We start from the raw sequence: 57,671 nt of genomic DNA, 5'->3' as shown, positions 1-57,671 counted from the left end.
AAGAGCTCGCGACTAGGATTTCTTTGTTGTACTTAGCAAAAGTACGAAGACCTGCAGCATCTTCTTCCACACCTTTAGCAAAGCCTTGGTAGGCGAAGTCGAACAGAGGAAGCAATTTCTTCTCTGCGACAAGTTTCGCCAATGTTTCCCATTCTTCAGCTGTAGGATCGATCCCTGTAGGGTTGTGACAGCAGCCGTGTAGAAGCACGATGTCGCCTTCAGATGCAGATTGCAGATCATTTAGCATCGCATCGAAGTCTTTGTCTTTTGTTTCAGCATTGTAGTAGCTGTATTGTGCCGTTTCGATACCAGCAGCAGTAAATACGCCGTTGTGGTTTGCCCATGTAGGGTTGCTGATCCAGATCTTTACATCGCCTAGTTGACGTTTAATAAACTCGCCGGCAACACGTAGTGCACCAGTACCACCCGGAGCTTGAGCTGTTTTAGCGCGTTTTTCGTTTACAATTTCTGCATCAGAGCCGAAAAGCAGTTTTTGCACTGCAATGCCGTACTCTGCTGTGCCTTCGATGGTTAGGTAAGATTTGGTTTTTTCAGTTTCAACAAGTGCTGCTTCAGCTTTCTTTACTGTCGCAAGAACGGGAGTTTCGCCTTGCTCGTTTTTGTAAATACCTACGCCAAGGTTAATTTTGTCTGCGCGAGCATCTTTTTTAAACTCTTCAGTAAGGCCAAGAATAGGGTCAGCCGGAGCGGCAACTACTTTTTCAAACATAATCTTCATCCATGTTAATCGAAGGGGTGTGCTAACATTTATACCTTTCAGCAATATTGGTTACAACCGTTACTGAAAAGAAAACCTAAAAAAGTTGCGATTTGAAACAGAATTCTAACATAACTAAAGTTTTTGCCATGAAAACGTTTGGTAGGCACAGAGTTTGAAGGGCATTTATGCCATGGGTGGAGAAGTTTTGCACACATCCCAATCGTTTCAATTCAGTGCTTTGCGTTAACGCGTTTATAATTGTCTAGTGAGGATTTGTTGAGACAAAAACGCCCCACCAAAGGTGGAGCGTTTACTGTTAGAAGTATGGATATCGGTTGGGGTTATTTCTTCAGATTGATTTCCGACTCAACCGCATTGGTTTCGATGTCAGGGTTAGAAGAAAGTTTTTCAGTCGCCCAGTCGTTCATATGCTTTAAGATCGCTTTTAATGCGTGCTTTTCGGTTGGTACTTCTGTCTTTTCAACTTCAAGTTTTTGCTTCGGATGCGTACCCGTCGCATCTTCCGCAACGTGTAGCCAATCTGGGTGCCAGTAATAAGGTTGGCCGGAAGGAGAGCTCCAAGAATGTACGCCGTTGGATTCACCTTTGTATTTAATATCTTCTTCGTTGTATTTCGCCATTATTGTTTTCTCTCATAATCCATGAGTTGAGGTGTGCATCACCATTACTATTTAAATGTAACAGATGTAATGAAAATTAATGTGATAACAATCGACTTATTTTGCCCTTTGAACGCTATAGAAGATGCGTACTTCTCATTCAGGAGAATTTACTATTTGGCAGGTTTTAGCTTTATTTGTGTTTAAAGCATACGACGATGGATTCGCCTACCTAATGCTATTCTTGAACGGTGATAGAGCCTAAACTACTCGTCATTCAAGTGTTTGAGAATCGCCGATTTTGCATGCTCTTCTGTCGCTGTTTCTCCATCAGGGACTTCAAGGTCAGCCTTTTTGTGTTCACCCAAAGCATCTTCAGCGATATGCAGCCAATCAGGATGCCAATAATAAGGGGTGGTACTGCCAGGATGGTCCCAACTATGTACACCTTTATGTTTTCCGCGATACGAGAGATCGTCCATTGTAAAAACTTTCATCGCTTCCTCCTGATTTAAAGACCGTAGCTCGAAGTGAGTTTAACGAACTCAGTCCAACGTAAAACCTTGGCTTTTAGATATTGCAAAGATGTGAGGCAATATGTGTGTAACAGTCAAAGTATGGGATATAAACGCTCACTTCGTGGCTGAAATATCTATTGATAAGCTTGATAAATTACGTTGCTAAATTGAATACTCCCATATCAGAATGCTGGCGCGAAGTATGCTATGGTGCGGCTGTAAGTGAAATGAGGGAAACATGAACCGATACCGTCAACTGGCTGAGCTGTTCAAAACGCAGATTCAGCAAAATACATGGAGAGCAGGGGAAAAGCTGCCATCAGTGCGTGTAACAAGCCGAAACCATTCTGTCAGCGCAGGTACGGTATTACAAGCTTATCAGCTGCTCGAAGCACAAGGTTGGGTCGCAGCGAAACCTCAGTCTGGATACTTTGTGACTGCGGAGTTGGACCGCTTCGAACCGAGTTCTCCAGCCACTTCCGTTTATCGCTCTAGCATCAACGATGAACTTTACGACTACCTCAAAAATCAGGCCTCACCGAATGCGGTGAAGTTTGGCTCCGCGTTTCCAGACCCAGCATTGTTCCCATTAGAAGCGCTAAACCGCAACCTAGCCAGCTCAGGCAGGAAGATGGGGGCAGAGACGTTATTGGATAACTTGCCGCCGGGCTGTGAGTCTCTACGCCGTTTGATTGCTCAACGGTACATCCAACAAGGTATGGTGTTTACCCATGATGATATTGTCGTTACTTCTGGCGCATTAGAAGCATTGAATTTGAGCCTTCAGGCCGTGACCCAGCCTGGAGATACTGTTGTAGTTGAATCACCGACGTTTTATGGCGCACTTCAAGCGATTGAACGTTTAGGTCTAAAGGCGATAGAAATAACGGTGGATCCGTTAACTGGACATTCAGTGGATCAAATTGAAGCGACTTTTGCCGGCAATGATGTTCGCGCATGTTGGTTAATGACTAACTTTCACAATCCAACAGGAACCTTATTAAGTGACGGGCAGAAGCAACGTATCGTCGAACTGGCTGACAAATACGATGTGTACTTGATCGAAGATGATGTGTATTCAGAGCTTTATTTTTCTGAAAAAAAGCCAAGCTCACTTAAAGCTTTTGATACACAAGAGCGCGTGTTGCATTGTGGATCATTTTCAAAAAGCCTTTGCCCTGGCTATAGGCTGGGCTGGGTGGTAAACAAACGCTTCAATGAGCAACTTCAAAAGCTGCAACTTATCTCGACGTTGTCAGGTAGTGCACCAATCCAGCAGGGTATCGCGCATTACTTGCAAAACGATAGTTATGATAGCCATCTTAGAAAACTGCGAAAGAATCTTGAGCAGCGGCAATTGGCGTTTATTGAACTGGTTGATAAGTACTTTCCCCAATCGATTCGTTACACGCAACCGGAAGGCGGCTATTTTCTTTGGATAGAACTGCCGAAAACAAAGTGCGGAAAAGCGATTTATCAGAAGTTATTGGAAGCGAACATCACTGTAGCATTTGGTCAGTTGTTTTCTATCGCTCCAAATTATGAGAACTACCTGAGGCTTAATACATCGTTACTTGTAAATGATGAATTAGAACAAGCCGTGAAGACGGTCGGAGAATTACTTCATTAGCCAACTGTTTACCTGTTTTTTGCTCAAACTGTATCAGTGGACGATACCGAAGCTGTGTTTCAATCATGGGCAGACAACCATTTAGGTTAGGAGCCGTAATGAAAAAGCAGTTGGTAAAGCATGAACTTAGGTTGATGGGTGTTGCTATTTTTAGCGCATTTTTGTTGGTGTTTGCACACTTGATATTGGCGAAATCTTTCTCTCATATGGTTTGGACGGAATACACTGCTGCCGTTATCCCATTTGTGATGTTTGGCTTGTGTGTGGTTGGAGTAAAATACGCAGCGCGAGCAGATGAGGATGACGACGAAAATAACAACTAGAGTGCATACATCGGTTGCTAGAAAATCATTCGTACAAAATAAAAGACCTCCACATGGGAGGTCTTTTTAATTCAATATCACTAAAAAGTGATTAGAAGTTCGCAGAGCGAGGAGTACGTGGGAATGGGATCACGTCACGAACGTTGCCCATACCAGTTACGTAAGATACTAGGCGCTCGAAGCCTAGACCGAAGCCTGCGTGTGGCACTGTACCGTATTTACGTAGGTCGCGGTACCAGCTCATATGTTCAGGATCGATACCCACTTCACGCATACGTGCATCTAGAATGTCTAGGCGCTCTTCACGCTGAGAACCACCGATGATTTCGCCGATGCCCGGTGCTAGAACGTCCATCGCTGCAACTGTTTTACCGTCATCGTTAGCACGCATGTAGAATGCTTTAATGTCTTTCGGGTAGTTCTTAACGATTACAGGTGCTTTGAAGTGTTCTTCAGCAAGGAAACGCTCGTGCTCAGAAGACATATCGATACCCCATTCAACTGGGAATTCGAACTCACGACCTGAATCAAGAAGGATCTGGATTGCGTCAGTGTAGTCAACCTGCGCGAAGTCAGAAGAAACGAACTGCTCTAGACGAGTGATTGCTTCTTTGTCGATGCGTTGAGCGAAGAACTCAAGGTCATCACGACACTCTGCAAGCACCGCTTTAAACACGTACTTGAGCATGTCTTCAGCCAGTTTCGCTACATCATCCAGTTCTGCGAACGCAACTTCAGGCTCAACCATCCAGAATTCTGCTAGGTGGCGGCTTGTGTTTGAGTTTTCAGCACGGAAAGTAGGGCCGAAAGTGTAAACTTTGCTTAGCGCACAAGCGTAAGCTTCTGCGTTTAGCTGACCAGATACGGTTAGGAACGTCTCTTTACCGAAGAAGTCTTCGTTGTAGTCCACTTTACCAGCGTCAGTGCGAGGAAGGTTTTCCATGTCTAGCGTAGATACGCGGAACATTTCACCAGCGCCTTCAGCATCTGAAGCCGTGATCAACGGCGCAGATACCCAGAAGTAACCTTGCTCGTGGTAGAAGCGGTGGATTGCTTGAGATAGGCAGTTACGTACACGTGCTACTGCACCGATTACGTTTGTGCGCGGACGTAGGTGCGCAACTTCACGTAGGTACTCGATTGAGTGACGAGTTTTTGCCATTGGGTAAGTTTCAGCATCTTCAACCCAACCAACCACTTTAACGTCAGTGGCAGCAAGTTCGAAGTCTTGACCCTTTGCAGGAGATTCAACAATCTTACCAGTTACTTCAACAGAGCAGCCAGTCGTTAGCTTTAACACTTCGTCTTCGTAATTATTAAGATTATTTGGGACCACGGCCTGAATCGGGTCGAAACAAGAGCCGTCATATATGGCAAGGAAAGAGATTCCAGCTTTGGAATCACGACGTGAACGGATCCAGCCACGAACAGTCACTTCGCTGTCTACTGCTAGCTGACCTTTCAATACGTCTGATACAGGCGCGTAAGTCATGTTTTCAATATTCTCCATTGAGGTAAAAATTCAACTCAACGCTTGCTTAAAGTACTTGTCTAATAACATTTTTGTTCAAAAAACAAGCTAAGCGCTGAGTTGGGTAGCATTTTACAGATTCAACGAGACATATTACCTGTCAATTCGCTCGCATCAACCTTTATATTCGTTTTGATGGGGAGAATCTCTCTATTTATTCACTCTTTGGTGCTCTGAAAGTGTGAATTGGTTTAGTAATTGCTCTAAACGTTCGGATAGATGCTCTAAATCAACACTAATATCACGCGTGTGCGATGCTGATTGCGATGTGTCGTTAGCATGCAGTGTGATCACATCTATTTTAGATTGAATATGCTGACTTACATCAGATGTGGTTTGCGTCTGGTTTTGGATATCTTCTGCATGTCTGAGCACTTGGCGCATTTCGTCAACAACGTTATGCATTGTGGCTGATAGTGCCTCGACATCGACAGAGCGTTGATGAGCAAACTGGCAGACGGTATCAACAGAAGTTAATGACTCTTCACTTCCTTGCTGGAATTGAGAAATGATATGCTCAATATTACCAGTGGCTTCAGCCGTCCTAGAAGCCAGGTTACGCACTTCTTCCGCGACGACCGCAAAACCGCGTCCTTGCTCTCCGGCACGGGCGGCTTCAATAGCAGCATTCAACGCGAGCAGATTGGTTTGTTCTGCAATACCCTTAATAACCACAAGAATGGACGACACTTCTTCGGTTCTTTGGTTTAGAGAGCTGATTTTTTCCCGTACAGTATCAATGTTACTTACTAGTTGTTTGATGTCTTCACTGACGTTGTGTGCTTGGCTTGCACTATGAGTGGCGACATCAACGGTGTGATTGACCAAAACAGTAGCGTTGTTAGTCGAGTCCTCAACCGCAGTTTGTTGCTGCAGCATATCGGTGATATTGCTTTGTACTTCGCTGGTCTCTAGCTGTTGGTTATTGGCCGCTTTATCTGTGGACTGCGCGACAGCAGTTAGTTTACTCGCGGAGTCGGCAAGTGAGTGAGAGGTGTCTTGCACACGTTCTAAGCTTTCGGAGACCGTGTCCATGAATGAATTGATGGCCGTAGAAAGTTGGCCCACTTCATCCTGTTGGTGATGCATCAGTCGTTGAGATAGATCTTTGCTATGGCTCACATTCGACATGAATTTCGACGTTCTTTGAATTGGTCGTACAATGATTTTCTGAATCAAACTCATCGTTATGATGAAGCCCACAAATGCGATTACGGCCATTATTCCCATCGCAAACATTGCCTGTTTACTGATCATTGAATTGACATGATTCATGTTGTATTCCAAGCGAATCGCGCCCAACACTTCTCCTGCTGGTGCAACGTGGCAAGAAACGCAGTTGGTGCCACGGTAATTTTCGCTCGATTTCATTGGTAGTGCGACTACTAACCCTTTGCCCCAATCGGCTGAGATTGGTTCAATCACCAGTTCACCATTCAACGCTCGTTGATCAATATCATCGACAGGCTGCTGGTTTTGTTGCCCAGGTCCGTAAAGTTTGGTCACAGTATCAGCTCGCAACACGCGAACTGCTTCAATGCCTTCTTGGGCCAGGGCCTTTTGACGTAAGGTTTCTTTTTGCGACATGGTGCCCGTAAGCATCATCATATTTAGGCTATCGAAATAATTACTAGCCTTATCATGGAGTTGTTCACTAAGAACATCATTGATTAAGGTTTTTTGTTGATGGTATTGGTAAGCCGTAGAGGCAACTAGAACGCAGCTGAAGACAGCAATTAACGCCAGTAAGAGCTTAAAAGTGATAGTTGAGCGCATAAATTTATAAGTGTAATTGGAACGAACTGCACAATATTAATGTGCACAAATGCGCACTGCGAACAACGAAATGAATGATTGTGACCCCACACATGTTGGGGATATGTAATTGTGATGTGAGTGCTGTGTAATCAAATGTTTGGCGCGTGACAGAAATACGGCGCTTTGGTGTGAGTGATAGCAAAGAGGCCAGGAACCAGCGGAAGTTTTTGCTACGCTTGTATGGGGTAACGCTTGTCTCTTGGCAGCGAATTCCTTAGTATTGCCTGTCTTTTTAAAGCCTGAGAATCAAGATGAAAACAGAATTATACAAAGAGTTTATGTTCGAAGCAGCACACCATTTGCCACACGTACCAGAAGGTCACAAGTGTGGTCGTTTGCACGGACACTCTTTCCTTGTTCGTCTTTATGTAGAAGGTGAAGTTGATCCACATACAGGTTGGGTAGTGGATTTTGCAGAGATCAAAGCTGCATTTAAACCAATTTACAATCGCTTAGACCATTACTACCTAAACGACATTGAAGGGTTAGAGAACCCGACTAGCGAAGTGTTAGCAAAATGGATTTGGCAGCAGCTCAAGCCAAGCTTACCACTGCTAAGTAAAGTAGAAATCAAAGAAACGTGCACAGCGGGTTGTATTTACAAAGGCGAATAAGTCACTTTCTATTGAGCATTAAACAAGGCAAGCGAGAAGCTTGCCTTTGTTGTATCTGAATGGCCCAATTTTGATTATGCTTCACCAGCTAGCTTAATGGATGTCGTAGAATCCATTCTTTTTCATTATCACCCAATGTTGTTTCCTCTGTATTAATGAATCCGCACGTATCAAAAAAACTGATAGCGTATTGCTGACTTTGTGGAACAGTGGCGCAAAGAGAGGTGCTTTTAGGGTTAATGGTATACGCATAAAGGAACAGTTTACGCAATGCCTCACTCCCTACCCCTTGACGTTGGAAACGTTGATCAATCATCAAGTATTTAAGCTCCAGTTCGTATCGTTTAGCAAACGGCGCATGTTGGGAGAAACCTTTATCGATAACAAGGTAGCCTACTAATAGATCATCAGAATAAATCGTAAAGAACGCCTCTGACTTACTACGTTTTTGATAAGCCATTTCAAACGGTGTAAAAAATCCTTTTTGCTCTTCTTGCACATCCAATTGCATCAAACTTGAAAAATCTTTCAGTTTGGTGGGTTTAATCGCAATCATCGCTCAATCACAAATTGGCGGCATACCGTTATGCCACCACGAGTTTTTATAGAGTATTAAATCTATTTTAAGTAACTAACCGAGTGAAGAAAAGCTAGCAATGAAGAGGGTAATAATAACCTTGGTGAATGTATGCGCCCAATGTTGTGAGTAAGTGAGCACTGTCTGCCGTTTCTACGCCTTCAACAATGACCGTGCAGCGATACGTATTGCCCATAGCAATTAACTGACGCAAGGTTTCTATCTTTTTATCATCAGTTTTTAGGCCAATAACAAATTCTCGGTCGATTTTGAGATAGTCCGGATTCAGCTTGCTGATAAGCGCCACATTATTATTGCCGGTGCCAAAGTCATCAATACTGATTTTACAATCCAGAGCTTTTAGTTTCGCGACATTGCCATAAATCTCAGAGGTATAGTACATCGATGCATTTTCTGTGATTTCGATTGTCAGCAAACGGCAATCCCGATTAGATAGCTCTCTATATAGGATTGAAAAGTTACGCCCTCGCAGCAAAGAAGGACAAACGTTAATGCTGATAGGGATGGGCAACGCTTTTTGTTTGGTGTAGATGGAATCAATCACCAGTAAGGTATGAGTTAGCAGCAATCCATTGCGGATCAGTGTTTCAATAAACCGTTGCGTATTTTTTACCTTAAACCGGGAGAGGGCTTCGTAGTGCACAATCTTTTGTGCCGAAGTGTTATAAATCGGTTCCAGTTTTATTTTGAATTGTCGAATTGCGCACAAGTAAGCCATAAAGGCTTGTAGGGAGCGGTGACGCAGTATAATGAGAAAAAGTAAGCTCAGTAGAATGATACTTTGAAACGGTCCAGAGATGTAATACACCTCTTTATAGCCACTATTCTTTACGTGATAATTGAAAAAGCGTTCATTGGTGTTACCAATCTCTAACGACGTTCCGGTATTCGTTGATAGCTTCATACCGGAAAGAAAAAAACGTGAAATATGATTTTCAACATTGTCGGATAAGTTAATGTTTTTAACACGAACCAAAACAGTTGCGTTATTTAAGTCAAATGATTGGGTCGTGTAATTGCTATTGTTACTCCACTCTTCAAACGCTTTTTTGCTGACAGGGACAACGGTTTCTGGAGTGACTAAGCATCGAATATTGAAACGATCTAGCATCATGCTCGATTCCACCAACTTCACATTATCAAATAGCGACTTCAGTTCGCTTTCATTAGCAAAGCAACTCCTGCGGGAAAGGCTCTCTGCAATTTCGAAGGCGTTATCCAGATAATTATGTTTAACGATGCTGTTTATCGCGTAGTAACAGATAGCAAAGAAAATGATCGCAGTGATCAACACAACCCACATCGTTTCTGAATAGATCTTTTTATTACGCAGGCAAATACGAAGCGCTTTGCGAAGACTATTGGTTGTGTATTGATTGATCTTCTGTTGATGTTCGATGCCATTCTGATGGTTGTTTTGCATAGTAAAAGGGATGAAGTATCCGGTCCGGTGAATGTTTTCGATAATGTTTTTGTTAGTGGTTAAGTGTTCTTCCGTGAGCTTGCGAAATTTCTTTCTTAGAGCGGCCACCGCGTTTTTAAAGCCATTTTCTGGCAGTGTCATTTTGTATTGTTGAGTGATTTTGCTTTCTATTAACCGCTGACTAATCGGCGTATTTAAACTGCCGTATGTGGCGATAGTTGACAGAATGGCGTACTCATTTGGGTTGACAGGAATGGAATGGTGGAGTGACTGATTGAGCTCTAGAGATATTTCGTTTTCGGACAAGCAAACGCAGATTTGGTTTCCAATTTCAAACCTAATCATGTGTTGATGTGCTCCAAGTTTAATTTTTGGCTACGTTATCAATAAAGCTAGGGAAGAGATGTGATTTTTTACTGAGATATCCATAATATTTGGATATATTCAACGTTTTAGGTTTTTTTTACTTGTCCTGATAACGCATTCTCCTGGTTTTTTGGGTATAAAAAAACCCGAGCATAAACTCGGGTTTTGATTGGTATTCAGAAAGGCGTGTTAGCAAATCACTTTGATTGCTAGACCACCTTGAGATGTTTCGCGGTATTTCGCGTTCATGTCTTTACCTGTTTCTAGCATGGTTTCGATAACCTTATCTAGAGAAACAGTTGGAGCTGAAGAGCGACGTAGTGCCATGCGAGTAGAGTTGATTGCTTTTACTGCCGCAATACCGTTACGCTCAATACATGGAACCTGAACCTGACCTGCAACTGGGTCACACGTTAGACCTAAGTTGTGCTCCATCGCAATTTCTGCTGCCATACATACTTGCTCTGGGCTACCACCCATAAGCTCAGCGAGGCCTGCTGCTGCCATAGAACATGCCACGCCAACTTCACCCTGACAGCCAACCTCTGCACCAGAGATAGACGCGTTGCGCTTGTAAAGACCACCGATTGCGCCAGAAGCCGCAAAGTAACGGATGTAATCTTTTTCAGTCACAGTTTGGATGAACTTATCGTAGTAAGCCAGTACCGCAGGGATGATGCCACACGCACCGTTAGTTGGTGCTGTAACAACGCGGCCACCTGCTGCGTTCTCTTCGTTTACTGCGAAAGCAAACATGTTTACCCAATCAACAACAGACATTGGGTCGTTTGTCGTCTTTTCTGAAGTAAGTAGCTGCTGGCGAAGTGCTGCTGCACGACGAGGCACGCGTAGTGGACCAGGCAAAATACCTTCTTCATTCATACCGCGATCCATACACTCGCGCATTGTGCGCCAGATGTTCGCGAAATAAGTACGAGTTTCTTCATCTGAATGAAGCGCATGCTCATTCTTCATGGTTAGTGCGCTGATGGACAATCCACTTTCGTGGCATTGGTTAACCAGTTCCTCTGCCGTTGTAAACGGGTAAGGTACTTTTACTGGGTTCTCAGCTTCTTTACCGAAATTTTCTTCATCAACGATGAAACCACCGCCGATAGAGTAGTAAGTTTTTGAGTACGCTTTTTCGTCATCAATCCAAGCGTGGATCTGCATGCCGTTTTCGTGTAGCTCTAGGTTTGTTTTGTGGAAGTTCATTCCACCTTCACGTGGGAACGATACTGTGTGACAGTGCATGCCAACAGGAAGGCGTTCAGTTTCTTCTACACGAGCGATAAAGCCCGGGATAGAATCGATATCAACTTTCTCAGGAGTGTTGCCTGCGAGACCCATGATGATAGCAATATCTGTGTGGTGACCTTTCCCTGTCAGTGATAGTGATCCATAAACGTCAACGGTGATTTTAGTGATGTCGCGCAGTTTTCCCATTGCACGAAGATCATCAATAAACTCTTTACCCGCTTTCATTGGGCCTACAGTGTGTGAGCTTGAAGGTCCAACACCGATTTTATAGATATCAAAAACACTAATCATATCGATTACCTCAGAAGAAAGCCTCCCAAGGGGAGTTGGGAGGCTTAATTTTATCGTTATATTTTTGGATTAATCATACTGCACTGGGCAGAGATGATTAAAGAGCGCCGTAGATTACAGAACTAATTGCAGCAAGACCACAGATTGCTGTGAAAATTTGCACAGGTGCTGAAGTTTTGTACTTAGCCATCGCAGGAACTTTTTGCATTGCGAAGATTGGCATCAAGAATAGGATTGCGGCAATCATCGGTGCACCCATTGTTTCAATCATACCTAGGATGCTTGGGTTAACGATAGCAACGATCCAAGTTGTGATTACAATGAAGATTAGAGACATCTTCTCGATCTTGCTTACTGGTGATTTTGAACGAGATTTCACTAGACCAACTAGACCTTCGTGCGCACCTAAGAAGTGGCCAAAGTAGCTAGAGGTGATCGCTGCGAAAGCAACCAATGGACCCATGTAAGAGATCAGTGGAGATTCATGCACGTTTGCTAGGTAAGAAAGAACAGAGATGTTTTGCTCTTGCGCTGTTGCTAGTTGCTCTGGAGACAGAGAAAGTACAACAGAGAAAACGAAGAACATAACAAAGCCCATCAGCATCATTGCTGCGCCACCAGTGATAGCGTCAGTTTTCTTAACTGCGTCATCACCATATACACGACGTTGCTCTTTAGAGAACTGAGAAATGATTGGGCTGTGGTTGAAAGAGAACACAATAACAGGGATTGCTAGCCAAACGATAGCTGGCATTGCACCCCAGTCAGGTGACACTTCCATCATTGAAGTGTTCCAACCAGGAATTAGGTATACAGACAGTGCTAGTAGGATGAACACGAGAGGGTAAACCATTGCTGAAGTTGCTTTCAGCATAAGCTCTTTACCGAATACTACGCCTGCTGTCATTGCAGCAATAAGTGCACCAGAAAGTAGCCAGCGAGGAATAGATTCCATGCCCATTTGGTTAACTAGGAAAGAGTCAACTGTGTTTGTGATACCAACACCGTAGATAAGTACGATTGGGTAGATAGCGAAGAAGTAAGCGAACGTAATAAGGTTTGCGCCAGTCTTACCAAAGTGCTCTTCTACTGTGTCGGTGATGTCCGCTTCAGGGTTTTTCGCAGAAAGAACGAAACGAGCTAAAGATTTGTGTGCGAACCAAGTCATTGGTGCTGCGATTAGGGCTAGGATTACTAATGGCCAAAAGCCACCTGCACCTGCTTTAATAGGAAGGAACAGTACACCTGCACCTACTGCCGTACCAAAAAGGGACAGACACCAGGTAAAGTCTTTGTAAGAAAACTTACTAGACGATTGTGCGGTAGAAACCGCAGAAGTAGTTGTATTCATTTTTTAGTTACTCATTTTGGGAACAGGAAATAAGTCGGGAGTAATTTTGCAAGATTTTACACTAGGAAAATTAGATCTAAATCATTTATTGCTTACGCTTATTGAATGATATGTCAAAAACCTGCTTTTTATCACGAAAATGATGTGCTACTCGTGATTTCTGCTAATGAGTAAAATTAGAAAAACTTATCAATAGGGCTGTTTGTATAAATTTATTTCACCGCAAGCGTTTGCGGTGAAAATGGAAAATTAATCTAATGTGAATGAATGTTTATGAAGCAACGTTTTATTAATATTGATGCGCATAATGATCGCGCCTATAAAAGCACCGATATCAACAACTGTTTAATGTGAAATAATATGTTTTTGCATTGATTCGATAATTTGTGCCGTCATGCCCCAGATGAAATGCTGTCTATATGGGATAGCAAACACACGATGACTGCTTCTTTTTAGGTCAAATTTGGTGCTATACAATTTTTTGGGGTTCAGAATATGGTTGGCAGGAACCTCAAAAACTGACTCTACTTCATTTGGGTCAATATGCGTTTTATATTCCGGAGAAACAAAAGCCAAAAAAGGTGTCACATTAAATTGACTAATCGTTGGTAGTGTAGGCAGTTGGCCAAACACATGAATATGCTCATCTTCTATCCCAACTTCTTCTTTGGTTTCTCTTAAAGCGGTATTCACGAGCTGAATATCTTCCTGCTCATATTTGCCACCGGGAAAGCTGATTTGTCCCGGATGATGGCGTAAGTGGGCTGCACGCTTAGTCAGAATGACTTGTAACCCGTCATCGCGTTCCACAAAACCGATTAAGACTGCCGCATCTCTCAGGGACTTTTCTTTCATCCATTTCAGTCGTGCAAGGGACTCTTTGTGGTAGCCCGTTGGAAGCCGAAATTGAAAGTTCTGTAGTAAATGAGTTTTGTCGATAACCAAACTGAGTCCTTATTTATCGTGCCTAACCATTATTTATTATACTCAAAGACGGCAAAGCGTATGGCGTTATCGTTACTGGTTACCAAATAAAACATTCGCATTAAAGCACTCGCCAGCACTTTCCCTCTTTGTGTTGTGTGTCTCACTCTACTTGAACATATTAATTTGAAACTTATAAGGTTATACACCATTCTTTATTTTAGGACGTCACTATAGGGCAAGTATTGGCCAATGAAAGGGATTATTTTCACCGAGTTCATGGAGTTAGTGGAAGAGAAATTCGGTCTTGATGTGTTAGACCAAGTTCTCGATCTTTCTAACGATGAAGGTGTTTACACTGCTGTTGGTAGTTACGATCACAAAGACTTGGTTAAGTTGATCGTGAATCTCAGTAAAGTATCTGGTGTTCCCCCCGAGCAACTGCAAGAGGTGTTTGGAGAGTGCGTCTTTTTGAATTTACTTCGCTCTATTCCTAGTCACGCCAGTTTGCAACAGTGTGAAACGACGTTTCAATTTGTTCGCCATGTTGAAGACTTTATTCATGTCGAAGTTAAGAAGCTCTATCCTGATGCTAACCCTCCGCAATTTGATTTCATTAGTGAAAACCAATCCCAATTGGTATTTGACTACCACAGCGCAAGATGTATGTCTCACGTATGCTTAGGATTGATAAAAGGTTGTGCTGCACATTTTGGTGAGGTAGTTCATATCAAACATCAAAACCAGTCAGAAGATGGCAGCAAAGTACGTTTTTGGTTAGAGGCTCAATAAGAACGATATGACGGGAAGTTCCTCATTAGAAAGGAAACTCAAACGAGAAGTTGCATCAAGAAAAGCAGCTGAGCAGCTGTTGGAACAGAAAAGCTTAGAGTTATATGAATCCAACCAGCAACTCAGTGTTGCATTGAAAAAGCTGGAGCTGAAATCTAAAAAGGATCTTCGTAAGTTTGAGTTTGAAGAGCAAATTGATGCCACGTTGATTAAGTTCGGTCGTACTTTTTTATCGAGCACGTTCGATGAAGCAATGATAGCGAGCTTTATTGAGCAGCTCACTTCTAACTCGATCATTTCTGCGGCTTACTTGTTTCTTGACGCTACAAAGCTGAGCTCATTGCGTCGTCATCACTTTGGTCACTTACAGCTTCGTCATAACAACGAGATTTTAACCTCTCCTAATTGGCAGGGAGAGAATTTGCATTTGCCAGTTATCATTGATGGGGAAACGGTTGGGGAGTTGATTTTCTCTGTGTTGCAAGATCAAGTCGATCAGTCTTTTATTTCCAAACAGATGGAGCTCGTGTCTGACTTAGTTCATGGTGTTATTGGTCGACACTTAAGTTTAGAGCGAGAGGTCGAGCTGAGAAAGCGGGCTGAGGAATCAGAAAAAGCGACGAAGGAGTTTGTCGCCATGATTAACCATGAGCTGCGAACTCCTCTCAATGGCGTATTGGGTAGTGCGGAGTTATTGAGTCGAACCCAATTAGAAGAAGAGCAGCGTCAATACTTGAGCAATCTGACTCAATCAGGGGACTTATTGAGAGTTATCATTAATGATCTTCTTGATTTCAGTAAGATGAATGCCGGTATGATGGAAATCATACATAAAGTCTTTGCCTGGGAGGAACTTGAAAAAGCCATCATGGGTGTATTTGCAGCTAAGGCTGCGGAAAAACGTATCCATTTCTCTATCGACAAAAAGCTGGGGATCCCGGAATTTTTAGTCGGTGACTTAGAGCGCATTACACAAATTTTGGTTAACTTGGTGGGAAACGCGATTAAGTTTACTCACTTGGGTGGCGTCGTGTTACGGGTGGAATGGCTTAACGGCACGGCTTATTTTGAGGTTGAAGACACTGGTATTGGCATCCCAATAAAAGCACAGCCGTCACTATTTGATCCATTTGTCCAAGTTGATCGCTCGGCGAAACGCAGCTTTGAAGGCTCAGGTTTAGGTCTCGCGATTTGTAAAAACCTCGTGGATTTGATGCAAGGTCAAATTAGCTTTGAGAGTGAAGAGCGCAAAGGGACAACTTTTAAAGTTGCTATTCCTCTTGAGGAAGGGCAAGCACAAGGCACAGCAGAGGGGGAATTGGTCACCATAGAGCGAAGCGATTTAGCAGGACGCTCAATATTAGTGGTTGATGACATCAGAATGAATCAAGTCATTGTTACTCAAATGCTGAAAAAACTCGACATTACACCTGATTTAAAAGCCAACGGAAAAGAAGCATTAGAAGCGGTGAAAAGTAAAGACTACGAACTGATATTCATGGACTGCCGAATGCCTGAAATGGATGGTTATGAGGCGACGATGTATCTGAGAGAGCGTGGCTTTACTCATCCTATTATTGCATTAACCGCTGGCACTACCATCGAAGAGCGTCAAAAGTGCATTGATTCAGGCATGGACGACATCCTCACTAAGCCGTACACCGCAACCGATATCGAACAGATTATGTGTAAGTGGCTTGAGCAGTAAACGCTGCCTCTTAAAAAGTATGTTTGTTGGCCAACGGCTAAAAGCTAAAGTACATGCAAATAAAACACACAAAAAAACGCACCACACCGGATAATGCCGATCATTTAACGATGTTTTTTGGGTCATTCTAGCGAGCCTTGGCGAGACTAAGAATCTAGTAGCAGCACGATGAGCGGGTAATGAAACAAATTTGACCACAAAGTGCTTGAATAGAAGAACCTGTATCACGCTCCTTCGTCGTTGTGCAGGGTGATGAGATACAGAAATATGCCACTCGCTGTTAAACGAGCGGCATTATCCGTTCTAGAGGCGTTTTAGATTGTTTTCGTCACTAGCATTAAGCGACGTTGTCCGCGGTTGAAATCTACGATTGCAGCGCTGGCAAAATCTTTGAAAGCTTATCCAACGTTTCTTGGTACTCAGAGGCGCAATCGCTATCTGCCACGACGCCGCCGCCAGCCCAAGCGTAAAGTTTGTTTTTTTCCGCTACAAGAGTTCGGATAGTAATGCTGGTGTCCATACGACCATGGCGTGAAATGTAGCCAATACTGCCGCAATACGCGCTGCGTCGATGCGGCTCAAGTTCTTCAATGATCTGCATTGCGCGAACTTTAGGTGCTCCCGTAATTGAACCGCCTGGAAAACACGCTCGCAGCAAATCCGCAGGAGCGTATTGTTCATCCAAATTTGCACGAATGGTGCTCACCAAATGATGCACGGCAGGGAAGCTTTCAATATCGAACAACTTTGGCACGTGAACGCTACCCGGTGATGCAACCCGACCAATATCATTACGCAGCAAATCGACAATCATCAGGTTTTCTGCCTGATCTTTTTCCGCTGTCTGCAAGTCATGGGCATTAGCGTTATCTTTCTTTGGATCTTCGCTGCGTGGGCGAGTACCTTTGATTGGTTTTGTTTCAATGACGCGATCTTTGAGCTCTAAAAAGCGCTCTGGAGAGATACTCAAAATCGAAGACTCAGGCATACGGATAAAAGCGGAAAATGGCGCTTGGTTGGCGGACTCTAATTTTAGATACGCTTGCCACTCACTGCCTTGATACGGTGCGTTAAAGCGTTGCGCCAAATTGATCTGATAACAGTCACCGCTCAACAAGTATTCTTGCACCTTGTCAAAGCGAGTGGCGTAGCTCTCTTTTGTCATGTTTGACTGCCAATCACCAGACAAAGCGAAGTCAACGGTTTGTTCTGCTTTTTGCTCGTTTAACCATTGCCAAGCTTGCTCGATGTTCTGACCGACTAAGCATGCTTTTTTAAGCTTGTGGTCAACAACGACGGCCCATTCATACAGACCTACCGCCATATCCGGCGTGTTGAGATCTTTTTCTGCCACTTCTGGCATCGTTTCTACGCGGCGACCTAAATCGTAACTGAAGTAACCTAGCGCACCGCCGACAAAAGGCAAATCCAATTCTTTATTTAACTCTACGTGAGGAAGCCACTGTTCTTGCATCTGATGAAGCAGCGCAAATGGGTCATCTTGAGTTGAATAGGCATTCGATGGCGTTTCAACTTGTGTGTTGTCGGCAGTGGTTTCTAACGTTGCAATTGGGTTGGCAACCAATACATCGAAGCGGCTATCGATATGCGTTTTTGATGCAGAACGCAGCAACATCGCCCAAGGCTGGTGTTGAATGCGAGAAAAAAGGTGAAGAGCAAACTCTGGTGCGTATTCCAGCGCTTTAAAATCAATGAATTGATTGTCCATGTTGTTCATTTGTGTAATTTGTGACAAAGAGATCGTTCACTGCATGGCATGTCATGGGCAGCAAGAGTATCATATTCCTCTGTGTAGCCAAACTCCCTCTATTCATAGGGTTTTGAGATGGTTTACAAGTAGGCAACTTCAGCGTTTCGTGTGTCGATATCAGCCGTTCGACAATTGTTTATAAAAAACGAAGCTCAAAAGAGCAATAAGCTCAACAAACACGATTGAAGCCAAGCCAATAATGGAAGCATAACTATAACGAGGCATGTAATGACGGTAATACGCAAGCAGGATGTGATCAGCAGTGTCGCTGATGCGCTACAGTATATTTCTTACTACCACCCGCTAGACTTTGTTCAAGCTCTTGAAAAAGCCTATCACCGCGAAGAGAGCCAAGCCGCTAAAGACGCGATTGCTCAGATCTTAATTAACTCTCGAATGTCCGCAGAAGGTCACCGTCCAATTTGTCAGGATACTGGTATTGTGACGTGCTTCGTCAACATCGGTATGGGCGTGCAATGGGATTCGACCGACATGACGGTTCAGCAGATGGTAGATGAAGGTGTTCGACAAGCGTACACGAACCCTGATAACCCGTTGCGTGCGTCAGTACTTATGGACCCTGCTGGTAAACGTATTAATACCAAAGACAACACGCCTGCCGTCGTACATATCAACATGGTTCCGGGCGATAAAGTTGAAATTCAGATCGCTGCGAAGGGCGGCGGTAGCGAAAACAAAACTAAGATGGTGATGCTAAACCCATCTGACGATATTGCTGAGTGGGTAGAAAAAACGCTACCAACAATGGGGGCGGGCTGGTGTCCTCCTGGCATGCTTGGCATTGGTATCGGCGGTACGGCTGAAAAAGCAGCGGTATTGGCAAAAGAATCTCTAATGGAACACATCGATATTCAAGAGCTTATTGACCGTGGCCCACAAAACGCAGAAGAAGAGCTTCGTTTGGATATCTTCAATCGCGTGAACAAACTTGGTATCGGTGCGCAAGGTCTTGGCGGTTTGACGACTGTTGTCGACGTTAAAATCAAAACTGCGCCAACGCACGCGGCTTCTAAGCCTGTTTGTTTGATCCCGAACTGTGCGGCGACTCGTCACGTACACTTCACGCTTGATGGTAGCGGCCCAGCAGAGCTAACACCACCTAAACTAGAAGATTGGCCAGATATCACTTGGGAAGCGGGCGAAAATACGCGTCGCGTAAACTTAGACACAATTACTAAAGAAGAAGTACAAGAGTGGAAGACAGGCGAAACGGTTCTTCTATCAGGTAAAATTCTGACTGGTCGTGATGCTGCGCATAAACGTATTCAAGGCATGCTAGATAACGGTGAAGGTCTACCTGAAGGCGTAGATCTAAACGGTAAGTTCATTTACTACGTAGGCCCTGTCGATGCAGTTGGTGATGAAGTCGTTGGTCCTGCTGGCCCAACAACATCTACGCGTATGGATAAATTCACCGACATGATGCTAGAAAAGACCGGCATCATGGGCATGATCGGTAAAGCTGAGCGTGGCCCTGCAACGGTTGAATCTATCAAGAATCACAAAGCGGTTTACCTAATGGCTGTCGGTGGCGCTGCGTACTTGGTGGCGAAAGCGATCAAGAAAGCTCGCGTTGTCGCATTTGAAGATTTAGGTATGGAAGCGATTTACGAATTTGAAGTTGAAGATATGCCAGTAACAGTGGCTGTCGACTCAAATGGTGTTAACGCGCACCAAATTGGTCCAGACACTTGGAAAGTGAAAATTCAAGAGATGGAAGCATAAGGCAAAGGGCAATCTTGCTGCGTCTCAGTAGAGAGAATGTGACAAGGTGCTGATTTACCTAGCAAACAATTGACAAAAGTGCAGCGAAACCTGCACTTTTTGTCTATATAATTAAGGATATAAACCTTTAGGCATAGCAATCAAACGTTATGCGAACAATAATTAGGAGACGGCATGCCTCGTTTTATTCAGATTCTACAAATTATTCTTGCTGTAGTGATAGGTGGCTTTGTTGGCTATGACTTGATTCTTCACGGTATCAGCATCTTTGATGAAAAGTACGTGACCATCACATGTGTGTTGTGGTTGATTTTGGAAATCGCTCTATTTGTTATCTATAAGTTAATCGAAGACGACTAGGCTTAAAGAAAGCGGGTTCCTGTTTAACATAGTAATCAGCGCATATAGAGTTACTAATGCTGTAGATTAAGTAAGCCTCTGAACCACTCAGGGGCTTTTCTTTTTTTAATACAGCATCAAGCCGGATGTTTTGTTCATCTTTTATTAAGGTATATAAAGTTAAACTCATAGAATTCGGGATAGAACAGTATTCATAGATCGAAATTCGAAGTCGCTGACAACGTTGTTTTAAAGTGGAGTAAGATAAAGAACCGTAATGAAGAGAATAAAGAAAGAAGTTAATGACTTTATCAACAGAGGTATGGACTCTAATGTTCGAATTGCTGTCACCGGACTTTCTCGTGCCGGTAAGACGGCATTCATCACGTCATTAGTGAATCAGCTTCTTCATACTGCAACCCATGACAATTTGCCTCTTTTGACTGCGGCTAGAGATAAGCGCCTTATTGGGGCGAAGCGTGAGCCTCAATCGAATATGATGGTGCCACGCTTTGCTTACGATGAGGCGATGAGCCAAATTCATGCCACTCCACCTCAGTGGCCAGTACCGACACGTGATGTGAGTGAGATTCGCTTAGCGCTCAAGTACAAACCAAATAAAACTACGAAAAAGCTGTTGAGTAAAACCGCAATTTTAAATGTTGATATTATCGACTATCCAGGAGAGTGGTTGCTCGACCTGCCTTTATTGGACATGGACTTTGCAACGTGGTCGCAAACTCAGTTTGATGCACTTAAAGGCCAGCGTGGCGATTTAGCCAAAGCTTGGCTTTCTGAACTGGAGAAAGTGGATCTCTGTACAGAAGTGAATGAGAAACTACTTGAGAAAGTTGCACACACATACACCGAGTACCTTCATTCTTGTAAAGACTCTGGCCTTCATTGGGTTCAGCCTGGCCGCTTTGTATTACCTGGTGAGCTTGCAGGCGCGCCGGTGCTACAGTTTTTTCCGTGTCGTGCTGATTCGGAAAGCAAAGCGCCCAAGGGCAGTAACTTAGCGATGCTAGAAGCCCGTTTTCAGGAATACCAACAGAAAGTAGTGAAAGCGTTTTATAAGCATCATTTTGCGACCTTCGATCGCCAGATTGTACTGGTGGATTGTTTGCAGCCTCTCAATGCTGGTGATGAAGCGTTTTACGACATGCGCCAAGCGCTAGAACAGATCATGCATAGCTTCCGTTATGGTCGTAGTAGCTTTTTGCGTCGTTTGTTCTCACCAAAAATCGACAAAGTGTTGTTTGCTGCTACAAAAGCGGATCATATCACGCCCGATCAGCACCCAAATTTGGTGTCTCTGCTCCAACAAATGGTGCATCCAGCGTGGCAAACGGCAGCCTACGAGAATATTGAGATGAGCTGCATGAGTATCGCTTCCATCCAAGCAACCACGACGGGGTTTATTTCCTCTGGAGATAAGACCATCCCGGCGTTACAAGGAACAACATTGGGTGGTGAGCCGATGACTATGTTTCCCGGAGAGGTGCCGAAAAAGCTACCAAATGCAGCGTATTGGCAAAACAACGGGTTTGATTTTACGTCGTTTCGTCCGATGCCCTCACCGAATGATGAGCCAATGAAGCACATACGCTTAGACAAAGCATTGGATTACCTGATTGGAGATAAATTGAAATGAGTGAGTTGAAGCAAAAACAAGTTTTCTCTGAAAAGGTAATGGAAAAAGAGCAGCAATCGAATCAACCGGAGTTGACGGCGCAGCAAACATTCGGCGAAAAAGAAACATTTGTACCTGTTGAAGTTAAAGAAGCGCACCAGGAGACCGAACAGGAATTGCAACTCGAGCATGTCATTCGTCCAAAATCGGGCAGAAAATGGCTCGCGACTGGCGCATTTGCAACTTTTGCTGGTCTGGTTGGCTGGCAAGCGGTGGACTCGGTTATAACCGCAATTCAGGCTTCTGATTGGCTAGCCTTAAGCTGGACGGGGTTTATTGCTGCGATCGCTTCGCTTGGTTTAGGAGCTATGGGTAAAGAGCTTTGGAAACTGCGAAAACTACGAAATCATTTTAGTGTTCAAGAAGAAGCAGAAGCACTTGTTAATAGTGAGAGCGTTGGGAAAGGGAAAGCCTTTTGCGAAACCGTAGCAGAACAAAGTGGTGTGATGGCAGAGAATCCGGGCTTTGATCGTTGGCAGAACAGTATTAACCCTGCTCATAGTGACGCTGAAATTCTTGATATGTATGACTCGATGGTGGTGAGCCAACAAGACAAGTTGGCAACGAAAATCGTATCACAGCACGCAACCGAGTGTGCGGCCCTAGTCGCCGTGAGTCCTCTGGCTGCCGCTGATATGTTGCTGGTGGCGTGGCGAAATTTCAAAATGATCGACAACCTCTCCAAGGTATATGGGGTAGAGCTAGGTTATGCCTCTCGCATCAAGTTACTAAGAGCGGTATTTGTCAATATGGCGGCGGCTGGTGCCAGTGAGCTCGCTATTGATGCCAGTATGGATTTGATGTCGATGGATCTTGCTGGCAAAGTTTCTGCTCGTGCAGGGCAGGGACTCGGTGTTGGTATTCTAACGGCACGTTTGGGCTTGAAAGCGATGACCTTATTGCGTCCACTACCCTGGTATCCTGACCGTCAGGTTAAGTTGGGCACCATACGCAAGGCAGTGGCGGCGAAAGTTGCATCAATTACGATGAAACCGTAACGAATATCAACTTTGATGGATAGGATTGCTTGACGCCATTCCAAGCATGATAGAAACTACTGTCAACTTTTCCTGACAGTTGTGAATTGGGATATTTTAAGTGCGTCTTGAAGTCTTATGTGAAGATCGACTCGGCTTGACCCGAGAACTGCTCGATATTTTAGCGTCTAAAAGCATCGACTTGCGTGGTATCGAAATCGATATTAGCGGTATTATCTATTTGAATTGCCCGGATATTGATTTTGATACGTTTAGTGAGCTGATGGCTGAAATCCGCCGTATTCCGGGGGTGAAAGACGTACGTAAAATCCAGTTTATGCCGATGGAGCGCCACAATACGGAGCTGCTCTCGTTAGTTGATAACTTGCCCGATCCGGTTTTTGCCATTGATCTTAAAGGTGCCGTAGACATGGCAAACATGTCTGCACTTTCATTGCTTGGCCTTCACAAGCAAGAAGTGATTGGTACTCAAATCGGTGCTTTGTTACCAAGTGTTCGTTTCTCTCGTTGGTCTGAAGGTGTTAATGGTCGAACGCGGGAAAACCTTGTGATTGATGGCTTGGACTATGTTCTAGAGTTGATGCCCGTTTATATCCGAGACGAAGCGCAAAACTCGACTCTAGCGAGTACTCTAATGACGATTCGCTCTAGTCAGCAAGTTGCCAGAATTGAAGAAGCACTACCGCTGCATAATCCTCTGGGTTTTGAGCACTTTGTTGGTATATCGAACCGTCATAAAGCACTAATGAACCAAGCTAAGAAGCTGTCTGTGCTTGACCAACCATTGTTGATTGAGGGCGAAACGGGGACCGGTAAAGAAATGCTTGCTAAAGCTTGCCACAGTCGTTCTAGCCGTGCGAGCAAGCCATTCCTAGTTTTGAGTTGTGCTTCGATGCCTGACGATGTAGCAGAAACCGAACTTTTTGGTCATGCGCCGGGTTCATTTAATCATGAACAAGGCCACAAAGGCATCTTTGAGCAAGCAAATGGCGGGACGGTATTTCTTGATGAAATCGGTGAAATGAGTTCGCACCTTCAAATCAAGCTGTTACGTTTTCTACAGGATGGTAATTTCCGTCGTGTCGGTGCAGAAGATGAGATGCATGTCGATGTTCGTATCATCGCTTCAACAAAACATAACCTTGCCGAGCTTTCTGAAGCAGGAATGTTCCGTGAAGATTTGTATTATCGTCTCAACGTACTTACGCTCAGCATTCCTCCGTTACGTAAGCGCTCAAACGACGTTGCACCATTGCTTGAGTTGTTTGTGGCGAAACATGCTCAACAGCTTGGGATTGATAAGCCAGAGTTTGATGATGGTCTAGTTGATGCCCTTGCAAATTATCAGTGGCCAGGAAACATGCGCCAGCTGGATAACATGGTTCTTCGAGCGCTCACGGAAATGGATGGTGGTATACTAAACGCGGATCACTTCAATTTACCTCAGCCTCAGTCAGTCGGCGCTGGTAGTACAACGCTTAACATCGACGGTTCATTGGATGAGATCATGCGTGATTATGAATCTCAAGTTCTGGAACGTTTGTATCAGTCATTCCCATCAAGCCGCAAGCTTGCTAAGCGCTTAAATGTATCGCATACCTCAATCGCTAATAAACTGCGTGATTACGGTATACGTAAGAATTAATCGAATTGAACGAAAAGACGGAATTAATCATTTGTAATGGAAGATAACAGCTCATCTATCGCCGTTCATAAGTTGGACGGTGACTTGCTTCTTCGTACCGCTGAAATCGGTGACGCAGATATGATTGCCGAATATTTTCAAGCGAACCGAGAATACCTGAAACCGTTTGAACCGAAACGTGAAGAGGCTTTTTTCTCAGTGAACGGTTGGTTGCAAAAGCTTATCAAGCTCAATGAGCTGCATCGAATGGGATTGGGGTATTATTGCCTTTTAGTCAGAGCCTCTTCGGGTGAAATGCTAGGTACGATATCCTTTAGTAGTTTGAGTCGTTTTCCTTTTTATTCTTGTAACGTCGGATATTCTCTCGCTGAAAAAGCGCAAGGGCATGGTTATATGCGTCGTGGATTAACCATGGCTTGCGACTACATGTTTAACGTTCAGAAACTGCATCGTATTCAAGCTGGCTACATGCCTCACAATAAACGCAGTGAATCTGTGCTAGAGCATGTAGGGTTCAACCGAGAAGGGTATGCAAAAGATTACCTTTTGATTAATGGTGAGTGGCAAGACCACGTTCTAACGTCGCTTATTAATCCGAATTGGCAGCCAGAAGGGCGATAGTATGGAACGATTGGAAAAGCAGTTAGCACTTGTAATCGAGCTCGATAAACTCAAAAGCATTTTGCGCCGAACTCGAGTTAAAAGTGCTGAAGGGCGCCTCGAAAATAGTGGTGAGCATAGTTGGCATGTCGCACTGATAGCAATATTGATGGAAGAGCATGCGAATGCACCTGTTGATATTTGCCGAGTGATGAAAATGTTATTGATACATGACGTAGTAGAGATCGACGCAGGCGATACCTTTGTTTATGATACCGCTGCGTCTCAAGAGCAAGCAGAAAAAGAAATTAGAGCCGCAGAGCGCTTGTTTGGTATGTTACCCAGCGATCAGGAGCAAGAGCTATTGGCGCTTTGGCATGAATTTGAAGCCGCGCAGACCGATGATGCTAAGTATGCAAAAGCACTCGATCGGTTAATTCCAATGCTCTTGAACTACCATAATAATGGTCAGAGTTGGAAGGAACATGGTGTCTCACGCGAACAAGCACTTACCATTAATAAACGAATTGAATTTGGCTCTGTTACCTTATGGGACAAAGCGAAAGAGTTGATTGAAGAAGCCACAGAGAAAGGTTGGCTGAAATCGTAATAAAGGAGACTGAATGTCTTATTTGCCTTTGGACGAATACCAAAGAAAATGGATTTTTACGCATCAGTCGATGCCTGTGCCAGAAGAAGATTTGGCTTTTATTAAGCCGATGAGCCAAGCCCGCTCAGCACAATTTTGGAAAGAAAATATCAGTGCTCAAAGCCCTGATATGGATAGACTTAGTTCCCAAGACTGGCCAATGAACGAGGCGAATTGGTCTGAAACTGTGGATTGGATGGCTGCGTGGGAGTCGGATGATCCTGACATGCCAGCGGAAGCTGAGGCACATATCGATTGGCAAGACGATGTAACCGTTTACTTTTGCTACGAGAAGTACAATGTCATCGAAACGAAATGGTCTATTTTTAAAAAGAACTGGAAGAACTTTCTCTTTTATGACGATGGTCCGATACTAATAGGACGTCGCCGTTCGCAAGCACTTTGGTTTGATTCAAAAGGCAATGTGAAACTCGGTGTTCGTCAATAAAGAGTTATAAAACAAAGCCACCTTTCGAGGTGGCTTTGTTTTTCTAAAGGCTGGATAATGGACTCAACACACCACCAGCCCCGCGCTCGATAACGTGAGTATAGATTTGCGTGGTTTTTACATCAGTATGCCCTAATTGTTCCTGAACAGTTCTAATGTCTGCGCCAGATTCCAATAAATGCGTGGCAAAACTGTGTCTTAGTGTGTGGCAAGTTACAGTTTTCTCAATGCTTGCGTCGCTTGCCGCGCGCTTTACCGCTCTTTGTATTGCGCTTTCATTGATATGATGCCTTCTGAGTTCACCAGTGTCTCGATCTGCGCTTAACTTTGTTGATGGAAACAAAAAGTGCCAGTTAAAATCTAGCTCCGCTTTTGGGTATTTACGTCGTAAACCTTCAGAGATATATACGCCCGCATAACCAGGCATGTGCCTATCTTTAAAGTAGTAGTTTCTTGCTAAATTAACTTGAGCTTTGAGTGGTTCATGTAGTTCTTTGGCTAATGTGACTGTACGATTTTTACCTCCTTTTCCTTGCCAAACGCGAACTGCACCATAATCATAATCGATGTCTTGAACTCTTAAGCGTAAACATTCCATAACTCGAAGCCCGGAGCCGTAAAGTAGCTGAATATGGAGCCTATACCTCGGGTCGATATGCTGAACGAATCTTCGGATCTCCTCCCTGGTTAACACAACGGGAAGTTTCTTTTCGGTCAAGGATTTCTGAAATCTCATATCAAGTGATAGTGGGGTTTTAAAATAATCACGATATAAAAATGATATTGAGTTCAGCGCCAAAGCTTGCGTTTTTACCGCAACTTTTTCTTCTACCGCTAAGTAACTCAGAAATTGAATGACATCATCTTCTGCTAGTGTTGATGGGTGGGCGAGCTGGTGAAAAGTGATAAAACGTTTTATCCAAAATAGATAACTTTCGATAGTTTTATTCGCATAATGACGAGTAAGCATGTGCTCTTTTACACTAAGTAAAAACTGACTTTTCATGATAAATTAACCTGTTTATTTATACAGCTCCGTTAATGTATCACCACTTTTGAAATTAGCGTGCTGTGCGCCGACTAATTGCGCGCGCTACCACACATATTCATACTGTTTTTCTATTTGTTTCATGCATATAAGTGCTACGATTGATAGCGCTTTTGATAAGAAAGAAGGCGGTAGCCTGCCATAAAAACGGCAAATCGCCGTATAGAAAGCGTTAGGTTTTCGGAGTCACATGAAGAAAATTCTGTTTATTTTGTGTACGTTGATGTTAGGAGTAGTAATGTCTGAGGGTTTGTTTTTAAGCTCATATAACGAAGTGTCCGAACGTTATGCAATTCTCGATGAGTTTGAAGAGTCTGGGGTGCTTTACCTAACTAAGCCTCAAACTCAAAAGCCAGAAAGAGATGCTGTGGCGTACATACAGTACGCACCTGTTTCCGAGGAATCTTGGAAGCAGAAAATGAGAGCAGGGGAACCGCCACAATTACACCAAGGGCTAGTTTCCAAAACAGCAATTATTGAGAAGACAGTAGAGCAAGATTTTAGCTTTCAATGGTCGGCTGATGGTAATTCAGTAGCCTTACTATATAGAAGCGTTCCCATAGCTTTCGTTACTAAAAGCGAAAAGTATGGTTTTAGCAAAGCGGTTGTATCAGATTCGCCAGTTGTTTCAGTCTGGAATTCAGAGAAGTTTAGTGAACTATTTGAGTAAAAACCTAACAAACTGTTTAAGAGTGATTCGCAACGCGTGGCATTTTTACTATGCGTTGCGTTTAGTGTTTAAGGTGCTCTGCGGTAGCTTCGGTATTGCGTTGCTCACACCTTAACAGGGCGTTATGTACTTTAAGGAAAATTGTAACCAACTCTAAAGGATTGAGAGTGATAGATCATTTTGAAATTAAGGTAGTTGCATTCGAAGAATGTCGTGTGTTTTACAAGAATGTGCTAGAGCCATTGGGTATTGAACTCAAGTGGTCAGATGAAAATGCTGCTGGCTTTGGGCTTTCGAGCGAGCCAAATGTAAGGTTTCTAATTGAAAAAGGCGTCAGTAATTCTAAGTGCCATATTGCTTTTTCTGCATCAAACAAATTACAAGTTTCTGCGTTTCATCAAGCGGGGTTATCTTTAGGTGGTAAATGCAACGGTAAGCCTGGTTTACGAAAACACTATGCTCCAAACTACTACGCTGCGTTTTTGATTGACCCTGAGGGCAACAATGTGGAGTCAGTAGTGTACCTTTAGCACGTACATAACAAATTGTTCAAGAGTGATTCGGCACGCGTGGCATTTTTACTATGCGTTGGTTTTAGTGGTTAAGGTGGTATGCGGAAGCTTCGGTATTGCGCGCCTCACACCTTAACAAGGCGTTAGCTTACAGTCTAAAAATTCAAACTCATATAGCTAATGTTAGGTAGGGCATATCGTCAAAATGAGCAATCTGATTGGCAAATATTTTGGTTGTATTAGCGGTAGTAAGTAACATTTTTTAGCGGTCATTATTACCGTGTGCGGTCGTAAGCTTACTTGGACTTGGACTTGGACTTGGACTTGGACTTGGTCTTGGACTTGGACTTGGTCTTGGTTTGTTGGTGGTAATTTCAGCTCCGCCTCTGTTTCATTCATGGCAAAGTTTTGCACTTGAAAGTAGCAAATCCAATGCGAACCTTGGTGGGTGAAGTTCCGTGAGTCTCCACGCTCGGTGGTTTTGACAAAGCTCAAGTTAATGCTAAGTTCATCGCCTGAAGTTCTCGGCTATGTTTATAATTTCGACTTCACGTTAAATGTCAAAATAAGTTGTTGTTTTAGTTTGTAATGCTCGGAAAGTAATAAGCTAACAAAGCGTTAAAGACGGATTCGCAACGCGTGGCATTTTTCGTTTGCTTTAGCTTTAGTGTGTACGGCACAATATTTTAGGTCGGTGGCCTGCGTTGCTCACCACTTAACGCGGCGTTATAGCTTTGGAGTAAAAATGGCATTCAACTTAACAGAAGAACAATTAGTTAATACTGAGGTGGAGCTTGGTGCAAGGCTCCCTCATGATTACCGTGAATCGATGAAGGCTAACAATGGTGGTGAGGCAACGACCGAAGAAGATTACTGGGAGCTTTACCCAATCAAGGACAACTCCGATCGAAAAAGGCTAGCTCGTACTTGTAACAACATTATTGCGGAAACCAAGGCGTGTTTTGGTTTTGGCAACTTTCCTCATCATGCATTGGCTATTGCTAGTAATGGTCTTGGTGATCAAATGGTTTTCTTAAAAGAGTCAGAACAGTTCATGCCCGAAGTTTATGTTTGGCTTCATGAAACCGGAGAGATTAAGTTGCTTGCAAGTTCATTTGCCAAGTTAGAAAAGCTATAACAAATTGTTCAAGAGTGATTCGGCACGCGTGGCATTTTTACCATGCGTTTGTTTTAGTGGTTAAGGTGGTATGCGGATGCTTAGGTATTGCGTGCCTCACACCTTAACAAGGCGTTAGGTGCTTGGAGGAAATAATGGATTCAAAGGAAGTCGTCCTAGCTTTTTGGGATGCGATGAAAACAAATGACTTTGCCAAAGCTAGCGAGTGGCTTAGTCCTGATTTCGAGGGTTTTTGGCCTCAATCAGGTGAACTTACAGTTGGCAGAGATAACTTCACAGCTATCAATTCCTATTATCCCGCTAATGGCGTTTGGGAGTTTGAAATTCATTCGGTAGTTTGTGACGGCGCAACGGTAGTAACTGATGTCTCAATTACAGATAGTGTACAAAAAGCACGGGCCGTTACTTTTCATACCGTTGAAAATGGCTTAATCATTAGGCAAAAAGAGTTCTGGCCTGACCCTATGAAAGCGCAAGAGTGGCGAGCAAAATGAGTAAAGGTCGTACAAGAATAAGCTACGCACCTAACAAAGCGTTTAAGAGGGATTCTCAACGTTTGGCATTTTGAGTTTGATTCAGTTTAAGTGATTACGGCACAATGATTTAGGTTGGGTGGTAGGCGTTGTTCACCCCTTAACGCGGCGTTAGTATTCAAGGAGTAATTATGAAATTGGGAGGCTGGCAAAGGCTTTGGTTAGTTGTAGTTATCACTTCAGGTTTCACTGCTTCCTATGTTGCCTTTGAGACTAGACCACAAATTTCTACGATTGAAAAAGAGTGGATCAGAAGTGCATCAGATGTGATAGCGGATAAAATATCAGACGAAGAGAGCCGAGAGGTTACTGGTTATTCAATTCAGGTGAATTTGTTTGAAAATAAAACTGATGCGGAAATTATTGCGTGGTTAAACAAAGTGGAGATTAATCCTTCATCACCTCAGCGTGTTTTCTCTAGCGCAGTTAAAGAAATAAACGAGAAGTTTCAACTTCAAGTAGATGAACTCCCGTATAGGCAAAAGGGCCACTTTACCACGATAGCAATGTGGTGGTTTGCAGTTTCAATACTTATTTACGTTCTAGGTTGGTCTATTGGTTGGATCATCCGTGGCTTTCGGTCAAAAGAACACTAACAAACTGTTCAAGAGGGATTCGCAACGCGTGGCATTTTCACTATGCGTTGGTATAAGTGATTAAGATGGTATGCAGCGGCTTTTGTATTGCGTTGCTCACCCCTTAACAGGGCGTTAGGTAAATAGAGGAAGTATGTTTGATAGCAAACATTTGGCTTGGCTTTCACTAGTTGTGTCGATAGTGGCACTTGGAGCGCCTATATATTTTCAGTATTTTTGGCATTCAGAGAAGCTAGTAATTCATATCTCAAGTTCTCAATACCGCCATAATAATTTGGAAACAACGTTAGTTATGTCCAATTTAGGTAATAGAGATGAAGTTCTGTATAAGGTGTCTAGTGCCTATTATGATGATGCTGGGTACTTAAAATTGGGGGCTTTCGAAAATGAAGAACCTTTCATTATAAAAAAAGGCGAAAGTATGTTCATTACGATAAAAGATCTGATTTCTGGCATCCTCCGTTCGAACCCACAACATGAAATCTATCTTTATTTAGAACTTATGTCTCAAGAGGGAAATACGTTGATTTCGTACGCTTGCATAGATAATGAAAATAATGAGATCAATTATTTGAATTTAAAGCTTGATTTGTATTCAAATAACAGTATTCCATCAAATCCATGTGATTTTGGACATGGGTCATTAATTTCTCATGAGAATTAGGAGTTAACGCTAATGCATAAATTCAGAGTTAAGTGTACTAGGTATGGAGCATCTCAAACGGAAGAGATCATTATAGAAGCCAAAGATGCTTATGATGCAGAGAACCGACTGACTAGAGATGGTTATAAAGTTATCTCAATCCGTAAGTTATAAAATTTACCTAACAAACAATTTAAGAGTGATTCCCCACGCTTGGCATTTTTGGTTTGGTTTTAGTTCAGTGTTTACAGCGTCAAAATTGAGTGTTGTGGTAGCGTGGCTCACACCTTAATTGGGCGTTATAACACAGAATCAACTTCTTGCTCAAAAGGATTAGTTGAACTATTATTTGTACGTTATTCTGTACTAATGGGAGTTCAATATGAGTCGTATTCATTTCGATCAAGATATTCAGCCTTTATCTGAGTTTCGTGCCGGTGTAGCTTCATACATCAAACAAATCAATGAGACTCGTCGTCCATTGGTTATTACGCAACGTGGCAAAGGTGTTGCTGTTGTTCTCGATGTTGCTGAGTATGAAGCAATGCAAGAGAAAATCGAATTACTGGAAGAAATGCGCACAGCAGAAGCTCAGTTAGCTTCTGGTCTCGGTGTTTCCAATGATGATGCGCGTGCTCAAGTACTTGGGCGCATTAAGAAATGAAAGTAGTCTGGTCTCCATTAGCACTTCAGAAACTGGGTGATGCAGCGGAGTTTATTTCTTTGGATAATCCACCTGCGGCAGAGAGGTGGGTAAACGAAGTGTTTGACAAAACTGAACTCCTTGGAAGTATGCCTGAAATGGGGCGGTTTGTTCCTGAAATGCCCCACACGAACTATCGCGAAATCATCTTTGGTCACTATCGTATTATCTACAGTTTAAGTCACGAAATCCGCGTACTAACAGTTCGTAATTGTCGTCAAATTTTATCGGAAGATGACGTGTAAAACTGTGTTATAACAAACTGTTTAAGAGTGATTCGCAACGCTTGGCATTTTTGCTATGCGTTGCGTTTAGTGTTTAAGGTGGCATGCGGAAGCATCAGTATTGCGTTGCTCACACCTTAACAGAGCGTTAGGCGACATGAGATAAGCGATAGAGTAGTGATAGTATCTTGGCGTGAATCTAGCTTCAGTTAATAGAAAAGGAGTGGATTAATGAATGGTAAAGCATTTGATAATTGGCAAAAATCTCGAAAGAAAGGATGTTTAAATTGGCTTTTCAGAACAACTTTCGTCACAGCCATTTTGTACATGATTTTTAATGTTATTTTCCTTTATCCATCTTCTGATGCGGCAAGCATTACGATTTTCTTATCGGATAATGCTCTTAATTACTCAATTTACACGATCGGGATGTTTTTCGCATTTTGGGCTATTTGGCTATACAACGAATCTTCGTATGAGAAAGAAGTTAAACGTAGAAATGTCGCCTAACAAACTGTTCAAGAGGGATTCGCAACGCGTGGCATTTTCACTATGCGTTGGTTTTTGTGTTTAAGGTGGTATGCTTCGGCATTGGTATTGCGTTGCTCACCCCTTAACAGGGCGTTATGTAGCCGCGAGAGGACGGTAAGTTAAAAGGATTTATATATGTTAAATATTCGGCAAGCTCGCATTGAAGATATCAGTGTTATCAAGAAACTACAGTTTCAGCTTAATGAGTATCATCAAGCAAATTTACCTGATGACTTTTTATCACCGGAAGAAATTGAACAAAAAATAGACCTACACAAGATAATCAAAAGTGAAAGCTCGATTTTTCTGGTAGCCGAAAGCAAAGGGCAGTTAGTAGGTTTTGTTTTTGGTGAGCTATGGGTTCGTAAGTCTTGGACGCTCAAACAGCGAAAAATCGCGAGCATTGAACAAATAGTAGTGGATTCATGCTTTAGAAGCCAAGGCGTTGGATTGGCGCTAATAGAGGCATTTGAGGAAAGGGCTATTTCTAACGGCGGAGAAGAGCTGTTTTTAGAAGTATATTCCTTCAATGAATCTGCTTTAGGTTTGTATCGCAAAGCTGGTATTGTCCCCAAAATCCTAATTGGGCAGAAAGCACTAAGCTGAAAGTCGGCTACATAACAAATTGTTCAAGAGTGATTCGGCACGCGTGGCATTTTTACTATGCGTTAGTTTTAGTGGTTAAGGTGCTATGCGGAGGCTTCGGTATTGCGTGCCTCACACCTTAACAAGGCGTTAAGTGCAATCAGAGAAAGTCACATCAAAAAGTAGGGAAGTATGAGCATTAATATAAAATGGGATGGTGATTGTCGTTTTAAAGTGTCAACCGAATGCGGCTTTACGTTTAATGTTGACGCTACAAGTGAGACTGCCCCTTGTCCAACGGAAGTTCTATTGTCGGCTTTAGGTTCATGTAGTGCTACGGATGTCGTCTTGTTACTACAAGATCAAGGTTTTGAAGTTAAAGGCCTAGAAAATAAGGTTAGTTTCGCCCTAACGGAATCAGAACCTCGTTTATATAAATCAGCAAACTTACACTTTATAGTAAATGGCGGTGGTTTTAAGGAGTCTGACATTTTGCGAGCAGCTCAAGAGGCGGTGGAAAAGCATTGTCATGTTTGTCTTATGTTGAGCCCTACGATCGATATCACTTGTTCTGCTGAAGTGGGTAAAAATTGCACTTAACAAAGCGTTTAAGAGGGATTCACAACGCTTGGCAGTTTTGGTTCAAAGTGTAGCTTTTGTGTTTATGGCAGAATGGTTTAAATTGGGTGGCATCGCGTTGTTCACCCCTTAACGCGGCGTTATGTACTTTGGAGAAAATATGGAAGTTGTTACTACTGAAAAACACGACTCAGAATATCCCAATCCGTTTTATTTGAAGCGAGGCGACAAAGTAGCTCTAGGTACAATTGACGATGAGTTTCCCAACTGGGTCTTTATAACCAGTGTCGAAGGGGATCGGGGTTGGGCTCCAGTTCAATATATCGAAAAGATTGAAGGAAGCTCTGAAGGTATCTTGCTTGAAGACTATGACAATGTTGAGCTTAATACTGTCATTGGCGAAAAACTGTCAGTGCTATTCGAATTCAATGAGTGGTATCGAGTTTCGAGGTCAACGGGTGAAGTCGGTTGGGTACCAGTGCGTTCGGTACAACGTACATAACAATAAATTTAAGAGTGATTCACAACGCTCGGCGCTTTCGCTTCAAGCCAGTTTAGTGTTTATGGCACAATGCTTTAGGTAAGGTGTTAGCGTTGTTCACACCTTAATTTGGCGTTATATGAAAAGATAGGTTTGGTGGCATTTTGGATTGGTTAGAATTAAAACCGTCAGAAATAATTGCGATTTGTGCTGTTATCGTATCAGTCATTTCACTCGTAGTAGCTAATAAAACACTTAAAGCTCAACGTACTCACAATAAATTGTCGTTGAGACCTATTGTGCATATTTCAAAGGGAGACTACGAAGACAAGATTTTCGTTAAAGTGAAAAATTATGGGCTAGGTCCATTAATAATAAAAAGCTGTGAAATCAATAAGTTTGGTCAACAATACGATACGTTAGTTGAGTCGTTAGGCGATAAAGCATCAGAAATTGTTTGGGACACGTTCGCTGCTAATATAGATGGTCGTGTATTGGCTCCTCAAAATGAGTTTATTTTAATTGAAGCAACATTTGAGGACGGTTTTGATGATCGAATCAAAAAGGAAATCAGAAGATCTCTTGCATCTACGACAATCACAGTACAGTACACTTGTGTTTATGGTGAGACTTATCCAGAAGAGCGGGAAAGACTATCTTGGTTTTCTAGGCACTAACTTCATATAACAAACTGTTTAAGAGTGATTCGCAACGCGTGGCATTTTCACTATGCGTTGATTTTAGTGTTTAAGGTAGTATGCGGCGGCTTTGGTATTGCGTTGCTCACACCTTAACAGGGCGTTAGGAGTCAGGAGGATATATCGAAACTTCAACTTATATTCCAGTCATTGCAACTTTTATTGCTTTACTAGCATTGGTCGTTTCAATTTTGCAATTAAGAGCAGGGAGAAAACACAATAGACTATCGGTAAGACCTTTCGTTATATCTCATATAGAAAGGGATGATAATACTATTCAAATTTACCTCCGTAACGACGGTTTAGGTCCTGCGTTAGTTAAGAGTTTCTATGTGAAATTAGGAAATGAAGAAATAGTGAATCCGAATAACGACCCTTACAAGAACTGGTTTTTGTTTGGAGGTAAGGAAATCATTAGATTTGAGTACGAATACTTTATACCAACGGTAAACTCGACCATAAGGGCTAATGACAAAGTACAACTACTTAAAGTTACTTTTGGAAAAGTGGAAGATGAGTTATTAGATTTAGTAGAAGAACAGTTTAGCTTCCGAATGACTTATACATCTATGTATGAAGATAAGTTATTCACTTGTGGTGCGTAAACTCCTAACAAAGCGTTTAAGACGGATTCCCAACGTTTGGCATTTTTGCTTTGCTTCGGTTTAAGTGTTTACGGCGCAATACTTTAAGTTTGGTGGTATGCGTTGCTCACCACTTAACGCGGCGTTAGCTTAAATCATTAAAAAGGATGTGTAATGAGAAATAGAAAATGGATATTTGCAGCTATTTTGCTCATTGGTGGACCTTCACTATTGCCATTTAGCTTGGAAGTGATATCCCTAATTGAGTTACTAGGCTTTTTGGGGTTATGGACAATTTATTCATCCTACGCTGAATACTTGGTGAATCATCCTAGATTCAAAAGAGGTCTGCGTTTAGCTACTAGTTGGGATTTTCAGCCGCAAATGCTGTTCTCTCCTAGTGAACTTAAGGCATGTCCCCAGTTAGTTTTTCATATGCTTCCAGTTCAGAGTGTAATGGTCTGGACTTTGAATATTCTGTTTTGGGGTGGTCTGGTTTGGTGCTACATAATTTAAGCTAACAAATTGTTCAAGAGGGATTCACAACGCGTGGCATTTTTACTATGCGTTGCTTTTAGTGATTAAGGTGGCATGCGGCGGCATCGGTATTGCGTTGCTCACCCCTTAACAAGGCGTTACATGCTTTTTAATATCTGAGCTAGCGTTTAAAGAGTGCTACAAAACTTAAGGATATAGTTATGAATGAAGGCGATCATTTAGTTTCACCCCGGTTGGGCTACACCCATCATGGCTTATATATCGGAGACGGTATGGTTATTCACTATTCGGGTTTTTCAGAGTTTTTGGATAAAGGTAGTATTGAAATCACGACGCTTAGCGAATTCTCACAAGGACATAATGTGAGTATTAAAACTCATTTGGTTCCAGTTTATACTGCAGAAGAAAGGGTTCAGAGAGCTTACGAAAAGCTCGGAGAAGATAGTTACAACTTAGTTTTTAATAATTGCGAGCATTTTGTTAACTGGTGTTTTAATGGTTTTAAATCTAGCTCGCAAGTAAATAATGTTGTTTCAGTAGCTGGGGCAGCAGGACATGAATACATGAAAAGAAAAGCTGTAGAAACTACAGCTTCAGTAGTGGCACAGCAAGCAACTAGAATGACCGCAACCAAGACAGCGGAGGTAGCTTTAACTTCTGCAGTTGCGAAGACAGCTGTGTCTACAACAGCAGGAACTGTAGCTGGTGTAACAGCCGCTAGTACAGTAGGAGGTTCAGCTGCCACTGGTGTTGTCGCCGCTGTTGCTACTGGGTCTCTTGCCTCAGCTGCTGCGCCTGTCGCTATTGCTGTTGGTGTTGGGTACGGCGTTAAGAAAGTGTTTGATTGGCTTTGGGATTAAATAGTGACAATCATGTAACAAACTGTTCAAGAGGGATTCGCAACGCGTGGCATTTTCACTATGCGTTGGTTTTAGTGTTTTAGGTGGTATGCGGCGGCTTCGGTATTGCGTTGCTCACCCCTTAACAGGGCGTTAGCATTCGCAGGAGGAGTAATGGAGTTAGTCAAAGCATCTACAGATGAGCATTGGAATATTGCCTCAAATTTCTTAGCTCAAACGGTAGAGCGTTGTAATGATAAAGGGCTACCCTTGTGGACTCACCAACAAGTGTCAGTGAAGGCATTAAAAAGCCACTATGCTATTGAAAACTTATACCTGTTGAAATCTGAGCAGCACACTATAGGGTGCGTGTTTATTAGCTTTGATTTCGACGATTTTTGGACAGACACAGATACAAAGGGAACGTTATTTTTCCACAAGTTTGCAATTGGCAATGCATTCAACTCTAAAGGTTTTGGCTTGCAAGCATTAACTGCAATACGTTTATTGGCTGAAGAGCGCGGATGTCTTTGGGTTCGTTGCGACTGTCATGGTGACAGAGAGCGCTTAAGAGCGTTTTATGAAAGTGGCGGGTTCGAGTTTGTAGACAGACAAGAAATGTTGGGTTTCGACGTTGCTCGATACCAAATGCTAACAAGGCGTTTAAGACAGATTCCCAACGCTTGGTGTTCTGCATCCTAGGTTGGGTTAAGTGTTTGCGGTGTAAAGGTATAGGTTAGGTGGCTGGCGTTGCTCACTACTTAACGCGGCGTTAGGCGACTAGGAGTTAATATTGGCTAAGGTAACTAGAATCCAAGCGGGACAATACTCGGTGGATGATGGGCGTTTTATTGTAAAACAAGGTTCAGGCTGGCGTGTACTTACTGCAAACGGTTCTCATGATTTTGGTCCTGTACCTACCCTCGCATCTGCGAAACAGTATGTTGAGTCGGGAACCACACCGTTGGGGCAGCACAATTTGTCCACGAAACATGGCAGAAGACAAAGTAAAAAAGAGTTCAATTCATATTTGGCGTCTGAAGCTAAAAATGGAAACCCGATGCCCGCAATTTTGTGGTTTATTGTTCTTTTCATAGTCTGCGGTGTTGCATTCGCTGTTCGAGGTCATTAGATAGCCAAAAGTCGTCGCCTAACAAATTGTTCAAGAGTGATTCGGCACGCGTGGCATTTTTACTATGCGTTAGGTTTAGTGGTTAAGGTGGTATGCGGAGGCTTCGGTATTGCGTGCCTCACACCTTAACAAGGCGTTATGTTTCCGAGCAAAAATAGGCATAGGTATACTCAATGAGTACAGTAAAAACAAGCCATAATCTCGTTGGCTTGATAGATGAATTTGACCTGTTAATTTCAAATCTTGAAGAATGGCTTAAAAAGGTTAGACCTAGAACAAATGTTTTGAATACTAGGTTTGGTCATCTCCGTCGTGATCTTGACAGTTTTTTTGAACTTGAACCTCTAGAGATGGCTAAGCTTTCTGAAATTATAATTAAGCTAAACCAGTTGAATGTGATCTTTGATAACGGTATTAAATTCAATGAAGAAGATATACTGAAACTTATTGAGGGGAAATACGATCTTGCCAACGATGACAAAGAAAAATACCATGATTTTGTCTTTGAATTTCTTATGGGTGTCAGGTTTGTTTTAGCTCTTCGTGAGAGTGGTAGAGTAAGCTTATCAGGTCAAGGTGATGTAACAATTGCCAATGAAATTGCCATTGAGTGTAAAAATATCCGCAGCGCAAAGAACTTAGTAAAAAATGTTGATAAGGCTAAAGACCAAATAGAGAAAAGAGTTACCAAAGAGGAAGCTAAGTTTGGTTTTATTGCTTTGGATATCTCAAATATTTTCCCAATGGAGAAAGCCCAGAACTTTGTTCAGGAAATGTTCGACACATTCGCTGAAAATCATGCAAAGTTGAAAACATTCCAGCGATTCGATCAAAGTGTAATAGACAGCGTTCTTGACGATAGAAATTTTCAAAATTTAATCCAAAGTTACATTATGCATGAAGCAGAAACATCACTCTATAGTGCTTTGCCTCTTCGTTATGCCATGGGGAATTCTGTTTTCGGTATTATGTTTCAAGTTAATAAGTGCTTTGTTATCACATATGAAGAGCAGTATGTGCCCATCCCAACTAGAGGTATGACTTACCTACTAAATCCAGCCCTTACTGATAAAAGCTACAAAAGAGTACAGGAGTTTATCCATGGGTTGGCAGTAGGGTTTTAGAAAAACATAACAAACTGTTTAAGAGTGATTCGCAACGCGTGGCATTTTTACTATGCGTTGGTTTTAGTGTTTAAGGTGGTATGCAGGAGCTTAGGTATTGCGTAGCTCACACCTTAACAGGGCGTTATGCGACTAGGAAGGCAAATTATCTCATGTCCCTTTCTCGCTCTCTTTGGCCATCCATTTCTCGGTGTCGGCAACTCAGCATTATCGGTTCGATTTCTTGAATCTCTCAGGCCGTAAAACATGCCAAGGTTCACAGGTTGCCTCATTGGTTTTCAGTGCTGGTTTGGTGGCGAGTTCCACTGGCTCCAAGTGTGGAAAGAGCAAGGCTATCGATGGTTAGTATTTGTTGAATGTTCGTCGCTGCGAAGTTAGGTGGTTTAAAAGCAACATTGTTGCTGAAAGGCCGCATTTCGTGGTTGTCGGGACTTTGGCTGTAACATAGTGACTCTGCTGTTTCTTGAATCACAAAAAGTGTTTGGTTTGTTTGTGGTTTTTCGTGCTTAAGGTAGTCTGCGTAGGGCCAAGTTGGCTTATGCGTGCAAATTCGCATAACAAGGCGTTTAAGGCAGATTCCCAACGCATGGCGCTTTGCATTCAAAGTTGGGTTAAGTGTTTATGGTGTAAAGGTTTAGGTTAGGTGGTTGGCGTTGCTCACTACTTAACGCGGCGTTAAGTGTAATGAGGGAGTTATGAAAAAAATCTTATTTCTATTATTGGTAATTTCAACATCTGTATTTGCGGAATCAAGCCCAAAAGAGCTGTCGTTGAGGCTGTACGATTTGATGGAAGTCGATGCATCGGTGAAGCAGATGTCTGATTCAATGCGAAATATGCTAGAGAAGCAGGTCGAAGCTAACAAGAACATCCCTGATAGCAAAAAAGATGATGCTCAAATAATATTTAATGACATCATTAATCTTCAAATGAGCATTTATTCTGACCCAAAAATTAAAGATCATATTGCTAGTGCTTATCAAGAAATGTATTCAGATGAAGAGCTAAAAGGGTTAGTAGAATTTTTTGAATCACCTGCTGGGCAAGCTTTTGCGACCAAAGGAAGCCAGATATCACATCATTTGCAAAGCTTTATCCTTTCTAAGTTACAAGAAATTCAGCCTAGCTTGAAAGCTAAGGAGCAAGAACTACATAAGTTACTTGCGGAGTGAAAATTACACTTAACAAAGCATTTAAGAGTGATTCGCAACGCTTGGCGGTTTCGCTTCGCTCAAGTATAGCCAAGCGTCGCTCACACCTTAATGCGGCGTTATATCTCCTAAAGTTAAATCCCTATGGTAATATTCCCTTTTTATCAAATCGAGAGAGAAATGACTAGAAAAAGCATTGAGGCTGGTGATGTTATTGTTACATCTGGAAATATCTTCCTTTGGGTTGCGACTGGCAGTAAGTGGTCACATGTGGCTATGGCTATTAACTCCCATGAAGTAATTGAAGCGATTCCCGAAGAAGGGGTAACAATAAGAACTATCAAGAATTGTGTATCAGGCTCTAAAGAAGCATACGTGTATCAAAGGCCACAGAGTCAGGAAAACTACGAAAAAAAATTACAGGAGTCTATAGGAGACTTCTTAGGTAAAAAGTATAACTATAGAAGGGCCTTGTATTCAGGTATTACAAACCCGATAAGGAATGTATCTATTTTCACTATACTTCTTTCTATGGTTGGCTACTACTTATCGAGTGTTTATCTTCCTGAGTTAACTTATGATGTGCCACTTTTAGGTTATTATCTTCTCACGGAAATATTTCTTACCATTATCATTTTGTCCGTTGTTGTAACTATCCCTATGGCATATCTTGCAGGCATGAGTCAATTTTTTTACAAAGTATCGACCAAGTTAGGATTGCCAAAATTACTAGTGAATAATATGACGGATCAATTTTGTTCTCAATTGGTCGAAGAACTAGATGATAAAATTGGAGGGGAGTTGTCGTTTAAAAAGAGGCGATTTTTCGAATCTAGACCTAAGGATATCGTGAAGATTTTAGATGCTTTAGGTTGGGAGAAGGTCAAAATTTATGACGTTAAACAGGATAATAAAAAATCGGTGTTAGTTCAGCGTTAGTAAATAAAGATATAACAAGTCAATCAACACGATTTATTACATTCGGCGTTTTGTAGGTTTGTCTTTGGTTTCGATGTTTAAGGAAGTAAAATTCAGCCAAGTCGTCGTAGTAATAAACGTGTTATTGCAGCGTTATATTTACAGGAGGTTCAGTGGCAATCACATATATGGAAATTCTTGATACGGCAGTCAAAATTGGGCTTGGTGCTTTAATTAGCGGAGTCACGACTTGGAAAATTACTCAGCTCCAACACAAGAACGACGATGAAAAGCAACGTAGAACCCGAAAATTAGAGAGTTTAGAGTCTGTAGCCGAACAGGTAGAGGTTTTCTCTCATCACTCAATGGTTTATTGGGCAAGAATTGTAGATTTTACTCGTAGAAAAAGTAGTGGCTCAAAACTTAGTGATGACTTTCTGAAAGAGTTAAATGAAGCTAGAGCGAACCTTTACAGCTGATACAAAAACCTCAATAGCGCTGAATCAAAATTGTTATTACTTGGCTTATCTGACAGTCAGCAATCATTGAGAGCTTTTGGTGAGGCTGTTTCTAGTTTCTACGCTGAAGTGTATATCGGTGAGCATGGAAAACCATTAGAAGAAGTAAAATTGTGGCGTGAGGATATCTTAGATAATCGTAGAATTTTCTTTGAGGATCTAAGTTCAGCTTACGAGAAATCGTAAATATAACAAACAATTTAAGAGTGATTCAGCACGCTTGGTATTTTTGGTTCGGGTCAAGTTTAGTGATTAAGGTGTTCAAATTGAGTGTCGTGGTAGCGTGCTTCACACCTTAATTGGGCGTTATGTTGAGAAGGGAGTTATGAAAACTTTATTGAAACAAAGTAAATTGGTCAGTTTTAAATTAATGTATAGCTTTGTCACTAGAGTATTAATTTGTGGCATGTTTGCTTACTACTTAGTCGAGATATCTAAGGCTCCATTTTTAACACAATTAGGATACATCGCATTTTTTTGTGCTGTATCTTTAGCGGCTGAGTATTTAACATCCAAACCGAAACAGTCGCTAGAAGTTGTGCTTGATGGTAATAGTTTATCTCTTTTAGGTACAAGTATAAATACTGCTGATATTAATGAAATTTTGTATGCGCAAACCAAAAGGTTTGAACATACGGTAAGGTTTCGTTTCAAAAATCAGACATATCAAGACTTTGAACTAGCTTCTCCTGACTTAATTGAAGATCTAAGATTTTACCATTTTCTAGTTGAAAACCAGTTGCCTGTGAAGATGCTAGATAGTCATGAACGCGTTGCTTAACATCTCAACATAACAAATTGTTCAAGAGTGATTCGGCACGCGTGGCATTTTTACTATGCGTTGGGGTTAGTGATTAAGGTGGTATGCGTAGGCTTCGACATTGCGTGCCTCACACCTTAACAAGGCGTTAGGATTTTCGAGGGAAACATGGAAAGAGATATCATACTATTTGTAGTTTCGTTAATTGTGAGTTTTATCCTTGGTTGGTATTTTTCGTCCAGGAAGAAGAAGTATTACGAGGTATTATCTGATCTCGAGAACGAGTTAAGTTACATCAAAAAAATTAAAGAAAGTCCGCTGGAACTAGTAAGGCATGCATTCTCAAAACTATTCCTAATTCTGTTTCTTATTTCGTTAGGGCTACTCATTCCATCAGCTTTTAAGTTCTTTTTGAATGACGGCTTAGAAAACCTAGTTGTATATGTACAGTTCATTGTATTCTTCTCAGCTACTGCTTTTTCGTTTTGGACATACAAGCTGTTTAGCAATGTAATTAACTACGAGGTAGCGGCAAGGAAGTTAGAACGTAAAATCGAGAAAATGAAGTCCAAAATAGAACAATCCTAACAAGCAATTTAAGAGGGATTCACAGCGCTTGGCACTTTTACTTCTACTTCAAATTTAGTGTTTACGGTGCAATGTGTTAGGTTGGGTGGTGGCGTTGTTCACCCCTTAATTGGGCGTTATGTGCTTTGGTGGAAATGAATATGGAAATCACAATCAGGCTTATCGAAACAGAAAGCATAGAGGACAAGGGTATATTCGAGACTTTGTTTAGAGAGTACTTATCTGGATTCTCAGTTGAGCTAGATCTCTCAGTAATTGCTCAGCTATTTGCGTTGCCTTATTTCCACGGATTTATCAGTTTTGTCGACAATAAGCCTGCCGGTTTTGCGGTTTGCTTTGAATCGTTCTCAACTTATCGTGTGCAAAGAGTGATGAATATCCATGATTTTATGGTGTCGGACAACTTTCGTGGTAAAGGTGTGGGGCAAAGCGCAACTGAATGGTATCGAACAGTATTGTCGTGATAATGATTACCTCAAAATCACACTAGAGGTCGGTGATGATAATGTTGCAGCTAAAAAGCTCTATAGCTCATTGGATTACGAAGATTACAGAGTAGTTTTGACAGGGCAGCAACATTGGCAAAAGTACCTCAATTAGCACGCACATAACAAACTGTTCAAGAGGGATTCGCAACGCGTGGCATTTTCACTATGCGTTGGTTTTAGTGTTTATGGTGGTATGCGGCAGCATCGGTATTGCGTTACTCACCCCTTAACATGGCGTTATACATCATGGAGATAAATATGCTTACACCTCCAACAGACAATTTATACAAGTTCATGGCGATTTTTGGGCTTGTTATTGTTTTTTCATCTGCTGCTTTTGGGTGGAAGGCTTCTGATGAATTCGATCAGTTTTTTGAGTCAAACACAGATTATGTGAATAATATTTTTAAAGGCGGAGACGCCTATGAAAAATTTGCCGATGAGACAAATAAAGGTATTGAAATCTATAATAGTGTTCGCGGCGATTGGAGTAAGCTAACCGAGAAGCAGAAGGAAGAATTAGCCATTATATTGAAGGAATCAGAAAAACTTAGAGATGAGGCAGGCCAAATCATCAATGGTAACCCAGCCAAAAGAATTGCATTGCAAAGTAGAACTGAAAGGTATCAGTTAGCTAAAGTGGTTAGCTTTATTGGTATAGCACTTGGGTCAATAGTCTCGGCTCTAGGTTTTTTCCTGTGGCATACACGTTTGCAGAAATATATTGATGATCTTCACCGCAACCAAAATGTATAACAAAGCGTTTAAGACGGATTCACAACGCATGGCATTTTCAGTTTTAATCGGCTTTTGTGTATACGGCACAATGAATTAGGCAGGGTGTTCGCGTTGTTCACCACTTAACGCGGCGTTATATGCCATTCGGATAAAATAGGAAGTTACAGATGTTTGGTGAATTGAAGAAAGTCCCTTTAAGAAATATCTGGGCACATGAAGCGCAAGACTTTACTCCTTGGCTAGCGGAAAATATTGAAGAACTGGGAAACGCTGTTGGATTGGAGCTTGAGTTAGTTCAGCAAGAGGCAAGTGTTGGGAATTTTTCTCTTGATATTTTAGCTAAAGATCTTGGATCGGCTGAAAACGTTATTATAGAAAACCAGTTTTCCCAAACGGACCATGATCATCTAGGTAAATTACTTACATATGCGGCAGGATTTGACGCTTCATTTGTCATTTGGGTTGCTGAAACTATTCGTGAAGAACACCGACAAGCCTTAGACTGGCTAAACCACCGAACAGACAGTCAGACTCAATTCTTTGCGGTTGTTGTCGAAGTCATTCAAATTGATGACTCAAAACCTGCTTTCAACCTAAAACCTGTAGTATTCCCAAATGAATGGCAAAAAAGTAAATCTGCGAATAAGACTGTTCAAAAAACGAGTGCCAAATCCGAAAAGTATCGCGAGTATTTCCAAGAGTTAATTGATGATCTTCGGTGCAAGCACAAATTTACGTCAGCCAAGGCAGGTCAACCACAGAACTGGTACGCATTTGCTTCAGGAATTACCGGTATAAACTATGGTGCAAACTTTTGCCAAGGCAATAAAGTTCGCACAGAACTTTATATCGACTTTGGTAATGCTGATGAAAACGAATCTTGCTTGAACTATTTACTCGAAAGCAAAGCTGAAATTGAAGATGAATTTGGAAGTGAACTTTCTTGGGAGCCAATCGATGGTAAGAGAGCTACCAGGGTGGCTGTTTATCGCAACGGTTCAATTTCAGACGGCAATGATCTATCTGATATTAAATTGTGGCATATCGAAAACCTACTTAAGTTCAAAGGGTTATTTGCCAAAAGGGTTCGTCAGCACTTGAAATAGGCATATAACAAACTGTTTAAGAGTGATTCGCAACGCGTGGCATTTTTACTATGCGTTGATTTTAGTGTTTAAGGTGGTTTGCGGAAGCATCAGTATTGCGTTGCTCACACCTTAACAGGGCGTTATATTTTGAGGAGATTTTGTGCAATACATTTGTGAAGATGAAGATAAATTAAACGATTTGCAAACTCCAAATGGTACGAGTGTTGTTATACAGGATGGAGATGGTGTTTATCAAAAAGTCTATCTCGACGATGACAACTTTTTAGCAGATCGCTTTCATCGTAAGATTAAATCAGAGATGGAATGGTTTGAAAAAATAATTAGACACTCTCCAACAGTTGGTAGTTTTTATGAAAACCTACTGCGCACAACCTTAAAAGAGTTCGCACCAGCAAACAATTGCATTGGGACTGGTTTTGTCTTTGATTCGACAAGAAAAAAGCATGGCAAGCAAATTGATGTGCTTGTATATGATGATTCCGATCGAAGTGTCATCTATAGGTGTGATGAGTTTGTAGTCATCCATCCATCTAGTGTTATTTCAACTATTGAGGTTAAGAAAACACTGAATAGTACAGTTCTAAAAGATGTTGTAAAAAGCACCTTTTACAATAACTTAGGGCAAGAACCTTTGAACTTGAATAAAGTTCAAAGCATAAAGATATTTTCTTATAAGCTTCAGTGTAAAAAAGAAACAATTTGTAAGGCGTTAGTCAGTGCTTTAGAGGATTGCATAGAGTCGCTAAGAGTTTCTTGTGATGGGGTAAATGGACGCCTGCCAATTACATATTGCTCATTACCTAGTTTGTACTTTCTTGATGAACCTTTCTATATAACGACCAATCTGGTTAAAAATGAAGATGGTTCATTTTCAATCGTTACTAATGTTCATGATACAAAAGGTAGTGGTTCAATTGGAGCGCTACTTGAATCAGCGATTCAAGAAAACAAACATAAAGTGCTCGAACATGAGAAAAACTTCTTGCAAAATGTGCTAAGGAGATCTCCCGATACTATCGATGTAAAAGGCGATATTTGTCTTGTCGACTACATATCTTACCGAGATTTTATCAATGTTTTTCCCAAGCATAGAAAAGCGTTATCTGTTTTAGAATTTGATGGTTTTAAACCAACAAGCTTAATGCTACCTAAGGGGGAGGACTTGTCTAAATATGCCAATCCAAATGCATTTTTTGATTCAGCTAGAGCTACTTTTGAAATGTATAAATACGATGCAGACTCTCCAGAGGTAAAGCTTTTAGCTGCGGCGAGCTTCAAAATATAACAAACAATTTAAGAGTGATTCAGCACGCTTGGCATTTTTGGTTTGGGTTGAGTTCGGTGTTTACGGTAGTCAAATTGAGTGTCGTAGCCGCGTGCTTCACACCTTAATTGGGCGTTAAATGCTTTTCGGTAGAAGTAGGAATCAATGACATCACATCCATTATTACCAATGCCAAGTACAAATCTAGAAATCTCTGAGTCATATGCACTTCTTGGTCGTGCGTTAGCATACGCTACAGATTTTGAACACAACTGTAGAACGTTGGCTCATTTGACAGATGTTGTGAACACAAATAATGAGTTTTCATTCGAGGTCTACATGCTTTTGAAGTCAGGTACTTTGTATGAAAAAATTCGGTCATTGGTATCTGAGTACAGTTTACCAACGCATTCAGAGGACAGTATTCACGCCGCTAGGAAGGCAAGAAATAACATTGCTCATAGTATCTGTATAGAACATGAAAAACTCTTGTCTAGTGAGAGTGGGCGTTTGGCTTTTAGGGCAAACATCATGTGTGAAATGGATGCGCTAATTAAGGGGAACCAGTTAGTTCAAGACATAATACGAACACTAAAACAAGGAAGCAAAGACACACATGGCTCAGAGGTTATCGAGTATTTTTTTGCTGTATCTGAATGGCTTGATGGTAAAAATTAGCCACGCATTTAACAAACTGTTTAAGAGTGATTCGCAACGCGTGGCATTTTTACTATGCGTTGCGTTAGGTGTTTAAGGTGGTATGCGGAAGCATCGGTATTGCGTTGCTCACACCTTAACAGGGCGTTAGAATTTTAAAGGGAAGGTATGGAAGACGGTAAATTAATATATATAAATGATTGCTACGAGGATGGTGATTCTTTTGTGGTTCGCTATGAAGACGTCACTAAGGAGGTAGTAGAAAATATTCTCAAGGTTGAGGGAGTTGAGGATATTGAAGAACTAGAAGCTCGAATACCATCGAGCCGAATGTACTCAAATCCGAAAGTGTACGTAGATAGGTTTATGCTCTTCGAAGAAGAGTTCGACATTAGTCAAAATGGTTTCCAAAATGCTGTTAAAGGTGGCAATGATCCTCGTGCTCGGTCATTGAGGAGCTCTCTTCAGTACCTAAATCAAAAAAATAAGGCAAACTTGCTTGAGCTATCTGAAGAAAGCGACGCTACTACTGGTTTAGGAAAAGATTGGTATGTGTGTATATTCAACGTTGGAAATGGTGAAAGTAATCTATTAGTTGCTCCCGATGGAAAACTATATCTTTTTGACGGAGGGCGTTTAAATCAGGATGTTTGTTCAAAGATAAAGAAGGCTATAAGTTATTTTGAAAAACAGAATATAAATGTCTCCAAAAAAATTAGCGGTTTTTTCATATCTCATTGTGATGGAGATCATTTTCGAGGTGTTATTGAGGCTATTGATAAGATAGACACAACTCAAGACTGTTTTTTGTACTACAACTATCTATCTTCATTTTCTAAACCTTCTTGGGTTAATGGTCTAGCTAGAATCGATAGTCTAGCATGCGATGGAAAAATATCTAAATATGTTCTAATTCCAGAAAAAAGAAATTTAAGCCATATGTCTTGTTTAATACCGTCATTACACATTACTTGGATGTGGCCTTATAATGACTTCCGAACTCAGTGTGTGACAAATAATATAAGTAGCAATGATTCAAGCCATTGTTTATATATTTCCAGTGTAAATCAAAAATACTCGGTTAACTTCTTTGGTGACGCAGAAAATATTGCAGGCAGTAATATTGATTTTGACCCCGCTAAGTTAGATAAAGAGTTTTTATTTAAACCATCACATCATGGTAGAAATTCGGGAAATATCAACATTGGAGGTTATCCATCTGTAGATATGCATAAGCATTTTGACCAATGCTCAAAAGTGAAATTCTTCGTTTCATCAACTAAAAAGAACAAGCATTTGTCGCCAATAGCTAGCAAAAATTTACTCACAGAATCAGCTCAAACAGCTATGATTTTTAAGTTCTCTAGCTCTGGTTTGTCGAAAACTGCAATATAAAATTCTAACAAACTGTTTAAGAGTGATTCGCAACGCGTGGCATTTTTACTATGCGTTGGTTTTAATGATTAAGGTGGTATGCGGGAGCATCGGTATTGCGTTGCTCACACCTTAACAGGGCGTTAAGTTACAAAGGAAATATTGTGGAAAATAATGAATTTATAGATACATATTCAGACGACATAATCTATTTGATAGAAGCGAGAAAGGCTTTAATCAAAGATCCAATGGTTAATAATTTTGAGCCTTTATGTACTGCTTCACTCTCAAGAATCTTAATTGTGTTTACGATTGGTACAATTGAGGCAGCATTAGAGCACTGGAATGAAGATGATCAAACGGGAATCTTAGCGAATTACTTTCAAAATAACTGCTCCAACAAACAAAGAATTGAATCCTTAGAAAATGCCTTCAACGATAAAGGTATAATTGTCGACAGTGAAATATTTAAAGATTTCTTAGCTATAAAATATCTTCGAAATACCATTGTACATGCATCATGGAATCAACGTGGAAAAGAATATTTAATTGAGCGAGATTTTCCAACTGATACAAGGCAGTTGAACGGGGAACACTGGCAGAGAATTGTTACTGTCCATAACAATATGCTCATGTATTTGGGTATAACAAAAATATCTAGTTTAACAGGTTTCTCGGGAGAAATTGAAACGCAAAAATATCAAGAGAACGAGTTAAAAAAAGTATTTAAGAGAAAAGATATCGCTTTAGTATATTGGTCAAATATGGAGCGAATAAATTGGATAATTAAAGATTATGTTCGGTCATTTGTTGAAAGCAATGGTGCTGTAGAAAAGGAAAATATCTACAAAATATTTGTTGAACACAGCGATTACACCCTTAATTTTGATTGTGTCGATGCCATTCAATCATGGGATGAATATAAAAGGTTAACTTTTGATCTCGCGGGAATTACGAAGGAAAATTTATATTTTTGCAAAAAAGTACTGTTATCGTTACATGAAAATAACAATTATCCAATAATGCAGTCATTTATAACTCCACAAAACGTACCAAGTGAATGCATAGAAAAATACGAATCAGACTATTTACAACACATTTTTAAAGGTGAAAAGGAGTTTAGTACTAGCAATATACATCAAGCCCTCTCTATGGGAGAACATGTGTATTGGATGTCAAAAAACGATACAGCTGTAGACATGCTGGTTAATGTACTACCTGTTGCTTTTATCAATCAAGTAGAGGACTTATCTGAACGTGTAGAATTTGCATTGCTCGCATTCCAAGTTCGGGAGTTGTGGTATTGGTTTGTTGAGAGGAAAAGCAGTCCAGCAACATCATTTTGGCTTAAATATTCATTAGAAAATGTAACTTAACAAAGCATTTAAGAGTGATTCGCAACGCTTGGCAGTTTCGCTTCGCTCAAGTATAGCCAAGCGTCGCTCACACCTTAATGCGGCGTTAGTACGGGTTTGACATCAAAGGTCATAAGTTTTGGTGTTTATCTGTTTTGGCGCTCGTCTTTACACCTTTCAGTTTGTGCCTTTCACGTTCTTTCCGGTGGCACTATATGCGGAGTGTTCGCTTTGATTTTACCGTTTACGGCTTCTAACTCTTAGCCTATTTCTTTGGCGCTTTTTCATTTTCGTGGTGACTTTTGAGAGAACCTTGATTACTTTTTGTGTGGCTGTTGAAGTGCGAGGAAAGAATCCTTTTCTCATTTGAAGTCAGTAAAAGTAGGGGAGTTCAGTGCGTTTTTCTTCTAGCCAACTCTCGTCTATCAATGGCGGTAAAGTTTTGTAGCTGCCCGTCTCACTTCAGTGTTCAAAGCCTTTCATATCATGCCACTTTTCAATATCTTGGAGCGCATAAATAGAAGTAGCGCATGTACTAACAAATTGCTTAAGAGTGATTCGTAACGCGTGGCATTTTTACTTTGCGGTGGCTTATGTGATTAAGGCGTTGTGCGGTAGCTTTTGTATTGCGTTACTCACACCTTAGCAAGGCGTTATGTGCTTTAGGAGAAAACGATGAATAAGTGTCTAATCATCATATTAGCTAGTCTTTCATTTGGTGCTCTTGCTGAAGAAGAGTCCATTGACTGTAATAATGCGATGACCACAATCGAGATAAACCAATGTACTGCTATTGAACTAGAGTCAGCACAAGTTAAATTAGACAAATATCTAAACACTAGCTTTGAGCACAACTCTCATGACCCAGAACTGATCGCAGCAATTAAGCTTGCTCAACAGGATTGGCAAGCATATATGTCCTCTCACTGTGATTCGGTTTATACGCAATGGCGTGATGGAACTATTCGTGGAGTTATGGCGATATCGTGCAAAACTAAGTTAACTAAGCAAAGAACGCACGAGTTATGGGAAAACTTTTTAACTTATATGGACAGTACACCACCAGTTTTACCGGAGCCAAGTGTAGAGTAGGTTTCAATCACGCACATAACAAACTGTTCAAGAGTGATTCGCAACGCGTGGCATTTTTGCTATGCGTTGAATTTAGTGATTAAGGTGGTATGCGGGGGCTTCGGTATTGCGTTGCTCACACCTTAACAGGGCGTTAGGCATCAGGAGGAAACTTGGATAAATTTTCAATTGAATTACTAGAGAAAGTAAACGGATTCTATGCGACATCTTTCTCTCAACTAATGACAATTACACTTGGTTTGGTTGCATTCGTCGGTGTTTTGATTCCGATCTTGTTTACTTTTTACCACAATCGAAAAGTGAAATTAGAGTCTGAGTTGCTACAAAAACATATTGAGCAAAAGGTATTAGACGCTCAAGCTGAGCTTATGAAACATATTACTCAAGAGGTATGTTCGAAGTTTGACTCAGCTAGCTCTGAGAACGATAAAAGGTTGCATGTTCTGTCTGCTGGTTTATTTCATCTTCAAGCTAACTTTCAAATTAAAAATAAAAGCTTTAAGAATGCTACGGATAGTAGCTTTAGCGCCATATTTTCATGCATAGAGGCGCATGATGAATTAAACCTGAAACGTGGCTTGGAAGTTCTAATGAAACGTTGCCTACCATTTTTAACGCCAGAGCATGCAGTCAATCTAAAAGAACTGGATTTTAACCTAAGCGAGCTAATTGCCACCCTAAAAGGTATTAATGAAAATGGTCGCTATACTGACACCATATTTGAGCTTTCAGCAGCCAAGCATGAGCTGCTTCATAAACTGTCTACACACCATGAGGCGAATGCCTAACAAACTGTTTAAGAGTGATTCGCAACGCGTGGCATTTTTACTATGCGTTGAATTTAGTGTTTAAGGTGGTATGCGGCGGCTTCGGTATTGCGCTGCTCACACCTTAACAGGGCGTTAGGCGCAATAGGAGTATGCATTTTAAATGAACTTTGTAAATTGGCTATTTGACAAGTTAATTCGGTTTTATGTAAAGATCTTTTTAATTCTAGTTATACTTACGTTCATTCTGACAAGTTTTTTGGAAGATGAACTCATCAACTTAGTTATTTTTACTTGGTCGACAGCGCACTTGTGCATAATAGGTATTGCATTTTATTTTCATACTAGGCTTAGGATCATTATAAAAGGTGATATAAATAGGCATATCTCAATAATTTCTAGCAATAATGTGAACAAGCGGAAAGATCCAATTAGTGTGATTTCATTGTTCCCATCAGAAATCCCTGAAGACATTAAGACAGTCGATACTAATGCGAGAATTGTTTTTACGGGGTTAAAGGATTTTCCTTTTGTTCACTGTGTTGCTAGAACAATACACAATTTTAGTTATTATCGTTATGATTGGTTGAAAATAGATAAGTCAGCGTTCGATATGTCTTTCAAGTCATTGATGATAGGGGATATGATTTTATATCACAATAAGCGTTCACTTATAGGTCGATGTATACGTTTATTTACTAGGTGTTATTGGGAGCACTCTGCAATTTATTCAGGAAGTGGGAAGGTCATTGAAGCTGTGCCAGTTGGTGTAATAGAGTCTAACTTGAGTGACTGGCTTTTGGATGACAACGTCGAGATTGCTGTATTACGAGTGGATATGGATGAAGAAAAGCAACATGAAATAGTGGGGTTTATGAAAAGTACTATTGGAAAAAGGTATAACTATTCGGGTGTTTTTAACAGCTTTTGGGTTATTGTAACAGGTAAGTCATGTGATGGATTAATGACACCATTAATACTTTTTTCTAACTTATTGCTTTTGAGTATTGTATTTTACTGCAATTTTCATGCTCCTGACCTACCGAGATTGGGGTTACTATTTTTTTCTATATCTTCAGTCTATATGTTTGACTGTATATACCACTGGCTTGCATTTAAGCCGAATTTAAAATCACTATTTGAGGGTAAAGATGAGAAATCCAGAAACTAATCCATTTTCATTGTTTTTTAAAGCTATTTCTGAAAACTATACAGGAATTATTGCCATAATTCTTGTTGGTTCTGCTTGTTACTTATGGTTATTAGAAAAAACTGTTCCAGATGCATTACAAAATCTAATATTAATAGTAGTCTCCTTTCTTTTTGGGCAGAAATCTAAGCAGAGTCAAGGTGAAAGCGCCTAACAAAGCGTTTAAGGCAGATTCGCAACGCGTGGCATTTTTGGTTTTATTCAGCTTAAGTGTTTATGGCACAATAGTTTAGGTGCAGTAGTAGCGTTGCTCACTACTTAACGCGGCGTTATGCGTAATTGATGGAGTACAGAATATTAGATGGAAGTTGTAGAAGCGGATAAATCGGATTTAGTTTCATTCTTTGCGTATCTTGAACATCAGCTGTCTGAAAATGGTAATGGCGAAGTTCCTCTTTTTCAGCCAATGTCCAGAGAGCAAAGTGAAGTTCCAGAAGCAACAAAAGAAAAGTTTATCCAAGGTTTTTCCCATGAGTTTGGCGATGTAGGTTGGAGAAAGCTATGGGTTGTAAAAGACACGTATGGAAGTATCAAAGGTCATATTGATCTTCGCCACTACAATGATGAAAGCCGTTCTCATCGAGTTCTACTCGGTATGGGTGTACATGTTTCTTGTAGGAAGCAAGGTATTGGTCAAAGACTCATTGATGCTGTGATAAGTTTCTGCCAAGAAAAAGCTGAAATTGACTGGCTGGATCTTTGTGTATTATCAGAGAATTTTCCAGCAAAGAACCTCTACTTAAAATCAGGGTTCGATGTTGTTGGAGAGTTCAACGATCAATATCGAATCGATGGTTTGTCAGTCTCGGAAACAGCAATGACAAAGTGCGTCAAAAATTACGCATAACAAACTGTTCAAGAGTGATTCGCAACGCATGGCATTTTTACTATGCGTTGGTTTTAGTGTTTAAGGTGGTATGCGGCGGCTTTGGTATTGCGTTGCTCACACCTTAACAGGGCGTTAGTACGGGTTTTACATCAAAGGTCATAAGTTTTGGTGTTTATCTGTTTTGGTGCTCGTCTTTGCACCTTTCAGTTTGTGCCTCTCACGTTCTTTCCGGTGGCACTATATGCGGAGTGTTTGCTTTGACTTCACCGTTTACGGCTTCTAACTATTAGCCTATTTCTTTGGTGCTTCTTCATTTTCGTGGTGGCTTTTGAGAGAACCTTGATTACTTTTTGTGTGGCTGTTGAAGTGCGAGGAAAGAATCCTTTTCTAATTTGAAGTCAGTAAAAGTAGGGGAGTTCAGTGCGTTTTTCTTCTAGCCAACTCTCGTCTATCAATGGCGGTAAAGTTTTGTAGCTGCCCGTCTCACTTCAGTGTTCAAAGCCTTTCATATCATGCCACTTTTCAATATCTTGGAGCGCATAAATAGAAGTAGCGCATGTACTAACAAATTGCTTAAGAGTGATTCGTAACGCGTGGCATTTTTACTTTGCGGTGGCTTATGATGATTAAGGCGTTGTGCGGTAGCTTTTGTATTGCGTTACTCACACCTTAGCAAGGCGTTAGGAGGGATTATTTTGAAGCGATTTTTACTAGCAGCTTTATCCATAGTGTTTTTGACAAGTGATTCAAGTTCTTGCAAAAGCAGAAACGACCCTAGTAGTCCTATAAATATCGCAATTTATCAGATGATTGAGGGAAAAAGCAGCTCGTATGCTCAACGTTTGTTGAAGAAGGGAATGGACGTTAATACAGTCAATTCATGTGGAGCGTCACTATTACTCATGGCGTCATTTCTTGGTGACCATGAACTGGTAAAAACTTTACTATCAAGTGGTGCGCTCCCCAACATACAGAATTATGAAGGGAATAGCCCAGTTTTTGCATCTGCTAACTTCTCCAATAACAAAATATTAAAGCTACTTCTTGATAATGGAGGTGATCCCAATTTACTTCTTACTCAGGAGTATGTTTACAACTCACCATTAATGATTGCTGCAATCAATGAGAATATTGAAGGTGTTAGGTTATTATTAGAGGCGGGAGCCGATTGTAATTACCGCAATCAATTGGGAAATTCAGCAAGAAAAATTGGTGAGGCTTCATTGAATTTAGAGCTGAAAGCGTTGCTTATGGCGTGCGAAAATCCCACCTAACAAACTGTTCAAGAGGGATTCGCAACGCGTGGCATTTTTACTATGCGTTGGTCTTAGCGATTAAGGTGGTTTGCAGAGGCATCGGTATTGCGTTGCTCACCCCTTAACAGGGCGTTATAGCTCTGAGTTCGATGCGCCACATAGACGAATTTGCCATAGCTTCCTATCTTTATACTGTTGGTTAGGCATTCGAGGGTATCGCTATGTTTTTTGTCTTTTTGCTTTGGTTAGTGTTCGCAATATTAGTAGGGAAATATGCAGCTACAAAAGGGCAATCAGCTATTTTCTATTTCTTTTTGGCTGTCATTCTTTCTCCCTTAGTCGGCTTTATCATTGCGCTTATCTCTTCAGATAAACGAGAAGCAAGTATGTTAGACTCAGGTCACTACCGTAAGTGTCCTTATTGCGCTGAGCTTATTAAAGCTGAAGCAATAAGGTGTAGACACTGTAGTTCTAGAGTTGAAAAAGAGAAACATTACACTGACGCACAATATGCTCTCAAGTCCAGTGATACATACTATGATCCTAAGTACCTCAAGAGATCTTGCATGGCTTGTAATTATACAATCCCAGCGGGAAAAGTAGTTTGTCCTAGGTGCAGGGAGCTTCAAGAAAACTAGCCGAGCTATAACAAAGCATTTAAGAGTGATTCCCAACGCTTGGCATTTTCAGTTCAAGGTTGGGTTTCGTGTTTACGGTGCAATGGTTTAGGTTAGGTGGTAGCGTTGCTCACACCTTAATGCGGCGTTAAACGTTTTCTTAGCTTCAACATGAGCAGAAATTTAAAGGATCATAAATGAGTCAGAGCGTTATTTCAGATAACTGGTCATTACAAAATATTGGTGGGTTACTGACAGGTGGTATTGATGAAAGTGAATCGCACTACATTGCAATCGACAAAGAGAACGATCGTTACTCTTATGAAGATAGCTTGAGTGCCATTATCAATACAGAAGCATTGTTTGATTTACTCACTGATATTATTTTACGTGATCAGATTTTAGTCGAAGAGAACTTTATTAGTGCTTGGAACTGTGAAGGAAACCCATTTCAAGAGGCGGTATCTAAGGGGGTTATACGACCTTACCCATTTTTAGTCGACTATAAGAGGCTACAAGGACCCCGTGACGAGTTTATTGAACGCCTTAGTCTGACATCAGACTTAAAGAAAGATCATGAAGAAAGCCGAGTAGGTTTTATTCAGAATAGATATGCTCCGCATGGGTACTTATCACAAACTCTATGGGGCGGTGCAGGCATGTTAGCTAGAGGTTTTGTTTACGAAAAAGGATATACGCCTCACCCAGTTAGAAAGCGCTTTTTTACTGATGCTGGAATAATGGTTTCTAACGAAGATTCAGTACTGAGACTAAACAATCTAGTTTCAGAGAAAAGAGCCTCTATAGCTGCGCTACATAACGCAGGTAGTGAACTATATGCACTAAATGTAAATATGCTTCCTTTACCGATACGAGTTATACAAGAGTCAAATTCTGCAAGCGATATGATTAAGGTAGCTCTTCAGTTAAGAGAAGAGTACCAAGAACTAAGAGATTGGTTAAACTGCTACCAGCAAGCATTAAGCGATGGTAGCTATAAAGATATGAATAAATTTTCCAAAATTCTTCAATCTATCTCTTTATACGTCGATTCGACTATGGGTTCTGTAGACTCAAATGCTCCTACGTTCACAGCAGGCATTGGTGTGCTTAAGGTTGCTATAAAAGGGCAGCCTTTAAACTCGCTCGTAAATCAGTTTGGTATTCGCTCTATGGTAAATAAACTAATTCTTAGTCGTAGTGGTACATCAGATTTGAAGAAATATTTAGGTTTCTTTGACCATAAAAATACAGTTGTTGGTATGAAGGTTGTTGAACACTTCTCACAAAAAAACGTTTAACAAACTGTTTAAGAGTGATTCGCAACGCGTGGCATTTTTGTTATGCGTTGGTTTTAGTGTTTAAGGTGGTATGCGGGAGCTTCGGTATTGCGTTGCTCACACCTTAACAGGGCGTTATACGAATAGAGGGAAATTATGTACAAAAATACTGATTTTAACTTGGATTCAAAAGAGTTCAGGTTTA

At 41.4% G+C, this 57,671-nt stretch carries 61 protein-coding genes and 1 pseudogene (1 of these 62 running past the window's edge); 50 read left to right on the top strand and 12 right to left on the bottom strand.

What is annotated here, in order from left to right; translation table 11 throughout:
• The 3 genes from R7Q48_RS06790 to R7Q48_RS06780 form a co-directional block, all read right to left on the bottom strand.
• Positions 1–730, bottom strand: the 5' portion of a protein-coding gene (locus R7Q48_RS06790) for an amino acid aminotransferase (protein ID WP_017636105.1). 461 nt of this gene lie to the left of the window's left edge; only the first 730 of its 1,191 coding nucleotides appear in the window; the start codon lies at positions 728–730; the stop codon falls past the left edge of the window.
• A 332-nt stretch (positions 731–1,062) separates the two neighbouring features.
• Complete coding sequence (locus R7Q48_RS06785) at positions 1,063–1,362, bottom strand: hypothetical protein (protein WP_005376885.1); 300 nt, start codon at positions 1,360–1,362, stop codon at positions 1,063–1,065.
• A 245-nt stretch (positions 1,363–1,607) separates the two neighbouring features.
• The gene (locus R7Q48_RS06780; protein ID WP_318132217.1) at positions 1,608–1,838 is read right to left on the bottom strand and encodes a hypothetical protein; all 231 of its coding nucleotides are present in this window, start codon (positions 1,836–1,838) and stop codon (positions 1,608–1,610) included.
• Positions 1,839–2,097: 259 nt separating this feature from the next.
• Here R7Q48_RS06780 and R7Q48_RS06775 point away from each other — a divergent pair, with 259 nt between their 5' ends.
• Together R7Q48_RS06775 and R7Q48_RS06770 are read left to right on the top strand one after the other, a co-directional pair.
• Entirely contained in the window at positions 2,098–3,489 is a 1,392-nt protein-coding gene (locus R7Q48_RS06775; protein WP_062730527.1) for a PLP-dependent aminotransferase family protein, read from the top strand.
• 98 nt (positions 3,490–3,587) lie between these two features.
• Positions 3,588–3,812, top strand: coding sequence for a hypothetical protein (locus R7Q48_RS06770; protein ID WP_017636102.1), 225 nt, complete (start codon positions 3,588–3,590; stop codon positions 3,810–3,812).
• A 91-nt stretch (positions 3,813–3,903) separates the two neighbouring features.
• Here R7Q48_RS06770 and asnS read toward each other — a convergent pair whose 3' ends face one another.
• The gene (gene asnS, locus R7Q48_RS06765; protein WP_017636101.1) at positions 3,904–5,304 is read right to left on the bottom strand and encodes an asparagine--tRNA ligase; all 1,401 of its coding nucleotides are present in this window, start codon (positions 5,302–5,304) and stop codon (positions 3,904–3,906) included.
• 189 nt (positions 5,305–5,493) lie between these two features.
• Positions 5,494–7,119 (bottom strand): methyl-accepting chemotaxis protein, encoded by a 1,626-nt coding sequence (locus R7Q48_RS06760; RefSeq protein ID WP_318132216.1) that lies wholly within the window; start codon positions 7,117–7,119, stop codon positions 5,494–5,496.
• A gap of 293 nt (positions 7,120–7,412) precedes the next feature.
• Between R7Q48_RS06760 and queD the strand changes: the two genes are divergently transcribed.
• Positions 7,413–7,775, top strand: coding sequence for a 6-carboxytetrahydropterin synthase QueD (gene queD / locus R7Q48_RS06755; RefSeq protein WP_005376896.1), 363 nt, complete (start codon positions 7,413–7,415; stop codon positions 7,773–7,775).
• A gap of 88 nt (positions 7,776–7,863) precedes the next feature.
• Here queD and R7Q48_RS06750 read toward each other — a convergent pair whose 3' ends face one another.
• From R7Q48_RS06750 to R7Q48_RS06730, 5 genes are all read right to left on the bottom strand, one after another.
• A complete protein-coding gene (locus R7Q48_RS06750; protein ID WP_262592407.1) occupies positions 7,864–8,331 on the bottom strand; it encodes a GNAT family N-acetyltransferase in 468 nt (155 codons plus the stop codon).
• Between the two features lie 94 nt (positions 8,332–8,425).
• Complete coding sequence (locus R7Q48_RS06745) at positions 8,426–10,141, bottom strand: EAL domain-containing protein (RefSeq protein ID WP_213894032.1); 1,716 nt, start codon at positions 10,139–10,141, stop codon at positions 8,426–8,428.
• A gap of 210 nt (positions 10,142–10,351) precedes the next feature.
• Positions 10,352–11,713, bottom strand: a complete 1,362-nt coding sequence (locus R7Q48_RS06740; RefSeq protein ID WP_005376899.1) for an L-serine ammonia-lyase — start codon at positions 11,711–11,713, stop codon at positions 10,352–10,354.
• 97 nt (positions 11,714–11,810) lie between these two features.
• Complete coding sequence (locus R7Q48_RS06735) at positions 11,811–13,064, bottom strand: aromatic amino acid transport family protein (RefSeq protein ID WP_005388284.1); 1,254 nt, start codon at positions 13,062–13,064, stop codon at positions 11,811–11,813.
• Positions 13,065–13,409: 345 nt separating this feature from the next.
• Positions 13,410–14,009, bottom strand: coding sequence for a CoA pyrophosphatase (locus tag R7Q48_RS06730; RefSeq protein ID WP_005376901.1), 600 nt, complete (start codon positions 14,007–14,009; stop codon positions 13,410–13,412).
• 231 nt (positions 14,010–14,240) lie between these two features.
• Here R7Q48_RS06730 and R7Q48_RS06725 point away from each other — a divergent pair, with 231 nt between their 5' ends.
• Positions 14,241–14,780, top strand: coding sequence for a heme NO-binding domain-containing protein (locus R7Q48_RS06725; RefSeq protein WP_005388282.1), 540 nt, complete (start codon positions 14,241–14,243; stop codon positions 14,778–14,780).
• A gap of 7 nt (positions 14,781–14,787) precedes the next feature.
• Complete coding sequence (locus tag R7Q48_RS06720) at positions 14,788–16,488, top strand: ATP-binding protein (protein WP_318132215.1); 1,701 nt, start codon at positions 14,788–14,790, stop codon at positions 16,486–16,488.
• Between the two features lie 364 nt (positions 16,489–16,852).
• On the opposite strand, the gene pabB is transcribed toward R7Q48_RS06720, so the two are convergent.
• Positions 16,853–18,217, bottom strand: a complete 1,365-nt coding sequence (gene pabB, locus R7Q48_RS06715) for an aminodeoxychorismate synthase component I (protein ID WP_256902906.1) — start codon at positions 18,215–18,217, stop codon at positions 16,853–16,855.
• Positions 18,218–18,487: 270 nt separating this feature from the next.
• On the opposite strand from pabB, the gene R7Q48_RS06710 reads away from it, so the two are divergent.
• The 8 genes from R7Q48_RS06710 (at position 18,488) to R7Q48_RS06675 (ending at position 26,377) form a co-directional block, all read left to right on the top strand.
• On the top strand, positions 18,488–20,005 hold the full coding sequence (locus tag R7Q48_RS06710) for a fumarate hydratase (protein ID WP_005376905.1): 1,518 nt from the start codon (positions 18,488–18,490) through the stop codon (positions 20,003–20,005).
• A gap of 174 nt (positions 20,006–20,179) precedes the next feature.
• On the top strand, positions 20,180–20,365 hold the full coding sequence (locus R7Q48_RS06705) for a hypothetical protein (protein WP_005376906.1): 186 nt from the start codon (positions 20,180–20,182) through the stop codon (positions 20,363–20,365).
• Positions 20,366–20,621: 256 nt separating this feature from the next.
• The gene (locus tag R7Q48_RS06700; protein ID WP_167415308.1) at positions 20,622–21,998 is read left to right on the top strand and encodes a YcjX family protein; all 1,377 of its coding nucleotides are present in this window, start codon (positions 20,622–20,624) and stop codon (positions 21,996–21,998) included.
• Positions 21,995–23,035: a YcjF family protein gene (locus R7Q48_RS06695; RefSeq protein ID WP_005388274.1), complete on the top strand. Its 1,041-nt coding sequence runs from the start codon at positions 21,995–21,997 to the stop codon at positions 23,033–23,035. Before R7Q48_RS06700 ends, R7Q48_RS06695 begins: the two co-directional genes overlap by 4 nt.
• Positions 23,036–23,135: 100 nt before the next feature.
• Positions 23,136–24,680, top strand: coding sequence for a transcriptional regulator TyrR (gene tyrR, locus R7Q48_RS06690; protein ID WP_005388272.1), 1,545 nt, complete (start codon positions 23,136–23,138; stop codon positions 24,678–24,680).
• 36 nt (positions 24,681–24,716) lie between these two features.
• A complete protein-coding gene (gene rimJ, locus R7Q48_RS06685; RefSeq protein WP_005388271.1) occupies positions 24,717–25,301 on the top strand; it encodes a ribosomal protein S5-alanine N-acetyltransferase in 585 nt (194 codons plus the stop codon).
• Between the two features lies 1 nt (position 25,302).
• Positions 25,303–25,890, top strand: a complete 588-nt coding sequence (locus R7Q48_RS06680; RefSeq protein WP_256902904.1) for an HD domain-containing protein — start codon at positions 25,303–25,305, stop codon at positions 25,888–25,890.
• A 13-nt stretch (positions 25,891–25,903) separates the two neighbouring features.
• Positions 25,904–26,377, top strand: coding sequence for a DUF2947 domain-containing protein (locus R7Q48_RS06675; RefSeq protein ID WP_256902903.1), 474 nt, complete (start codon positions 25,904–25,906; stop codon positions 26,375–26,377).
• Positions 26,378–26,420: 43 nt separating this feature from the next.
• Here R7Q48_RS06675 and R7Q48_RS06670 read toward each other — a convergent pair whose 3' ends face one another.
• Complete coding sequence (locus R7Q48_RS06670; RefSeq protein ID WP_017636093.1) at positions 26,421–27,383, bottom strand: integron integrase; 963 nt, start codon at positions 27,381–27,383, stop codon at positions 26,421–26,423.
• A 232-nt stretch (positions 27,384–27,615) separates the two neighbouring features.
• Between R7Q48_RS06670 and R7Q48_RS06665 the strand changes: the two genes are divergently transcribed.
• The 37 genes and pseudogenes from R7Q48_RS06665 to R7Q48_RS06480 all read left to right on the top strand — a co-directional run bounded on the left by R7Q48_RS06665 (position 27,616) and on the right by R7Q48_RS06480 (position 57,487).
• Positions 27,616–28,095, top strand: coding sequence for a hypothetical protein (locus R7Q48_RS06665; protein ID WP_256913775.1), 480 nt, complete (start codon positions 27,616–27,618; stop codon positions 28,093–28,095).
• A gap of 167 nt (positions 28,096–28,262) precedes the next feature.
• The gene (locus R7Q48_RS06660; RefSeq protein WP_005386966.1) at positions 28,263–28,625 is read left to right on the top strand and encodes a VOC family protein; all 363 of its coding nucleotides are present in this window, start codon (positions 28,263–28,265) and stop codon (positions 28,623–28,625) included.
• Between the two features lie 727 nt (positions 28,626–29,352).
• Positions 29,353–29,745, top strand: a complete 393-nt coding sequence (locus R7Q48_RS06655) for an SMI1/KNR4 family protein (RefSeq protein ID WP_213867304.1) — start codon at positions 29,353–29,355, stop codon at positions 29,743–29,745.
• Positions 29,746–29,879: 134 nt separating this feature from the next.
• Positions 29,880–30,239 carry a nuclear transport factor 2 family protein gene (locus R7Q48_RS06650; RefSeq protein WP_318132214.1) on the top strand — a complete coding sequence of 120 codons (360 nt, stop codon included), beginning with the start codon at positions 29,880–29,882 and terminating at the stop codon, positions 30,237–30,239.
• A gap of 170 nt (positions 30,240–30,409) precedes the next feature.
• Positions 30,410–30,874: a hypothetical protein gene (locus R7Q48_RS06645; protein WP_318132213.1), complete on the top strand. Its 465-nt coding sequence runs from the start codon at positions 30,410–30,412 to the stop codon at positions 30,872–30,874.
• A gap of 133 nt (positions 30,875–31,007) precedes the next feature.
• The gene (locus R7Q48_RS06640) at positions 31,008–31,538 is read left to right on the top strand and encodes a hypothetical protein (protein WP_318132212.1); all 531 of its coding nucleotides are present in this window, start codon (positions 31,008–31,010) and stop codon (positions 31,536–31,538) included.
• Between the two features lie 361 nt (positions 31,539–31,899).
• On the top strand, positions 31,900–32,181 hold the full coding sequence (locus R7Q48_RS06635; protein ID WP_000086647.1) for a type II toxin-antitoxin system Phd/YefM family antitoxin: 282 nt from the start codon (positions 31,900–31,902) through the stop codon (positions 32,179–32,181).
• Positions 32,178–32,465 carry a type II toxin-antitoxin system RelE/ParE family toxin gene (locus R7Q48_RS06630; protein WP_005445239.1) on the top strand — a complete coding sequence of 96 codons (288 nt, stop codon included), beginning with the start codon at positions 32,178–32,180 and terminating at the stop codon, positions 32,463–32,465. The genes R7Q48_RS06635 and R7Q48_RS06630 overlap by 4 nt, the downstream gene beginning before the upstream one ends.
• A 210-nt stretch (positions 32,466–32,675) precedes the next feature.
• Positions 32,676–32,954: a hypothetical protein gene (locus R7Q48_RS06620; RefSeq protein ID WP_020840791.1), complete on the top strand. Its 279-nt coding sequence runs from the start codon at positions 32,676–32,678 to the stop codon at positions 32,952–32,954.
• Positions 32,955–33,110: 156 nt separating this feature from the next.
• The gene (locus R7Q48_RS06615; protein ID WP_005386960.1) at positions 33,111–33,581 is read left to right on the top strand and encodes a GNAT family N-acetyltransferase; all 471 of its coding nucleotides are present in this window, start codon (positions 33,111–33,113) and stop codon (positions 33,579–33,581) included.
• A gap of 171 nt (positions 33,582–33,752) precedes the next feature.
• Complete coding sequence (locus R7Q48_RS06610; RefSeq protein WP_256903455.1) at positions 33,753–34,160, top strand: OsmC family protein; 408 nt, start codon at positions 33,753–33,755, stop codon at positions 34,158–34,160.
• A gap of 139 nt (positions 34,161–34,299) precedes the next feature.
• Positions 34,300–34,641, top strand: coding sequence for an SH3 domain-containing protein (locus R7Q48_RS06605; protein ID WP_256903456.1), 342 nt, complete (start codon positions 34,300–34,302; stop codon positions 34,639–34,641).
• A gap of 143 nt (positions 34,642–34,784) precedes the next feature.
• A complete protein-coding gene (locus R7Q48_RS06600; RefSeq protein ID WP_042779888.1) occupies positions 34,785–35,297 on the top strand; it encodes a hypothetical protein in 513 nt (170 codons plus the stop codon).
• A gap of 353 nt (positions 35,298–35,650) precedes the next feature.
• A complete protein-coding gene (locus tag R7Q48_RS06595; protein ID WP_170890324.1) occupies positions 35,651–35,923 on the top strand; it encodes a hypothetical protein in 273 nt (90 codons plus the stop codon).
• A 153-nt stretch (positions 35,924–36,076) separates the two neighbouring features.
• On the top strand, positions 36,077–36,418 hold the full coding sequence (locus R7Q48_RS06590) for a hypothetical protein (RefSeq protein WP_053807656.1): 342 nt from the start codon (positions 36,077–36,079) through the stop codon (positions 36,416–36,418).
• A 182-nt stretch (positions 36,419–36,600) separates the two neighbouring features.
• Positions 36,601–37,260, top strand: a complete 660-nt coding sequence (locus R7Q48_RS06585; protein WP_017633721.1) for a lecithin retinol acyltransferase family protein — start codon at positions 36,601–36,603, stop codon at positions 37,258–37,260.
• A gap of 153 nt (positions 37,261–37,413) precedes the next feature.
• Positions 37,414–37,941 carry a GNAT family N-acetyltransferase gene (locus R7Q48_RS06580; RefSeq protein ID WP_318132211.1) on the top strand — a complete coding sequence of 176 codons (528 nt, stop codon included), beginning with the start codon at positions 37,414–37,416 and terminating at the stop codon, positions 37,939–37,941.
• 91 nt (positions 37,942–38,032) lie between these two features.
• Positions 38,033–38,371: a hypothetical protein gene (locus R7Q48_RS06575; protein ID WP_238844035.1), complete on the top strand. Its 339-nt coding sequence runs from the start codon at positions 38,033–38,035 to the stop codon at positions 38,369–38,371.
• Positions 38,372–38,544: 173 nt separating this feature from the next.
• Positions 38,545–39,495 (top strand): hypothetical protein, encoded by a 951-nt coding sequence (locus R7Q48_RS06570; RefSeq protein WP_256903441.1) that lies wholly within the window; start codon positions 38,545–38,547, stop codon positions 39,493–39,495.
• A gap of 695 nt (positions 39,496–40,190) precedes the next feature.
• Positions 40,191–40,667, top strand: coding sequence for a DUF2059 domain-containing protein (locus R7Q48_RS06565; RefSeq protein WP_054579701.1), 477 nt, complete (start codon positions 40,191–40,193; stop codon positions 40,665–40,667).
• A 159-nt stretch (positions 40,668–40,826) separates the two neighbouring features.
• Positions 40,827–41,585 (top strand): YiiX/YebB-like N1pC/P60 family cysteine hydrolase, encoded by a 759-nt coding sequence (locus tag R7Q48_RS06560; protein ID WP_069498699.1) that lies wholly within the window; start codon positions 40,827–40,829, stop codon positions 41,583–41,585.
• A gap of 152 nt (positions 41,586–41,737) precedes the next feature.
• A complete protein-coding gene (locus R7Q48_RS06555) occupies positions 41,738–42,043 on the top strand; it encodes a hypothetical protein (protein ID WP_256903442.1) in 306 nt (101 codons plus the stop codon).
• A gap of 364 nt (positions 42,044–42,407) precedes the next feature.
• Entirely contained in the window at positions 42,408–42,863 is a 456-nt protein-coding gene (locus R7Q48_RS06550) for a hypothetical protein (protein ID WP_017448461.1), read from the top strand.
• Between the two features lie 707 nt (positions 42,864–43,570).
• Positions 43,571–44,030 (top strand): annotated as a pseudogene (locus R7Q48_RS06545) (N-acetyltransferase family protein).
• 146 nt (positions 44,031–44,176) lie between these two features.
• Positions 44,177–44,674 (top strand): hypothetical protein, encoded by a 498-nt coding sequence (locus tag R7Q48_RS06540; RefSeq protein ID WP_104979413.1) that lies wholly within the window; start codon positions 44,177–44,179, stop codon positions 44,672–44,674.
• Positions 44,675–44,823: 149 nt separating this feature from the next.
• Positions 44,824–45,762: a DUF4268 domain-containing protein gene (locus R7Q48_RS06535; protein WP_256903444.1), complete on the top strand. Its 939-nt coding sequence runs from the start codon at positions 44,824–44,826 to the stop codon at positions 45,760–45,762.
• Between the two features lie 142 nt (positions 45,763–45,904).
• Positions 45,905–47,050, top strand: coding sequence for a DUF6602 domain-containing protein (locus R7Q48_RS06530; RefSeq protein WP_047104539.1), 1,146 nt, complete (start codon positions 45,905–45,907; stop codon positions 47,048–47,050).
• Between the two features lie 144 nt (positions 47,051–47,194).
• Positions 47,195–47,707 carry a DUF4145 domain-containing protein gene (locus R7Q48_RS06525; RefSeq protein WP_047104327.1) on the top strand — a complete coding sequence of 171 codons (513 nt, stop codon included), beginning with the start codon at positions 47,195–47,197 and terminating at the stop codon, positions 47,705–47,707.
• 147 nt (positions 47,708–47,854) lie between these two features.
• Entirely contained in the window at positions 47,855–49,081 is a 1,227-nt protein-coding gene (locus R7Q48_RS06520) for a hypothetical protein (RefSeq protein ID WP_256902897.1), read from the top strand.
• 143 nt (positions 49,082–49,224) lie between these two features.
• A complete protein-coding gene (locus R7Q48_RS06515) occupies positions 49,225–50,436 on the top strand; it encodes a hypothetical protein (RefSeq protein ID WP_270007588.1) in 1,212 nt (403 codons plus the stop codon).
• 654 nt (positions 50,437–51,090) lie between these two features.
• Positions 51,091–51,507: a lysozyme inhibitor LprI family protein gene (locus R7Q48_RS06510; protein WP_017821968.1), complete on the top strand. Its 417-nt coding sequence runs from the start codon at positions 51,091–51,093 to the stop codon at positions 51,505–51,507.
• A 152-nt stretch (positions 51,508–51,659) separates the two neighbouring features.
• A complete protein-coding gene (locus R7Q48_RS06505; protein WP_256903446.1) occupies positions 51,660–52,295 on the top strand; it encodes a hypothetical protein in 636 nt (211 codons plus the stop codon).
• 238 nt (positions 52,296–52,533) lie between these two features.
• The gene (locus R7Q48_RS06500; protein WP_256903447.1) at positions 52,534–53,445 is read left to right on the top strand and encodes a YiiX/YebB-like N1pC/P60 family cysteine hydrolase; all 912 of its coding nucleotides are present in this window, start codon (positions 52,534–52,536) and stop codon (positions 53,443–53,445) included.
• The gene (locus tag R7Q48_RS06495; RefSeq protein WP_256903448.1) at positions 53,426–53,638 is read left to right on the top strand and encodes a hypothetical protein; all 213 of its coding nucleotides are present in this window, start codon (positions 53,426–53,428) and stop codon (positions 53,636–53,638) included. The genes R7Q48_RS06500 and R7Q48_RS06495 overlap by 20 nt, the downstream gene beginning before the upstream one ends.
• Positions 53,639–53,785: 147 nt before the next feature.
• Positions 53,786–54,331: a GNAT family N-acetyltransferase gene (locus R7Q48_RS06490; RefSeq protein ID WP_074050572.1), complete on the top strand. Its 546-nt coding sequence runs from the start codon at positions 53,786–53,788 to the stop codon at positions 54,329–54,331.
• 677 nt (positions 54,332–55,008) lie between these two features.
• On the top strand, positions 55,009–55,587 hold the full coding sequence (locus R7Q48_RS06485) for an ankyrin repeat domain-containing protein (RefSeq protein WP_048625632.1): 579 nt from the start codon (positions 55,009–55,011) through the stop codon (positions 55,585–55,587).
• A gap of 796 nt (positions 55,588–56,383) precedes the next feature.
• The gene (locus R7Q48_RS06480) at positions 56,384–57,487 is read left to right on the top strand and encodes a hypothetical protein (RefSeq protein ID WP_256903449.1); all 1,104 of its coding nucleotides are present in this window, start codon (positions 56,384–56,386) and stop codon (positions 57,485–57,487) included.
• Positions 57,488–57,671: the final 184 nt, after the last annotated feature.

The organism is Vibrio sp. 378, assembly GCF_033339435.1.
Note: the sequence above shows the minus strand (reverse complement) of the source record. Positions and strands in the feature narration are given on the sequence as shown.

What these genes read in the sequence shown, in the direction of transcription:
- R7Q48_RS06785 (WP_005376885.1), bottom strand. Translation starts at nt 1,362, where the DNA reads ATGGCGAAATACAACGAAGAAGATATTAAATACAAAGGTGAATCCAAC.
- R7Q48_RS06780 (WP_318132217.1), bottom strand. Translation starts at nt 1,838, where the DNA reads ATGAAAGTTTTTACAATGGACGATCTCTCGTATCGCGGAAAACATAAA.
- R7Q48_RS06775 (WP_062730527.1), top strand. Translation starts at nt 2,098, where the DNA reads ATGAACCGATACCGTCAACTGGCTGAGCTGTTCAAAACGCAGATTCAG.
- R7Q48_RS06770 (WP_017636102.1), top strand. Translation starts at nt 3,588, where the DNA reads ATGAAAAAGCAGTTGGTAAAGCATGAACTTAGGTTGATGGGTGTTGCT.
- asnS (WP_017636101.1), bottom strand. Translation starts at nt 5,304, where the DNA reads ATGACTTACGCGCCTGTATCAGACGTATTGAAAGGTCAGCTAGCAGTA.
- R7Q48_RS06760 (WP_318132216.1), bottom strand. Translation starts at nt 7,119, where the DNA reads ATGCGCTCAACTATCACTTTTAAGCTCTTACTGGCGTTAATTGCTGTC.
- queD (WP_005376896.1), top strand. Translation starts at nt 7,413, where the DNA reads ATGAAAACAGAATTATACAAAGAGTTTATGTTCGAAGCAGCACACCAT.
- R7Q48_RS06750 (WP_262592407.1), bottom strand. Translation starts at nt 8,331, where the DNA reads ATGATTGCGATTAAACCCACCAAACTGAAAGATTTTTCAAGTTTGATG.
- R7Q48_RS06745 (WP_213894032.1), bottom strand. Translation starts at nt 10,141, where the DNA reads ATGATTAGGTTTGAAATTGGAAACCAAATCTGCGTTTGCTTGTCCGAA.
- R7Q48_RS06740 (WP_005376899.1), bottom strand. Translation starts at nt 11,713, where the DNA reads ATGATTAGTGTTTTTGATATCTATAAAATCGGTGTTGGACCTTCAAGC.
- R7Q48_RS06735 (WP_005388284.1), bottom strand. Translation starts at nt 13,064, where the DNA reads ATGAATACAACTACTTCTGCGGTTTCTACCGCACAATCGTCTAGTAAG.
- R7Q48_RS06725 (WP_005388282.1), top strand. Translation starts at nt 14,241, where the DNA reads ATGAAAGGGATTATTTTCACCGAGTTCATGGAGTTAGTGGAAGAGAAA.
- R7Q48_RS06720 (WP_318132215.1), top strand. Translation starts at nt 14,788, where the DNA reads ATGACGGGAAGTTCCTCATTAGAAAGGAAACTCAAACGAGAAGTTGCA.
- pabB (WP_256902906.1), bottom strand. Translation starts at nt 18,217, where the DNA reads ATGGACAATCAATTCATTGATTTTAAAGCGCTGGAATACGCACCAGAG.
- R7Q48_RS06710 (WP_005376905.1), top strand. Translation starts at nt 18,488, where the DNA reads ATGACGGTAATACGCAAGCAGGATGTGATCAGCAGTGTCGCTGATGCG.
- R7Q48_RS06705 (WP_005376906.1), top strand. Translation starts at nt 20,180, where the DNA reads ATGCCTCGTTTTATTCAGATTCTACAAATTATTCTTGCTGTAGTGATA.
- R7Q48_RS06700 (WP_167415308.1), top strand. Translation starts at nt 20,622, where the DNA reads ATGAAGAGAATAAAGAAAGAAGTTAATGACTTTATCAACAGAGGTATG.
- R7Q48_RS06695 (WP_005388274.1), top strand. Translation starts at nt 21,995, where the DNA reads ATGAGTGAGTTGAAGCAAAAACAAGTTTTCTCTGAAAAGGTAATGGAA.
- rimJ (WP_005388271.1), top strand. Translation starts at nt 24,717, where the DNA reads ATGGAAGATAACAGCTCATCTATCGCCGTTCATAAGTTGGACGGTGAC.
- R7Q48_RS06680 (WP_256902904.1), top strand. Translation starts at nt 25,303, where the DNA reads ATGGAACGATTGGAAAAGCAGTTAGCACTTGTAATCGAGCTCGATAAA.
- R7Q48_RS06675 (WP_256902903.1), top strand. Translation starts at nt 25,904, where the DNA reads ATGTCTTATTTGCCTTTGGACGAATACCAAAGAAAATGGATTTTTACG.
- R7Q48_RS06670 (WP_017636093.1), bottom strand. Translation starts at nt 27,383, where the DNA reads ATGAAAAGTCAGTTTTTACTTAGTGTAAAAGAGCACATGCTTACTCGT.
- R7Q48_RS06665 (WP_256913775.1), top strand. Translation starts at nt 27,616, where the DNA reads ATGAAGAAAATTCTGTTTATTTTGTGTACGTTGATGTTAGGAGTAGTA.
- R7Q48_RS06655 (WP_213867304.1), top strand. Translation starts at nt 29,353, where the DNA reads ATGGCATTCAACTTAACAGAAGAACAATTAGTTAATACTGAGGTGGAG.
- R7Q48_RS06650 (WP_318132214.1), top strand. Translation starts at nt 29,880, where the DNA reads ATGGATTCAAAGGAAGTCGTCCTAGCTTTTTGGGATGCGATGAAAACA.
- R7Q48_RS06645 (WP_318132213.1), top strand. Translation starts at nt 30,410, where the DNA reads ATGAAATTGGGAGGCTGGCAAAGGCTTTGGTTAGTTGTAGTTATCACT.
- R7Q48_RS06640 (WP_318132212.1), top strand. Translation starts at nt 31,008, where the DNA reads ATGTTTGATAGCAAACATTTGGCTTGGCTTTCACTAGTTGTGTCGATA.
- R7Q48_RS06635 (WP_000086647.1), top strand. Translation starts at nt 31,900, where the DNA reads ATGAGTCGTATTCATTTCGATCAAGATATTCAGCCTTTATCTGAGTTT.
- R7Q48_RS06630 (WP_005445239.1), top strand. Translation starts at nt 32,178, where the DNA reads ATGAAAGTAGTCTGGTCTCCATTAGCACTTCAGAAACTGGGTGATGCA.
- R7Q48_RS06620 (WP_020840791.1), top strand. Translation starts at nt 32,676, where the DNA reads ATGAATGGTAAAGCATTTGATAATTGGCAAAAATCTCGAAAGAAAGGA.
- R7Q48_RS06615 (WP_005386960.1), top strand. Translation starts at nt 33,111, where the DNA reads ATGTTAAATATTCGGCAAGCTCGCATTGAAGATATCAGTGTTATCAAG.
- R7Q48_RS06610 (WP_256903455.1), top strand. Translation starts at nt 33,753, where the DNA reads ATGAGCATTAATATAAAATGGGATGGTGATTGTCGTTTTAAAGTGTCA.
- R7Q48_RS06605 (WP_256903456.1), top strand. Translation starts at nt 34,300, where the DNA reads ATGGAAGTTGTTACTACTGAAAAACACGACTCAGAATATCCCAATCCG.
- R7Q48_RS06590 (WP_053807656.1), top strand. Translation starts at nt 36,077, where the DNA reads ATGAGAAATAGAAAATGGATATTTGCAGCTATTTTGCTCATTGGTGGA.
- R7Q48_RS06585 (WP_017633721.1), top strand. Translation starts at nt 36,601, where the DNA reads ATGAATGAAGGCGATCATTTAGTTTCACCCCGGTTGGGCTACACCCAT.
- R7Q48_RS06580 (WP_318132211.1), top strand. Translation starts at nt 37,414, where the DNA reads ATGGAGTTAGTCAAAGCATCTACAGATGAGCATTGGAATATTGCCTCA.
- R7Q48_RS06570 (WP_256903441.1), top strand. Translation starts at nt 38,545, where the DNA reads ATGAGTACAGTAAAAACAAGCCATAATCTCGTTGGCTTGATAGATGAA.
- R7Q48_RS06565 (WP_054579701.1), top strand. Translation starts at nt 40,191, where the DNA reads ATGAAAAAAATCTTATTTCTATTATTGGTAATTTCAACATCTGTATTT.
- R7Q48_RS06560 (WP_069498699.1), top strand. Translation starts at nt 40,827, where the DNA reads ATGACTAGAAAAAGCATTGAGGCTGGTGATGTTATTGTTACATCTGGA.
- R7Q48_RS06550 (WP_017448461.1), top strand. Translation starts at nt 42,408, where the DNA reads ATGAAAACTTTATTGAAACAAAGTAAATTGGTCAGTTTTAAATTAATG.
- R7Q48_RS06540 (WP_104979413.1), top strand. Translation starts at nt 44,177, where the DNA reads ATGCTTACACCTCCAACAGACAATTTATACAAGTTCATGGCGATTTTT.
- R7Q48_RS06535 (WP_256903444.1), top strand. Translation starts at nt 44,824, where the DNA reads ATGTTTGGTGAATTGAAGAAAGTCCCTTTAAGAAATATCTGGGCACAT.
- R7Q48_RS06525 (WP_047104327.1), top strand. Translation starts at nt 47,195, where the DNA reads ATGACATCACATCCATTATTACCAATGCCAAGTACAAATCTAGAAATC.
- R7Q48_RS06520 (WP_256902897.1), top strand. Translation starts at nt 47,855, where the DNA reads ATGGAAGACGGTAAATTAATATATATAAATGATTGCTACGAGGATGGT.
- R7Q48_RS06510 (WP_017821968.1), top strand. Translation starts at nt 51,091, where the DNA reads ATGAATAAGTGTCTAATCATCATATTAGCTAGTCTTTCATTTGGTGCT.
- R7Q48_RS06495 (WP_256903448.1), top strand. Translation starts at nt 53,426, where the DNA reads ATGAGAAATCCAGAAACTAATCCATTTTCATTGTTTTTTAAAGCTATT.
- R7Q48_RS06490 (WP_074050572.1), top strand. Translation starts at nt 53,786, where the DNA reads ATGGAAGTTGTAGAAGCGGATAAATCGGATTTAGTTTCATTCTTTGCG.
- R7Q48_RS06480 (WP_256903449.1), top strand. Translation starts at nt 56,384, where the DNA reads ATGAGTCAGAGCGTTATTTCAGATAACTGGTCATTACAAAATATTGGT.